Origin of the sequence: Ancylobacter pratisalsi (genome assembly GCF_010669125.1) — a bacterium.
In the GTDB taxonomy this organism is placed as follows: Bacteria; Pseudomonadota; Alphaproteobacteria; order Rhizobiales; family Xanthobacteraceae; genus Ancylobacter; species Ancylobacter pratisalsi.
Map to the genome: position 1 here is coordinate 3036960 of NZ_CP048630.1, position 52969 is coordinate 3089928.

Below are 52969 nucleotides of genomic sequence, written 5' to 3' on the forward strand. Positions count from 1 at the left end.
CCGGGATGGTCGGGACAGACTCGTGCTAATCTCAGAATCAGCCATGATCCGAGCTCCACTCAGCTTGGGTGTGGTCAGGCCGGGCGCGTGGTGCAAACACGCGTTCGGCCGTCATGAGTCACCAAAGGTACACTTCTGTAGGTCGATGAACAATAAAAATCACCATATTATGGTGACTTCGTGACCCCGGCGCAGTGCAGGATGGCGCGCGCGGCGTTGACGTGGGGAGTGCTCGATCTCGCTCGCGAGGCTTCTATTTCCACGCAGACGATCGTGCGTTTCGAACGCGGTGAACAGCTTCGTTCTTCGACAGTCGCAGCGATGCGGGACGCTCTAGAAGCCGCCGGCATCGAGTTCATTCCGGAGAACGGCGGCGGAGTCGGTGTGCGCTTCCGCAAACCATCAGCATCCGAATAAGGCCGCGTTGGTTGCAGCTAGTTCGGTGAGAAACTGCGGGATCATCGCAGCTCGACGGCAGTTTCGTTGCATGGTTTCTGCACGGCATCGGGCACTGATCGGCATCTTCAGTGCAGGTTCGACGGAAGCGCGACTGCAGTCTAATCGACCTTTGACCGCGAACTCGCGGCATCAATAGTTACCCCTACCATGCCGGCTGTAGCAGCTGGGGCCGCGTTGGCGCGTCATAGGTTAGCTCGGGCCACTGCCAACGATGCTCGGTTGCTTCTTCGTAGTATATGTGGCGTGAACATTTATTTCAGGTGCGACTGTAGCAACACCGAAGGAATTGAGGGCAAGATAAAGCGATCTCCCGATCGCAATGTCTGGCGACATTATCTGGCTGTCTGCACATTGGTTTTAGCAGGTTGAGCTACGGTGCCGAGCGTGAATCGCAGGGTGCTGGCGAGCCGGTCGATTGATCTAAGGTTATGATCCGAATTGGGGTTTATGGACGTAGGCCACAATGTGCGCTCCGCCCTCTGCCCGCTGTGACAGGTCTTTGCACGCTACTCCGCGAAGCCGCCTTTTCTACGCTTGATACTATGAGACGATGCCCCTCATCGTGCCGGCATGGCACAGGACGGCAGTGACAAATTCCGGGTACGGCCGGGTCGGATTCGTCAGCGTGGCACGCGACAGAGCGGCCTTGCGACGCTGCCGTTCCGGCGCCAGGTCGAGATCGCCGTGCGCGAGGCCGGCGGATGGTCAGGCCGGAAAGGAAGCGGGCGTTACAACGCCCGCGGTCGCGGCGTCCGGGCGGCGGGCGCGCTTTCCGGTGTTGACCGCGGCTGGAAGGTCGATGCCGGTGGACGCTTCCGCTCTCGCCGCGTGGTGGTGAAGGCGCGGGTGGTGAAGCTCGGCGCCGTGCGGGGGCGCGGAGGTCGCAAGACAGTCGGCCCTTCCGCTAAGGCGGTCGATGCGCATCTGCGCTATCTCCAGCGCGACGGCGTCACGCCCGACAGGCAGAAGGGACGCTGCTACTCGGCGGTCGAGGATGAGGCCGATGGCAAGGCGTTCCTGGAGCGCGGCCGCGAGGACCGCCACCAGTTCCGCTTCATCGTCGCGCCGGAAGATGGGCTGGAGCTCGGCGACCTCAAAGGCTTCACCCGCGAGCTCATGGGGCAGATGGAGAATGATCTCGGTACCAAGCTCGACTGGATCGCGGTCGATCATCACAACACTGGCCATCCCCACACCCATGTGCTGGTGCGCGGCGTCACCGATGAGGGACGCACCCTCACCATAGCGGGCGACTACATCGCCCATGGGATACGCCACAGAGCTAGCGACATCATCACCCGTGAGCTCGGCCCGCAGAGCGAGGTGGAGTTGCAGCAGAAACTCGCCTCCGAGGTCGAGGCCGAGCGGCTCACCCGGCTGGATCGTCTCTTGATCCAGGAGCAGGAACGCGAGGGCTCTGTCGATCTGTTCATCAGCGGCAACCGGCTGATCCGGGAGAACCAGAATCTCCTCCTCGGCCGGTTGCGCAAGCTGGAGGGCTATGGCCTCGCCAACGAGGACTTCCCCAGCGAGTGGATGGTCGCGTCACGCACGGAAGCGACCCTCAACGAGATGGAAGCCCGCAATGACGTCATCCGCTCCATGCGCCAGGCCGTCGAAGACAATGGCCTCGGGGAAGAGCGCGGCACCAGCCAATTTGTCCGCCATGGGCAGGAGCCCGAGCAGACGCTCGCCGGCCGGGTGCTGGGCAAGGGACTTGCCGGCGACGGTTTGAGCGAGACCACCTATCTCGTGGTCGATGGGATCGACGCCCGCGTCCACCATGTCGAGTTCGCGGACGCGGTTAAGCTCGAGGGCGTCCAGCGCGGTATGATCGTCGAGGTCACGCCGCCGATCACCCAGCCGCGCATGGTCGATCTCAATATTCAGCAGAATGCCGACCCGGATGGTGTCTACAGCCCGAGTACGCACCTCGCCCGCATTCGCGACCGCTTCGCCGAACAGGGCAAGGACCCGGAGGCCTATATCCGCTCGCATGTCCGGCGATTGGAAGCCCTCCGACGCGCCGGTCATGTCGAGCGGGTTCATGCGGAACATTGGAACATCCCTAAGGATCTCCCCGAGCGAGGCCTTGCCTATGACCGCTCGCTTGGCGGCAAAGGCCCCAACATTCGGATCGCGTCAGAGTTCTCGCTCGACCGGCAGATCGGCGCGGAGGGCGCCACCTGGCTCGACCGGGAGCTCGTCGCGCCGACATCGCGTTCACCCGACGGGTTCGGCAGAGACGTTGCCCTTGCCCTCGATCAACGGCGGAGCAAACTCGTCGACATGGGCCTCGCCACGCGGCAACCTAGCGGGGGAATTGAGGCACCCGACCTGCTCAACCGTCTGGGGCGCCGTGAGGTTGAGCGTGTCGCTGCCGACATCGCGAAATCTACGGGTTTGGCCTACCGGCCCTCCACCCGCGGCGAGTATGTGTCCGGCACCGTCACCCGCCAGCTTCAGCTCGTCTCCGGCCGCTTCGCCATGCTGGAGCACGGGCTCGGCTTCCAACTCGTGCCTTGGCAGCCAATGCTCGACAAGCAGGTCGGCCGGCAACTTTCCGGTGTCATGCGCGGAGATGGCGGGATCGAGTGGGAGGTCGGCCGGCAGAGGGGGCTGGGGTTGTGAACACCGGGCTCCAAGCTGTTGTCGCTCTCGGGTCGAATCGTGCCGACCGGCGTCATCCCGCCTACAACGGCAGTTGAAGAAAGGATCTTCCGCGAGAAGCAGGGTGCCGGTCAGCCGCGGCTGCCTCAAGGCTGGCGCTATGCGCCACCGCTCACGCGGCTGCGGCCTTGACCCAGCGGCGGTAGACCGGAGCGGGCTGATCGTCGCGAATGGAGAGTTGTGAGCAGCCTCTCAGTTCCGATCATGTTTTAAACGCTGAGGATACGACAGGAGGACATGTTCGCAGCGGCTATCACGAATGACCGATTTGGGGCCCGTAAGTCGGATGGCAGCTTTTGAAGGAAGAGGCGGAAAAGCGCCCGTTGCGGCCGAGGTCAGACCGGCCGGCTCAGGGTCCAAGAGTGACTTTTCGGAACACGATTCCCACCCTGAAGCTACGATCCTCAGTCAGAAAGCGGTGGCTCTGCATCAGCTCGTACCGCGACATGAACGGCAGCTTCTCCAGCGAGAAATCGTCTTCATCGTGGAGCACGCAGAACACGACCGAGTAGTCCTTTTCGTTTAGATCCGCCTTCTTTTTCGGGATCAACGCAAGGAAACCCGGCTTGTCTTTCGCAACATTCACGGGATCGTCATCGGCATCGATCCACGCCGTCATTCCGTTACGGCAGGCGGTATCTGTCGAAAAGGCGTGGGCGTAGAACCTGCCTTGCGTGAACAGGTGGCTAATCGATGCCGCGCCGGAGGAGTAGCGTTTGACGTGAATGATGGAGCGATCGGCATGCAGCAGGTCGCACACTTCGTATCGACGCTGCCCCGCGATCTCGAGCTTGGCCTTGTCGAGGAGATAGAGGTCCGCACAACCTTCCGCCGCACGACGGTTGAAAACCTCCTCGCGGTTCTCCTTCCGATCGGCCTTGTAGATGTTGATGCCGTGAGGGAGGTAGGCGGGATCAAGCAGGAGATCATGGTCGTGGAGATACTGTTCGACCGACGCCTTCAGCTCCTCGGACACCTCACGCCACTGCCCCGACGAAAGAACAAATGTCCGCCCGTTCCATTCGACCTCAGCCACCAGGCATCAATAGGCATCCCAGCGCACGAAGGTTCGATCGAGCTCCGGATTGTACTCGAATATCTTCCACCCCTTGACACGGGTCTCGTCGAGATCCTTCAGCCGGCGGCGCTTGACTGCGATCAGGTCGGCGATGCGCAGATCGTCGAACGTCTCGATCTCTTCGTCACCATCCTTCTCGACGTAGGCGAACGAGCTGTCGTCGGCGGCGAGAAAGTCCGGCGGCGCGAGGTGAATGGCATTGAAATTCTTCGCTTCAATGGCTGCGCAGAGCAAGCGGTTCAGCTCCGCTATGACGACCGGGTCGCTCTCGTGCCGGAGGATGTCGTACACTTTTAGGTCGGTCTTAGTGTAGTCGTCTGAGACATATCGCTCTTCAAGCTTCCGGCAGAGCTGCGCCAGATAAGTCCAGGTTACTTCCTGATCTTTCGGGAACTTGATCAGGATGCTGTCCTTGCCGCGGAAGGATTCGACCAGTTCCTTGTATTCCGTCTTCACATGGCCAGAGATCGTGCGGAGGAATTCGGACTCGGTGTTGATACCGAACACGCCGAGGCTTGTCCCCGTGCTGGCCTGCCGCTCGGTCTGTCGGCTGATTGCCTCGTGCGCGGCTGTCTGGATCCGCCGGAGCTTCTCGGCGTCGCAGATGTTCATCCCGACCTTAATGCCGAAGTCGTAGACGATCTGGTCCTTATCCAGGTAGGTGTCGCCATGCTGGCCAAAAGCAGCCGCGTAGAACACATCGTCCGCGCCGTCCTTGCCGATGACCCGCAGTGCCATGAGGGCACGCGGATATTTGTTGAACGCCTCGTAGGTGTATTTCTTCTCTGCGAAGCCGGAGTTGAGGAAGCGGAGCCAGGGGATCTGCTCGTCGGTCTTCTGACCGCCGCCCGCGGGATCGTATTTGATGCACCCCTCGAACTCCTCGTTCGGATCGATGTGGGTGTAGGTCGCTAGATCGCCCTTTAGGAATTCCTCGAAATTCTTACCGTCCTTGATCCTAAAAAGTGTGATGCGCTTCATGTCCGACATAGTGTCCGCCCCCGCGTGACAAGTGCCTTTAAATCAAATCATATCGAACCTTAAGTTCAAACTCTACTCCACAGGATCGGGGCAACTGCCCACGGCGAAATGATTCATCCTCTTGCGTCGACATAGAGTTTCAATTTAAGATTTTTGTTCAATCTTGGGAATGTAGGTCACATGTCCGTTCTGGATATTCCTCTCCGAAAAGCACTGCAGTTGTTCTATGCGCCATCACCGTTACGGCGGTCAATTTTGAAAGAGGATATTCGTCTTGACCGCAAGAAGGACGCCGGCGGCAACCGGAGCCAAGGCGGAGATTTCTATGTACCCTTTTGGGCAGATGTGAAGAAGCATATATCGGGCAATGGTGATCTAGCACGATTGACTAATGACCGTATAGAATCGAATAGAAGCTTCAAACGACTCTACCCGCTACTGAAAGACGGCATTCTCGAACTGCTCAGTTCAAAATTGCGTTGGTCAAACGAGCCGATTGAGATCATCCCCAAGAGCGTGCACGGCGACCTGCGAATTGAAGATATTGGCGGGACAATCCGAATACGAGACGCTCTACACGCGCGAGTCAGGGGCGAATACACCCGTGTTGTGTATCCTTACTTTAGCGAGGAGCCTGCCCTCTCCGAGGAAGGTGGACGATTAGGCCTGTGGGCGATGCAAAATGCGCTTACAAAGCTTGATGCGGGTGACATGCGCATCATCGACCCACTTCGCAAGACCTTCTTTTCACCGCAGACCACTCCATTGCGGGGCGATGAGGAGACGGTTTTTCGTGAAAGGTACCGATCACTGATCGGCGAATGGGAGCACTTGAAACGCGAGTGAGATAGGTGTGGCGTACCTATACATGTAGAGCCTTCTATTATTCTTCAGCACGTCGCAAACGTCCGCTTTTCGGACGTGTCACGGTCGGCCGAATTGTCCGAAAAGGGCGGCGCAGGCCACCGTTCGCAAAGGCGTGCCGAGATGCCTTGCAAGAAAGTACCGCGTGTTACAGGTCATAGATCGGCTGTTGGGCATCGGTCGCCGTCGCGTCAGTCTTAGGAATGACCAGACGCTCACATTCGCCCACTCGATACCCCGCATGTCGATTTGTACCGGGCCGCTTGCCCGACAACCTCTACACCTACTCGGAGACGCGGCCGCCCCGCCGCAGGACGCGGTCGTCCCCAGATCCCACCCCCATGACCGTCACCGACGACTGGCCAGAATACATTCCGGTGACAGAGGCAGAGATCGCTGTCTTCGAGGCGTGGTTCGGGGATATTCTGGAGGAGCTGATCCAAGGGGAATGACTGCCTGACGCGAAAGGCTCTGCCATGACCGCTCCGCTGCGTGCCGCTTTGTATCTGCGCGTCTCTACAGCCCGGCAAGCCGAGCACGATGTCTCGATCCCCGACCAGCGCCGGCAGGGCGAGGCCTATTGCCAGGCGCGCGGCTACCAGCTGGTCGAGACCTATGTCGAACCGGGGGCCTCAGCGACCAATGACCGCCGGCCCGAATTCCAGCGGATGATCGAAGCGGGCACGCTGAAGCCGGCGCCATTCGATGTCGTGGTGGTCCACAGTTTCTCGCGCTTCTTCCGCGATCACTTTGAACTGGAGTTCTATGTCAGGAAGCTCGCCCGCAACGGCGTACGGCTGGTGTCGATCACCCAGGAGATGGGCGACGACCCGATGCACGTCATGATGCGGCAGATCATGGCGCTGTTCGACGAGTACCAGTCGAAGGAGAACGCCAAGCACGTCCTTCGCGCACAGAAGGAGAATGCCCGGCAGGGCTTCTGGAACGGCGCCCGCCCGCCGATCGGCTATCGCGTGGTCGAGGCCGAGCAACGCGGCGCCAAGGTGAAAAAGAAGCTGGAGATCGATCCGCTGCACGCCGACACGGTGCGGCTGATCTTCGACCTCGCTCTCAATGGCGATGGCCGCTCCGGCCCGATGGGTGTTAAGGTGATCGTCAGTCATCTCAACCGCAACCGGATCTACACCCGCGAGGGCGGGCGCTGGGGCATCGGCCAGCTTCACCGGGTGCTGACCCGCCGCACCTATGTCGGCGAGCACCAGTTCAACAGCCGCTCCAAGAGCAAGCAGAAGAAGCCGGAGAGCGAGGTGGTGGTGGTCGCCGTGCCACCGCTCATCGATGCCAAGGTCTTTGACACGGTGCAGGAGCAGCTTCACGCGCGCAATCCCAAAATCGTCCCGCCGCGTGTGGTGAGCGGTCCGACACTCCTCACCGGCATCTGCTATTGCGCCCAGTGCGGCGGGGCCATGACCATCCGCACCGGCAAGAGCGGGCGCTACCGCTACTATGCCTGCTCCATCAAGGCGCGGCAGGGCGACACCGGCTGTGCCGGCCGCGCCATACCGATGGAGACGCTGGACACGCTTGTGGCCAGCCACATCGAGCAGCGTCTTCTCCAGCCCGAGCGGCTGCAGGAAATCCTCGCCTCCATGCTCAATCACCGCCAGGAGCGGCTTGAGCGCCGCCGCGAGCACATTGCCGAACTCAGCAAGCGTGCCAGCGAGGCCGACCAGCGGCTGCGCCGGCTCTATGACGCCATCGAATCAGGCGTCGCCGACATCACCGATCCGGCGCTGAAGGAGCGCATCGACGGACTGAAGGCGATCCGTGACCAGGCGCAGGCCGATGTCGCCCGCGCGCAAACGTCTCTCGCCACCTCAGGCGAAGATGCCGTCACACCCGCCATGGTCGCGCGTTTCGCCGAGACGGCGCGCGGACGCATGCGCATCGAAGGCGGCGGCTACCGGCGCGATCATTTGCGCGCCTTGGCTCAGCGCGTGGAAGTCGGAGCCAAGGAAGTCCGCATCATCGGTTCGAAAGGGGACCTGCTGCGAACGCTGGCTGCAGTTTCGGGAGGGAAATCGGCGGCGCTCGGCGTGCCCAGTTTGGGACTGAAATGGCGGAGAGGGTGGGATTCGAACCCACGGTACGCTTGCACGCACAACGGTTTTCGAGACCGTCCCGATCGACCACTCCGGCACCTCTCCGCGCGCGAGGCGGGCCTGGCGGCCGCGCCTTGGAGCCGGGGCTCAATAACCGAGGCGGCGATGGTGCACAAGGGGCACGCGGCTTTGATGTGACAAATCCACTTGTCAGTTTCATGCGCCACGCGTCAGCCTCTTCCACCGCGCGCCGCTGGTCCGGGCGCGCGGTGTCCTGATGTGCCGCATCTGTCTACACGGCGCAGTGGCGCGGTGAGCTGTCCGTGGAGGGCAGACTCAGCGCCGGGAGCTGGAGGTCAGAAGCCAGCCGATCGCCGCGCCGGTCAGTCCGGCGGCAACCACAAGGGCGAGCGGGTGCACCGACGCCTGGCGCGACAGCGCCTGCATGGAGCGGCCGTACAGGGCCTGCCCTGATTCCAGCGTGTCGTCGGCAAAGGCCATGGCGCGTTCGCGGGCTTCGCCGAAAACATGGCTGCCGGCGTCGAGGGCCTCCTCATAGGCGCCTTCGGCCCGCAGGGCGGCATCGTGGCCGGCCCGGCCGGCGACGCTGCGCAGTCGTCCGCCGACCTGACGGGCGGTGCCGGTGATACGATTGGTGCTCATGATAACCTCTCGACTGGGTTGGCGTTGCATATGTTCGCGCCGCTGCCTGGCGTCGCGCTCACCCTCTAACGCCGGGGTAGCGGGAAAGGTTCACGCCCCGTGCGCCGAGCGGCGGCTGGCGGGCGCCGACGAAGCTGCCCGGGCGCCGCGATGGGCGCCGTTTTCCTTGACAGGACTGGGTTCGCCGTTTAAGGAGCGCCCTCGCGTGATGGGTGCCTGCGCCCACTATGCGTCTCAACTATCAACCGACCGAAAGAAGCCGGTCCCAGGCTGCAAGGCGGGAGATCGGGCTCGAACGAAAGGACAAAACATGTTCGCGGTCATTAAGACAGGTGGCAAGCAGTATCGCGTTGCCGCTGACGAACTGCTCACCGTCGGCAAGATCGATGCCGAAGCTGGCGCTTCCGTGACCCTGCCGGTGCTGATGCTCGGCGGCGAAAGCCCGAAGGTCGGCGCTCCGCTGGTCGACGGCGCGGCGGTCACCGTCGAGGTCGTCAAGCATACTCGTGGCGCCAAGGTCATTGCGTTCAAGAAGCGCCGCCGGCAGAATTCGCGCCGGAAGATCGGGCACCGCCAGGACTTCACCGTGGTCCGCGTGACCTCCATCACCGGCGCCTGAGACCGCCAAGCTGTAAGGAATAGGAGAGCACCATGGCTCACAAAAAGGCAGGCGGTTCCTCCCGCAACGGTCGCGATTCGGCTGGTCGTCGTCTCGGCGTGAAGAAGTTCGGCAGCGAGAAGGTCGTGGCCGGCAACATTATTATTCGTCAGCGCGGGACCAAGTGGCATCCCGGCGTGAATGTGGGCATGGGCAAAGACCATACCCTTTTTGCCCTTTGCGAGGGCCGAGTCGAATTCCGCGCCAAAGCCAATGACCGAACCTACGTAAGCGTTGTACCGGCCGCCGAGGCCGCCGAATAAAGACGGTGAGGTTCCTTGAAATCCCACCGGTCTCGCCCGACCAGTAGGATTTCCGGAACGTCCATGGGGACACCCCGGGTACCCGACAGGGGAGGCGAGGAAACCGCCTCCCTTTTGTCGTTCTTGCCCCCCAGGAGCCCCCCATGACCATCGTTGAAGCGACCCCCGGGTCAAGCCTTGCCGAGAGCAGTACCGCCGTCCTCGAAACCGGCCGCCTGATCCTGCGCGTGCCCCGGATCGAGGACATGGCCTGGATCGCGGAGCTCGCCGACAATCGCAAGGTCGCGGAGATGACCGCGAACATTCCCCACCCCTATGGGATGGCGGATGCCGCAGCCTTCATCGCCAATCTTCCGGGAGGGCGCGAGGCGGTGACCTTCGCGGTGTTCCTCAAGAATGAGGCGGCGCTGCGGGGCGCGGAGGCGTCCACCTTCGGCCCACCGATCCCGGTGGGGATGTGCGGCTTCAACCGCCGCGAGGACGACGTGCCCGAGATCGGCTACTGGCTCGGCGAACCCTATTGGGATCGCGGGCTCGCCACCGAGGCGACGCGGGCGCTGATCGACCATGCCTTCGGCGACAGCGACCTCGACGCGCTGGTCGGTTCGGCACGCGTGGTCAATCCGGCCTCGCGCCGGGTGCTGGAGAAGTGCGGCTTCCAGTGGACCGGGGTCGGGCTGACGCGGGTGCGCGCGCTCGGCGCTTCGGTGCCGGTGGACCGCTTTCGTCTCGAACGCCGGCTGTGGAGCTCGCTGCGCGCCTGGGGCGCCAGCGCGCATCCGATCCGGCGCGATATCGATACCCGGCACTGAGCCGGCGATTTTGTTAAGATGGCGGGCTCCCGCGCGTGTGGGGGCCCCGGATTTGTTGAGCACAGCGCGATGAAGTTTCTCGACCAGGCCAAGATCTATGTCCGCTCCGGCGATGGCGGGGCGGGCTGTCTCTCGTTCCGGCGCGAGAAATTCATCGAGTTCGGCGGGCCGGACGGCGGCGATGGCGGGCGCGGGGGCGACGTCTGGCTGGAATGCGTCGACGGGCTCAACACGCTGATCGACTACCGCTACCAGCAGCACTTCAAGGCCAAGAAGGGCGGTTACGGCATGGGGGCCAACCGTTCCGGGGCGAAGGGCGACGACGTGGTGCTGCGCGTGCCCGCCGGCACCGAGGTGCTGGACGAGGAGGGCGACACCGTGCTCGCCGACCTCACCGATGTCGGACAGCGTGTGCGTCTGCTCAAGGGCGGCAATGGCGGCTTCGGCAACGCGCACTTCAAGACCTCGACCAACCAGGCCCCGCGCCGCGCCAATCCGGGCCTGGAGGGTGAGGAGCGCTGGATCCGCCTGCGGCTGAAGCTGATCGCCGATGCCGGGCTGGTGGGCCTGCCCAATGCCGGCAAGTCGACCTTCCTGGCCGCGACCACGGCGGCCAAGCCCAAGGTGGCGGACTATCCCTTCACCACGCTGCATCCCGGGCTCGGGGTCGTGGCGGTGGACGGGCGCGAATTCGTGCTGGCGGACATTCCCGGCCTGATCGAGGGCGCGCATGAGGGCGTGGGCCTTGGCGACCGCTTCCTCGCCCATGTCGAGCGCTGCCGCGTGCTGCTGCATCTGGTGGATGGCACCTGCGAGCATGCCGGCAAGGTCTACAAGACCGTGCGCGCCGAGCTGGAAGCCTATGGCCACGGGCTGGAGGACAAGCCGGAGATCGTGGCGCTGACCAAGGTCGACGCGCTCGATGCCGAAACGCTGAAGGCGCAGCTCGCCCGCCTGCAGCGCGCGGCGAAGAAGAAGCCGCTCGCGCTTTCCGCCCATGCCGGGCAGGGCGTGCGCGAGGCGCTGCGGGCGCTGGCCTATGTGATCAATGAAGGCCGGGTGCAGGAACAGGCACGGGAAGTCGCCGAACCCTGGCGCCCGTGACCCGCATGCCCGTGATCCGCCCGCCCGTGCCCCACGGCGCGTACTCTCCGCACCGATACACACGCTCCCTCGCCTGACACCGCGCCATAGAGACTGGCGCGGGGAGGGCAGGGCCCCTTGTGAGGCCTCCCGCGCCGCTGGGCTCGCTGAAGCGCGACACATGAAGCTGCAGCGCAAGACACATGAAGCTGCACCAATGACGCGGGATCAAGAGAGCCCTCTCAGAGGCACGTGAGAGGGATCTTAACAGCGTGCCGGCGATGGTAGTCCCAACTCACGGCCGGACCACGGCTTGCTTGCTACCCTAGACCAAGAGGTCCTGCGCGATCATCTGATCGAGGCCGTAGCGAATGGAGGCCGCCATGCGCGGCGCGTACACCTGCTGATGGCCCCACTCGTTGGGATGGGTGGGGTCCGGCGAGTATGGCGCCGGGCGGCCGATAGCGAGGTCGGCATTGCCGAGACCATTGGGCGCATAAACCGCGCCGCCCCCAATAATCCAGGCCGTATGCGGGTAGTTCGGGCCGGCCTGCGTGTAGCCGACCGTGTCGGTGTACCATACGTTCTTGCGGCCCGCGCAGGCGGCGCGCTGGCCGGCGCGATACTGGCTTGATGCGTCGTAGGTCGATGGAAAGCTGTTTGAAAATTTGCTGTAGACGAAAAATAGGCAGTGCGGCAGCGCCGCCTGGGCGAGGTCGAGATAGTCCGACACCTGCTGCTCGGCCGACATGACGGACTCGCTGTCGTTGGTTCCGAGAGTCAGGAGGGCGAAGTGCGGATTGACGGACGTCAGGTCGCCGAGACGCTGGAAGGCGTTGTAGCGCGTGCCCACGGCATCCGCGAGATAACCGGTCGCGCCGCTGCCAGACGCCCGCAGATCGCGCGTGCCCAAATGGTATGGCAGGCTCGCGCCGAAGCCGTAGCCCCAGAGATCCGTAGGAAGACCATTCGCGCCGCCCTCCGTGAAGCTGTCACCTATGATGACGCCGCGAAGATCGTCGTATGGCTTCGGCGCCGGCCACACCCGATCCAGAGGCGACGCGCACCGGACGCCACGAAAATAAAAATTTCCAGCGGCATAAATCTCGTAGAGCCGCGGCTTTCTGGTTCCGTTCTCAATACGGATATGCCACGGCGCACCTGCGCCCTCGTTGATGGCCAGACCTCCCTCGTGCGCAAATTCATCCTTGATGAGGATGCGCACACCGCCCGTCGGTGATCGGAATGCTAGCGCAAGATCGGGAGCATCGGAATTGAACGCTACCATCGGGGCTGAACCGCCTGTCGTCGAGGTGGCACTGTACGTGACCACAGCGCCGGGTCCCATGTAACGGGTTCCGCCGACGTTATATTCGTCCCATGCCCCCCGCAGAAAAGTGAAGCACTTATCTCGCACGTCAGGGGCATGGAAAAACGTATCGCCGCTACCGTAGGGATTGGTGGCGCCGGGCACCGTGATCGTCGGCGGGGACGCGGTAAGAACCGGCACCTTGGCGGCGGACATGGCGCTGCGCAGCCGCAGCGCGGTCCACAAGGCCGAGCCCGGAAGAACGCGGAGCATGCCGGGTCTGGTGAGGCCACCCGCCAGCTCGATATCGATCTCGTTCATTGGCGCACCCACCGGCTGACCGTCGCGAAATTTCCGGCGGCGTCGCGGGTGATTGTCTGAACCCACGTTGTCGATCCATCGGAGATGGTCGTCGTCAGCAGATTATAGGCCGGGTCGCGGGTGACTGCCGTCACTGCGTAGCTGTCTGGATAGATCATCACCCCGGTGTCATCGAGCACACCAATGCGTGCCGCGCCAGCCGTGTCTGAAACGCGCATCAGAACCTCCAGAATCCATCAAGGAAAACGATTTCAAGCCGCGCATCCGCGACATCGACGATGAGCGTCGATCCGTCGAGAAAACTCTCATCGACCGCATCCAGCGTGAGAGCGGATGCGGCGGCATTGCCGTCGACCATCACCCCCACCGTGTCGCCCTCGCCCGGCGCCGCCGGCATGGACCATGTCAGTGGCCCGGCCGAAAGATCAGCAAGGATGCGGGAGCCCGCGACCAGCTCATGTCCATCTGCCGCGATGCGGGTGAAGCGGGTCGCCGCGATGGCCTGATCGCGCGCCGCAATCGCGGCGTCCTGTGCGGTTGTGGCCAATTCCGCAGCATTCACGGCAGTCTGTGCCGCCGGCACCGCGAGTGCGGCTGCCTCTACCGCCGCTGCGCGGTCCCCGGCAACGCCCGATCCGTCGAGCATGAGCACCCAGTCGGCCGAGCCGAACGAGGGTTCTTCGCTGGTCTGTTGCCGCGCGTACCAGAGCGAATTCGCGGCGCTGACGGCGTCGCGCTCCTGATAGGTGCCAGCCAGCCAGTCTTCGCGATAAATGAGGCCGGGCGGCCCCTGTATCGCGAATAGCGGTCCGCTAACCGGGACATAGGCGAGCATCTGTCCAGCGCCCGCGATTTTGACGCGGCCGGCGGCCAGCTTGAACCGGCCTCCACCGCGCAGGTCGAAGAAGTCGACGGCCGTGCCCGCGACGATGGCCGCAGCGGTCGCATCATCAAGCGTCAGGGCCACCGTATGAGGCGGCTCGATTGCCACCGGCCCGCCAATGCCGGAGAGCGTCACCGGCTCGCCGGCGAGAGGCGTCAGCACGATCTCGACACCGTCGCTGCCGCCGGCATCCCACTCAGGGAAAGTCCAGCGGACGGTCCGGCCATGCTCGCCCCGCGTAATCGGCAGTTCGATCGCCATCGTCAGCTCCCGCCCGGCCAGGCGAACCCGTCGATGTCTTCAACCGATGTGATGGTTTCGGCGGCGATGCTGGCCAGCACATCGGCTTCGGCGGCGAAACTGGCTTGCACATGGGCACCAACGGCATTCGCAACCGCCGTGACCGCCGCCGCGTCGAGATCGACGAATCCGCTGTCCGCCTTGAACTTGATCACTGCCGCAGGATTGGCCTGCGCGAAGTTGTAGGCGCCGGCGATCATTGCTTGGCTGGCGCGGTCGGTTGCGATCACGTTACCAGCAACCGTGATGCCGCCGGTCTCCACGGTATAGCGTTTGGCGGCGGCGTAGGCGGACAGGTCGACCGCTGGCGGAACGATCTCAGGCGGCGGCGCGAAAGTTACGCCGTCGAACGTCCATCCGGGCCGCACCTCTAGTGGGCACGGAACAAACTGCGCAGCGATCTCGGGCTCATACAACTCAGCCGGCGTGAGATCGCCGACATCGGGTGTGACATCGATCACGTCAGGCCCGACAATGTGCGCAAAGGTGCTCATGACGTATCCTCAATCCGGGGTGATGATGACCCAGCCGGACGCACCAGAGCCGCCGGCAAGATCGCCAGTGCCGCCGCTGCCGCCGCCGCCGGGGAAGACGCCTTCTTGGCCCGCCGCCGTATTCGGGCCGGATGGCGCGCCCGCGAAAGCCGCGCCGCCCATGCCGCCGATGGGCACATCGGCCGCGATAGGCCCCTGGCCATATCGGCCGGGCCGGTTTATGTCCGCACCGGTGGCGGCGCCACCTACTCCCGCCGCCCCGCTGTAGCCGTCGACCGCGCCGGTTCCGCCGCTACCGCCCGCCACCGTCAGCAATGCCCCGACGGATGACGATCCACCCGACTGACCAGAGCCGCCACCTGCAATGCCGCCCGCACCCGGCGCGCCGACAATCACAGCCAACACCTGGCCAGGCGTGACATCTACGCGCTTCCTCTTATACCCACCGGATCCGGCCCCAGGTGCTGCCGTTGGCGGGCCGTTTGAGCCTGCACCACCTCCACCGCCGCCGCCGCCCCACAGCTGCAAATCCAGCGCATAAACGCCTTGGCCAACCGTGTACGAATAGACGCCGGGCGTAGAGAATGAGGTCGATACGCGCCGGGGCGCAGAACTGTTGGAGACGCCGAGCAATCGGAAGGCGGCGCCGTCGTGGGCCACCGTGATGAGGCCGTTGGCCGACCAGTCGCCCGGCCGGAGCGGTGTGCCGTCCATGCGGGTGCAAGGCTCGACACCCGGTCCGAGATTGATTGTTCCGGGGCCAGTGTTCGTGGCCGCTCCCAACTTGATCAGGATCGGCGCGTTTAGGATCTCCGTATAGCTGGTGATCGGTATCGAAAGCGTGCCTGTGATCGCATCCGCCGTACCACCAGCTACGACGAGATTCAGACCATGAGAGCGGATAGCCTTGGCAAGCAGGTCATTGGCGCCCGCGGCAGCTACTCCTCCCGATTTCTCAATAGGGGTCAGAATTTCTTCCTGGACGCCATTGAGCCAGGCCGACGCGATCTCCGTTCCGGGAAGCCCGGCGACATCGTTCTGTCCACGGAAGCCGCGCTTGCCGCCGCCGATATCAACCCAGTCCTCGCCATTGACGCGATCCATGTGTCTTGCTCCTCAGATCTCGCTGCCATCGGGCAGGTAGTTGAAGGTCACTTCGGTGTGGGTGGGCTTCAGCCGGCGGATGTCGCACTCGATGTCCGAGAGGGCGAACTGGTAGGTCCGGTCGCCGGCGACAGCCCGGCCGGCGCGCGCGATGCGCCAGTTGCCGAGCGGCACGTTCACCCGCCAAAGAAACTGTTCGGGATGGTTGACGACACGATCGCCGGCCCGCGCGCGCCCGGCGCGTGTCAGGGTGAACTCGTCGATGGTGATCGTGACGCCACGCTTGGCCGCATAGTCGATGAAGTAGGGGGTCGACTGGCCACCGCGCGCGGTCCAGCGCTGGTGCGCAAGCTGCTGGCGATCGCTCTTCGGCAGCGTCGAGACATCGCGCCCGCACGGGTCGGGGCCCAGGACGCGCTCGAAATCGGTGAGGCAGTAACTCGCCGTGCGCGGGTCCACCTCGTCCATCATCTCCTCGGCGACGGCCTCGATCTCGGCAAACAGCGTCGCCGGCGCCGCGAGCAACGCGCCGATCAGGCTGCCGTCGCCCGGCCGCGGCCAGATCCAGCCCGGCGGCATCAGCGACATCAGTTCCTTGTGTGCATCCTCGGCCGAGCGGCTCATTCCTCTGGCTCCCAGGTCACGACACCGGGCGCGGACAGCTCGGTGGCGGCCGAGACGATGTCGGCGGTCGGCGCGATGAACCGGTGCGCATATTCGCCGGCGGCCGAGGACACGGCTTCGGAGAGGCGGGAGAATTTGAGGGTGCCGCCGATCTCGGCCTCTGCGGCGAAGAAGGTGCGCCAGGCGGATTTCACCGCCTCCTGCACCGCATAGGTCGAGGGCGTCAGCTGCAGCGTCATGTTGCGTGGCACGATGATCGCCGGCACGACGGCGCGCTCGGCCGTCACCGGCCGCACCGTATCGAGATAGGCGCCGATCGCCGCGATCTCGGTCTCGGTCGGGGCACGCGGATTGGCCCGCGTCCCCATCGCCACAACCACGCCGACCGAGCCTCGGCCGATCATGTTGGGGATGGTCATCACCTGCGAGGCCGCGAAGGCGTTCTGCACCCAGACCGGATAGTCGAAATCGGCACCGCCATGCGCGGGCTGGCGGATGCGCTGCAACAGTCGCGCGAGCAGCGACGGGTCGGTTTCGACCTCGGCGCCGCCGGTCACGCCGGCATCGTCGATCGTCGCCACCTGTTCGGTCAGGCCGGCGATCGGCGCGATGAAGGAGAGCCCGATGCCGGCGGCGGCATTGCCGATCGTGCCGGAGGTGGCGGCGCGCACCGAGAGCATGGCCGAGCCCTCGCCATCGACAACAGCGGCCTCCGTTACTTCATAGGTGACGCCGGAGCCCTGCAGCAGTTCGCCGGCCGGCACGAGGGTGCCCGGCGTACCCGTTACCTCGGCCCGGCCGATCGCGAAGGTCGCGGGCCGGCGGGTGATGCCCCAGATATCGGCGTGACGGACAAGGAATTCGGCCTCGGCGGTGTCGGGGAAATACTGCTGTCCCCACCAGCGCAGATGCAGGTGGACCTCATAGAGGCCCAGCACGAAGGCGCGGATGATGATGGCGTACATGCCGCGCGGCGAGCGCACCGCCCGCGCCAGGGCGCCGGGATCGACGTCCGGACGCACCTCGCGGATGCCGGCCTCGACCAGCGTTTCGAGCCGGCGGGTCAGCGTGCGCGGATCGGAAATCGGGAACGCCATCTCACGCGCTCCCGACGCGGCGGTTGATGGTGATCTCGCGGCCGTCCGCCACGATGCGGGCGGCAAGCACTTCCTTGCGCACCCACTCGACCGTGATCTCGGCCGGCTTGCCGGTCTCTGCCAGCACCCAGGCGTAGGCTTCCTTCAGCCACTCCACGAACATCTGGCGGGTGAGTTCGGTCTCCTTCAGCCGCTCGCCGAGCCAGCAGCGGCTGCCGGCCTGCCGATAACGGATATCGAGCGCGTCGCCGGCCCAGCCGCGCCGCTCGACGAAGGACACCGGCTGATTCAGTTCGGAGATGCCGGACGGCAGTTCATCATCCCGCCGGGCGCGGCGATCGCAGCCGAAGGCCAGCAGCATCGGCGTCGCCGGTGTCTCGTCGACCAGCAGGTCGCCATCCCCAGCCAGCTGCAGGTCACAGCGCCGGGTGGCCGGGTCGTAGACGAGTGCGAGATCGAAATAAGCTGCCATGACGCGCAATGTCGCGCGCGCGGGGATCGCCGGTCATGACCGCATGCGCGGTCTACAGGCTGGGGTCAGGATCCGCGCCGATGATGATCGGCTTCGAGGCTATGATCTGTCCATCCTGCACCACGATCCAGTCATTGCCGATGCGCAGCTTCACGAAGTCGGGCGTCACGGTCACGCGCGGCGCGCCCTCGCCCTTGCCCAGCCTGCCGCGAAACAGGGTCTTGGTCAGTTCGCACTCGGCCTCCCCGACCTCGCCCAGCACCCGCAACGGCGACCAGGCGTGCAGCGTGCCGTCCTTTTTGGCGTGGAATCGGTTGCCGAGAATGCCGTGGGTCGCGGCTTCGCCGCTATCCAGATTGCCCAGGCGGTTGCCGGGCGACCCGGCCGGCAGCGCCACCATGTCGCCCTGGTCGCCACCGACAGCGAGCAGCACGACCAGCCCGTTATCCGGCGGCCGGCTGGCGAAGCCGAAGGGCTGCAGCACCTCGACCTCGGTGGCGTCGTGGCCCGCGCGGATGCGCACATCGACGGTCTGGCTCTCGCCCGTATCGAGCGAGGATTTCACCAGCGCCCGCGAGACCAGGCCGCGCAGCTGGAGGGCGAGTTCCGAGAGCCTCATGTCTCCCTCACAGGGCGTAGGCCGTGCTGTCGAGCGGCTTGGCGGCAGCCTTGCCCTGCCTCGCGTGGTTGCTGCGGCGCGCGCCCTCGGGCTCGGTGTCATAGGCTTCGGGCGAGGTCACCCGCAGCCGGGTCAGACCGCCATCGTCCTGCGAATAGACCATGACGACGCCGGCGATCAGCATGTCGCGGTTCACGCCCTGGAAACGGTCGTCGACCGGGACCAGCTCGTTGACGCGCCACAGCCGCTGCTCGTCGCCGGCGCGATAATCCTTCACCTCATATTCGAGGCGCTCGGAGCTGCCGCGCGCCGTGCGGGCCATCCATTCCGCCTGCGTCTGCGCGCCCTCGGCGGTGAGCTGTGTGCGGCCCAGGGTCACGAGCGGGCGATAGCGCTTCATCTCGGGATCGACGGCTTTGCCCTCGATTTCCACGCCAGCGCCCTCAGTCGCCTCCTGGTCTGCGATCCAGTCGGCCGGGTCGCTGTCCAGCGGCGCGGCGGTGGCATCCAGGCGCAGCGTACTCCGGCGCTTGCCGGCGGCCTTCTCGGCCTGACCTTTGACGCGGTACTCGCTGTGCCGCCCTTCGATCGTGAACTCACCCGAGGATGAGACGACATTCCCCGGCAGGACGAGCGGCGCCGGCGCGCGCTTCGCGCCCGTCCTGGTGAGCACGATCGTGTCGACGCCGTCGGATGTCGCAAGGATCCCGCGCTGGCGCAGCGCCTTCTCGATCGCCGACATCGCGGTCTCGCCGCCGTCGATCGTGAAGCGGTCGAGCTGGGCGCCGACATCGACCTCGGCCCGCACCGATAGGCCATAGGGCTTGACGATCTCGCCGATGATGGCGTCCACCGTCTTGCCCCGGTACTCGCTCGGCCCATCCACGGTGGCCGCGCCGTCGATCAGGTCGCGCGCCTTGTCCGATCCCGAAATGCTCACGCTGGCCTCGCCGTCACGCAGGTGGGGTGCCACGGTGTCGACCCAGCCCTTCATGATGGTTTCGCCGTCGAGCTTGATTTCGGCCGTGACGCCCAGGCGTACCCGATCCTTGTAGCCGGCGAGCGTGGCGAAGATCAGCGTGTTCGCGGATGACAGCGCATCGCGCAGTTCAAACCGGAATACGCCGGTCATGTCCTGCATGTCGCGCTCGACCTCGACAGAGGTCCACTCCATGAACGATGCGCCGTCGAGCGTCAGCGTCCAGCGCCGTGTGGGATTATAGACCGCACTCACAGCAGCACCTCGATCGTATCGGAGCTGATGAGGCCGGGATGACGCAGCCGGTTGCGTGACACCAGGTCCTGCATCATCGCGACGACGTCGCGCGGATCGTCGCCGGCATAGTGCTGCGCGACCAGCCAGGCGCTGATGCCGTAGGGTGGCGTCACCGTAATGACGGACGGCAGCCGGCCGATGATCTCGGAGAGGTCCCGCGCCAGCGCCGCGCGCAGGTCCGCGATGGCCACCCACAGCGCCGCGCCCGCGCCCGGCGCGTCCTGGGCGAAGTCGGCCGCAAGTTCGCCCACCGCGGCCAGCTCGCCATCGAGCGCGGCACGGACCGAGGTCGCGTCCTGGCGGCTTTCATAGGCGATATCCGCCGCCGCGCGGCAGGCATGGGCCAGCGCGGCGACGCGTGCGCCAAGCGCGAGAGCCGCCGCGGGCACGTTAAGCGTCTCGATGCCGGCGATCGCCGCCGCGATCTGACGCAGCAGCGTCACCGCGCGGCGTGCGGTGATCGGCGGCTCGGGCGCCTCGTAGCCGGCCGCCGGACTGATCGCCGGGGCGGGCACCGTGATGCCGGCGGCGGCGATCGGCCCACCCAGACCCGTCACCGCGGCGGCGAGATCGGCACTGGCGGCCCCGCCGCTATCGGCCGCCACGGCGAGCGCGACCGCCGCGCTTGCCGGGGCAAGGTTCGGCGTGAGGCCGGGCCTTTCGGGGGCGTCGGCCACGGTGTCGTCGACGACAGAGGCGCAGGCGCTGGCGGTGTCATGGGCATGCGCCAGCACCGCCACGGCGGACGCGCCGACAAGCGAGGCGGTGATGAAGACGCCGGCGGACGCGATGACCAGGTCGGCCGCGCCGAGCAGGCCGGACAGCGTCGAGGTCACCGGCGCCAGGTCGACCGTCACCGGCGTGAAACTGGCGTCGAAGGTGACGAGGCCGAGGGCGCGATCGGCGAACCGGATCGAGGCCGGCCGTTCGCAGATCACCGTCTTCTCGCCGAGCCACGGATGCAGCAGGGTGCCGAGGCCGGGCGTGCGAAAGGCCAGCTCCAGCGCGGCGGCGACCGCCACATAATCCGCCCCGACATAGACGCCCGACACATTGATCGGCCCGGCATAGTCGCCGAAATCCTCGGCGGCCGGCATGTCGATGCCGGGGAAATAGGTCAGCAGCACGCGCCGGCCGACATCATGCGCACTGTCCGGCATGAAGAACGGCACGCCGCGCCAGGCGGCCGGCAGCAGGCCGGGCAGGAGATCGGTGGCGTTGTCGAAGATGGACATCAGATCCGCCCCACCATGCGGCCATTGTCGGCCTTCAGCGGCACGTCGGCATTGGCGCTCTTCACGCTCTCGACCTTGGTGCCGGGCGCCGCCGACACCACGATCTGGCCGCCGACCTGCGAGCGCCCGGCCGCGGGCATCGATGCGGGCGAGGCGAAGCCGCCGGGCGGCACGGCGAAGCCCTGGCGCTGCGGCTGGGCAGAAGGTGCCGCCGCAGGTGCCGTGCCCGGCGCGTTGTCGTTCGCCGGCGCGGCGCTCCCGCCGCCCAGCCAGCTGGGCAGCGAGGGCCAGCTGATGAGGCTGCTGACATCGATCGAGCCGATCGCCGCCAGGATGCGGCCCGGAAGGTCTGTGAACCAGGTCATTAAAGGTCCGAACGGCGCCTTGAGAGCATCCACAAGGGCGTTGCCGAACCGTTCGCCGAGCGTGCGCCAGTCGTCATCCTCAAGGTTGGCGAGGAAATCAATCCCGGACGTCACGGCGGAGAGCAGCATTGAGCCGAGCGCGCCGAGCCCGCCGAGCAGCCAGTCGATAATGGGCGAGCGATCGCCGCTGAAGGTCGAAGACACCCGGTCCCATATTGTGGTGGCAAAACTCCCGATCGCCGTGGCGATGCCCGCGCCGATCCTGAGCAGCTTGCTCGGTATGCCGCCGAGCGCGTCGTCGAGCCAGGCGAGTACCGGCCGCAGGGCGCCCCGAAGCACGGCCATTGCCGACCGGCCGATATTGCCGAGAGCGGCGAGAATGCGCCGGCCGGCGGCACCGGCACCAACCCAGTCGCCGGCAAACAGCCGGGTGACAGCGTCGACGCCATCGGAGAAGGCCTGTTTCACCTCTCCCCACATATAGGTGAAGAACGGTCCGAACGTCGCCCAGTCGGCGTAGATCAGATAGGCGAGACCGGCGAGGGCCGCGACCACCAGGCCGATGGGCGAAAGCACGAACCCGACGATGCCCGCCAGCACACCGAAGGCGGCCGAGAGAATGGTGAGTGCCGGCACCATGATGGCGAGCCCGGCAATCCCGGCGAGGAACGCACCCGTCAGGCCGAGCACCGTGTCGATCGCGCCCGGATAGGTCGCGTCGATCTCGCGGACCCAGCCGAGTGCCGCCTTGCCCCATTCATTGATCCACGGCAGGTTCTGCGCGAATCCGAGGCCGATGCGCCGCGTCGCCTGGGTCGCGATCTCCTGGGCGATCGTCATCTGCGTCTGCAGGCCGTTCCATTGGGTGGCGTAGTCCTGCGCGATCACATCGAGGCCGGCGCCCGCGATCTCCTTCTTGAATTCCTTGTACTTGTCGATGTTGGCGAGCATCGGCAGCAGGAAATCCAGCACCTGCATATCGCCGAAAATGTTGGTGAGCTTGCCGGTGGCGCCGATCGCTCGGATTTGCTCCACAGCGGCAGCGGCGGCCTGGACATCTGTCATCCCGCCATCCTTCGCCGTTTTGAAGAAAGCGAGCGCCTTCTCCTGCGAGACGCCGGTCAGTGACAGCACCTTCTGGATCGACGCTTCGATGGGATTGATCCCCTTCGCAGCGGCATTCTTCATCACCCCTTCGATGTCGACGCCGAACTCCTTGAAGTTCTTTACGGCATCCGGAGAGAGCACCTTCGAGAGGTAGTTCTTGAAATTGTTGGCTGCGGCGCTGGTATTGTCGGTGCCGAACATCGCCACCTGCAGAGACGCGCCCAACGTCTCGACCGCGTCGAGGCCCTGAATCTTGAACTTCGTGAACTGCGAGGCGAGTTCGGGCAACTCGCGCGCCATGTCCCGGAATTCAAAGCGGCCGAGCTTGCCGGCGGTGATGAGCTTGGCGAAGGCGACTTCCATCTCGTCCGCCGTGACGCCGAGCGAGTTGTTGAGCGCGAAGGCGACTTTGGCGACGTCGCCGGTGGCGGCGGATGCCGCCTTGGATACCCGGCCGATCGTAGGAAGCAGGCGATTGGTTAAAGCGTCGTCCATGCCGGAAGCGATCAGCAGGCCGCCGGCGGCTGCGATCTCACTGGACGCAATCCCGATCTGAAGGGCGAGCTCGGAGTATCCTGCCGCCAACTGACGGATACGGTCCTCAGCCGCCGGGCCCACTTTGCCCGCCGTTACCACGATGTCCCGCAACTGTTGATCGAAGGCTGCGGCCGACATGATCGGGGCGGCGAAGGAGATGGCGGCGGCGGCGGCGCCGAGGATGCCGATGCGCTGGCCGAGCTGGGCGAACTGCGCGAATTTGCGCTGCAGCGCGCCAAGCGGCCCGGTGAGCCGGTCGACCAGCCGCACCAGGATCGAAAGGTCCATTGTGCGGCCGGCCATATGGCGCTCCCCTACTGCTGGTCCTGGATTTCCTTGACGCGCTGGTGGTAGGCGCTGAGAGCGTTCCACCACCAGCGCGCCTGGTCGACATCGAAGCTCTCGATTTCCTTGGCCGAGAACCCGCTATTGGCGGCGAGCCCGCCCAGGATCACGAGCGGGTTTTCGCCCGCGAACCACTGCCGAAAAAACTCATGACGATCTGCTGCGCGTCGGCGATGTCGGCGGCGTCCATCAGGTCGAACACCGCGTTCATGACCGCCTCGTTGAGCCCGGTGGACTTGGCGAGCATGACGATCGGCTTGTTGGCTTCCGAGGTCGACATGACCGCGCGCACCGCCTTGCCGTTGAGGCGGCCGAAGGTCAGCTCGGTGATGGTCTCGCTGCGGTCGCCATTGCGCGCCGAGCGGCGGATGATCGACGCCTGCAGCCGCAGCGGCAGCGTGATGGTGCCGTTCGGGTTCCGCACCGCGCGGTCGGGCAGCTCGCCGTCGAGACCGGCATCCTCGTCGACGACAACCTCGACCTGGTCGGAGACGATGGCGACGGCCGGCGTCCCGGCCGGCGCCGGCGCGCCGGAGACCTCGTCGTCGAGCACGATGGTGGTGGTGTCCTGGCCGCGCGTGTTCAATTCACGATCTCCTCATAGTCGCCGCCTTCCCATTTGATCGTCGCCTTGCCGCCCTCGCCGCCGGAGTACTCGGGGCGCTCGGTCATGAACGCATCGGCGAAGGTGTAGGTCTGGCCGGTGTCGCACTGGACCTGCAGTTCGCCCTCGACCGGGTCGTAGATGTCGCTGGCGCTCTGGCCGCGATCGAGCGTGGTGGTACAGGTGACGATCGATTCCTTGAACTCGCTCACCCGCTTGCGCTTGCGCCCGGTGGTGACGCCCTTGTTCTGGAGCCCGCCGAGCAGCAGCTTGGCGCCGGGCTCGATGTCGATCTTCCGGCCCTTCCAGATGATGTCGATGATGCCGAGTGACTGCACGGCCTATCCTCCTGATGTGCGCGGGCGTGGCCGCCGCGTCAGACCTCGAATTCCAGCGACCCCTTCAGCACCATCTGATTGCCGATGATGTTGATGACGAGCCGGGAATTCGCGACGTTCTTGTCGTCTTCGTCGATCTCGAAGGCGGATTCGCCGATGGTGCGGTCCGTCTGCATGATCCAGCCCTTGCGGGCGTAGAGCTGGCAGCGGCCCGCCCAGCTGCCGTGCAGCCGCTTCGGTGTCGAGACGTTCTCGGCGTGCTCGGCCGCGATCGAGTCATCCTCGGCGAGCTTGTTGCGCGGATAGGTCTGGTCGCAATAGGCGTTCCAGTCGTAGCGGATCCGGCTGGCGGTCTTGGTCACCATGATGTCGAGCCAGGCGTCGTCATCGACGTTGAGCGTCGTCACCTTGTAGGTGGTGACCACGCGCTCCAGCACGACGCTGCCATCGTCGAGCCGGTTCCAGGTCGACATGCCCTTGCCCAGCAGCAGGTTCTGTTCCTCCGCCGTGAAGCAGTCCTCATAGTCGGGCGCGCCGATCCCGGTCATCACCAGCGAGCGCAGCTGCCGGGCAGGATCGGTCGCGAGCTGGGCCGCCCCGATGCCGGCGAGCACCGCCGCCCATTTCCACGGCGCCGAGCGCGCCTTTTTGGCGCCGATCGGCGTGATGAAAGGCGAGTTCGTGATCGCGCCCTTGGCGACCAGCTCGGCATAGGTGCCGCGGCAGCCGATATAGGCATGGGCGTCCTTCTTCGCCGCCGCAGTAAAGCGCGCGGCGAAGTCGGCGGCGATCTTGCCGAGGTTGGTCGCGTCGTCCCAGGCGAAAGCGGCGTCGGTGTACCATTCGTTGGAAATGGCATCGAGCACGGTGTCGACATCGGGATTGTTTGCCCCGACGACATCGGCGGCCACGACGGCGGTAAGCCCGGCCGGCACGCTGTCGCCGGCCTCGCTCGCCACCCGCACGCTGATATGGTTGCCCACCTCGCCCTTGTGCTTGGCCGTGAGGGTGACGACACCGAGCGCCGCCGTGGCGGTGACCGGCAGATCGTCGAGCGCGTTCACGGCGGCGGCGACCTCCGTCGCGATCGAGGCTACCGTCTGCGCGGCGGTCAGCGCCAGCTGGATCCGGGTTTCCTCGACATAGAGCGGCAACGGTCCGCCATAGGTCGGCGATCCCGTGAGGGTCATGGTCTTGGTGGCCGCGATGCCGGCGGCATCGTCGGGGAGCGCCACGAGATACAGCTCGGTCGCCTTGTTCACCTTGCGAAAATACTTGACCATCTCGGCGCCGACCGAACCCGCGCCGCAATAGGCCTTGCCTTCGTCGTCGCGAGTGATCGGGTAGCGCTTGCCGGCTTCGGCGACGCCGGTGGCGAGCATCTGCGCGACGATGATGGCGCGCGCCGGGAAGTCCACCAGCCCCTTGCGCACATAGCGCGGCTTGACCTCGGTGTAGACGCCGGGCTTGCGCCAGTTGTACGGGATCTCGTCAAACGTCATGGTCACGGCTCACCTCACTTCTTTTTCGCGGCGGTGTCGGCGGAGTCGGGCTCGGCCGCCGGCGCCCTGGGCGGCTTGCCGGTGACGACATCCTTGTCGGCGAGGCGGCGGCGCCAGAAGCGGTTCATCTCGACATAGTCGCCCTCGGGCGGCAGCACGCCGCCGGGACAGGGCAGCGCCGCGCCCGAAGTCGGGATCACATAGGTCTTCATGCGGGGTCTCCGGGCAGGGTGATGTCGCCGCCCATGTCAAAGCCGGGATCGGCGTCGGACGGGGCGTTGACCTCGAAGGAGGAGATGAGGCGGACGAAGTCCGGGGCGGCGGCGGCTTCGCCGAGGAAGTCGCCGCAACTCGCGCGCATCTTGAAGTCGACATGACCGACGAGGGCGCTGATGTCGGCCATCCCCTCGGCGGCGCCCTGGTTGACGCCCGTCACCTGGAGCGACCCGAGATCCGCGATGGTCCGCCCGTGCAGCACGGTGGCGGCGGCGAACAGCGACGGATAGAGGCCGGGCGCGAAACGGTCGCCGAAATAGCCGGGCTGCTTCGCCGAGCCGGCCTTGGTGACAATGACCAGGCGCATGGACAGATCGCCATCCAGCATGCGCGCGGACGTCCCTTTCGCCATGAAGGCGTTGAAGCCCAGATAGAGCCGGGGCGTGGTCTTCGCGATCGAGCGGAAGCTGTCATAGGTCAGCGGCAGCGTGATCGCCTCGACCTCGCCCCACTTGCGCGCGTCGAAATACGGCGCCAGCAGCGCGACGACATGCCGATGCAGCGCCGTGATCGGATCGATCTGGCGGACGGGAGCGACGGGAGCCTGCATGTCAGAGCCCCCCGCCGGCGCGCGTGGTGAAGGCCGGCGCCCGGTCGGAGGTCCGCGCGCCGCTGTCGCTGGCCAGCGCAACGACGCCTTCCAGCGACGCCTTGCCGATCGCCAGGACTTCGAGCCAGCCGATGATCTCCTTGCGCGCCAGGCGCATCTGTTCGGTCGGCTCGCGATCGCCGCCGAGAGCCAGATCATAGCGGGCCAGCAGGCAAGCAGACCGCACCAGCTCGGCAGGAGCCGGGGCAACGGGCGTGGCATAGCGCTTCCTGAGATAGCTATCGATCAGGCGGGAGGCGTCGTTGATCGCCTGCTCGATGCGCGCCCGCTGCACCGCCTCCGGCATATCGCCATCGGCGACGGAGAGGCGGGTCATCTCCTCCTCTCCGAAACGGCTGATCATGTCATTGACGGTCGCGTACATGGCGGTTCCGGGCAGGTTCCGAGAGCGGGTTGAGAGCGGTCTTAGCTGCGCCTGCGGCGGCTCTTGGCCGGCGCGGGAGCGGGTTTGTCTTCAACGGATGCCGTTTCCTGAGAGACAACGTCGGTTGCCTGCTCGCCGTGAGAGACAAGGTCGGCACCGGAGGCGGGCGCAGCACCCGCCTCCGACACCTCGCCGGTTTCCGACGTCGGCACGGCGAGGCTTTCGGCCTCGTCACCCGACGCCGGGGCGGCCTCACCGTCGAGCGTCTCGACGGTCTCGGCCTCCGGCTCTGCCTGCTGCCCCTCGGCGTCCGCCGTCTGCCGGGGCTCCAGAATTCCATTCACGCCGAGGCGATAGCCGTGCTCGGCGATCAGATCCTTGCACCGGTCCGAGGCGAGCCCCGCGAACGCGGCCGGGGCCACGTGGCGGACCAGGGCCCTCTCGGCCAGTTCACCGAGATGCGCGGAGATCAACGCCGCCAGTGGGCCCGATGCCCCCATCGCCAGCATCAGGACCGCGAGACGGTCGACCGCACCCCGGCCGGTGGACGGCAACGTCCCGTCCACCGGCCGGGACTCTTCGCTCGCGGTTATCTCGGCGACGGTCAGTTCCGGCTCGGCGCGCAACGCGTCGAGCTGGGTATCGGTCAGCTCGCCCGGCGCATAGATCTTGCGCGCCGGGTGCTCGATGCCGGCCCGGCGGAAACCGGGACGGGCGCTGGTGACGACGATGCGGTTCATGGCGACGCTCCCGATCAGGCCAGCCACGGCACGACAAGCAGCTCGGCCGTGCCCTTCCACTCATTGGTCTCGCCACCGGCGGACATCTCGTTGTTGAGGATTTTGAGGGCTGCGCTCTCCAGCGCCGGCGGCACCACCAGAAGATTCGGCTTGACGCCCAGCGGGCGGCCATAGTCGCCCTTGACGCTGCCCATGGCCGCACGCGCGGCAGCATAGGCGGCGGCGTCGAGGGTCTGTTTCGACCCATAAGCCAGCTGCCAGAAGCCGAACCCGACATTGCAGCGGCCATCGGTGCCGTACAGGAATTCGTCCTTCATGAAGACATTCTCGTCTTCAAGGCGGTCCTTCGCGGTGAGCTTGAAGGGGCGACGGTTCTGATAGATCACCGGCTTCACGAAGCGCGACGTGTCCATCAGGAACCACGGCGTGCCAGCGCCACCACCGGAATTCGAGACCGACTGGACGACGCCATTCTCGTCGAGCACCGGATGATCGGTGTCGAAGAAATACTGGCCGTCATAACACTTGGTGGCGAAGCCCTTCTTCAGGAACGGCCACACAAGCTCGTCGGGGAAGGTGGCGGTCGAGCGGCCGAACTCCTGGAAAATCGGCGTGTACATGCCGAGATTGTCGTCCTCGATCCGCTCGCGCTTCACCCCGACCGTGGACTCAAAGGTCTTGTTCTTGATCGAGTAGCCGTGGGTTTCGAGGTTGTTGACGACACGGTCGCCGATCCACTCGCGGATGCGAGGGATCTCACCAAGCCAGCCATATTCGGTCTCGGCGGTGGTCGAGTTCACCGACATCGACACGCGGCCATACTGCGGCGTGACGCCGGCGAAACCCGACTGGAAGGCCGCCGAGAAGCCGACATAGAGGGAACGAAGGGAAGCGCTATTGAGCAGCATGGGGGTTCCTCAGCCGATCTTGACCCAGACGCCGAGATCATCGACGTCCCAGATGACGCCGGCGACCGAGCGAGTGGCGGAGCCGTTGGTTTTTGCGACCGTCTGATCGTCAACCGCGTAGCAGTTGGACCCGATATCGGCGGCGGTGATGGCGTCGGCCGCGGCGGAGTTGCCGAACCGGAAGATGCCGACCGACACCGGGACGATGACGTCGCCATCGGCACCGGCGCTGTTGTCCACCTGCTCTTCGGCGCGGCCGAGCGGCTTCAGCGTGGTGGCAACGCCGCCGGGCCTTGCGAAACCGGTGGCCGTCGCCATGACCAGGGCGCCGGCGTAGATCTTCACCCCGGCGGCGACGCCGGGTGTGCGAATAGCGCCGGAACGATAGGGCGTGTTGCGATCCTGAGTGAGCGCGGACATGTCAGAGCACCTCCATCTTCAGCGCTTTGCGCTGCTCGGCATACGCCTTGAGATCGATTCCCATCAGTTCGCAGGTGCGCTCTTCCTCGGCCGAGAGCACGACCTCGCCATTCGCCGGCTTGGACGGGATCACGCGGCCGCTGGCGTGCAGCGACACCATGGCCCCGATCTCCTTCATCACGGCCGCCGGGTCCGCCATGTGGCGCTCGATGTAGTGCTCGCGCAGCGGCACCAGGCCGACCTTGCCGGCGGCGATCGCCTCGTCGATGACACGGGCCGCCTCGCGCTTCGCGGTGTCGGCCTGCAGCGTGGTCAGCTGCGTCTGCAGATCGACCACCGTGCTGCGCAGCTGGGCCGCGGCCTGGTCGCCGGTCGACTGGCGCGCCTGCAGCTCGGTGACGATACCGTCCGGTGCCACGTCGGCCGCGAGCCCGGCCGCCGCGCGGATGGCCGCGAGCTGCGAGGCGTGGGTGTCGACCGCCGTCTTCTGGGCAGTCACGGCCGCGAGCACGTCGGCCTCGGCGACAGTGTCGGCGAGCCCGTACAGCTTGCGCAGCTGTTCGAGAAAATTCATGGAGTCGCTCCGGTGATGCAGTGTGGCAAGCTGCGTAAGGTTCGGTGTGTTGGTGAGTGAGGCGCGCAGCACCGCGACGATCTCACCGTCGGCGGCGCGCGAGATGGCCGGCGAGATGCCGCGATAGTCCTTGCCGGCGACCATCGCCCTGCCGGCCTCGGTCCACTCGACGCGACCCCAGATCCCGTCGCTGCGCTCCTGCATCTCGACGATCCAGCCACGCGCCGGGGACGGCTCGCCCTTCGGCGCCTTGATGTCGATGGCGTGGTTCTCGTCGATCGGCAGGCGTGCCGCCGCCATGGACTGGCGGATCACCGCGGCCGCGTCGCGCACCCGGTACGGACCGCGCCCATCCGCACCGGAGAATGTGCCGGCCGGGACCAGGTGCACCCAGTCGGGCGCGCCATCGGTCGCGGGCAGTGCGCTATGGAGTGTGACGATGAACATGCCCGCCACAATGGCGGGCGGGCGGGCGCCTGTTCATGACCGCGTTCGCGGTCTAGGCCGGCCCGTCCTGGGGCGCGCGTGGCGCCTGTGTGTGGGGCGGCCGGGCCGATCTAGCCAACGGGCACCGAAAGGCCGCCCTGGGCGCCTCTTTCGGCTCTTAATCGCTCTCAGAGACCGCGTCGAGCCCGATCGACGGCGCCGGGCACACTATCGACCGAGGCCGACGGCGCGATCGAGAGCATCCGCCAGCGTCTCCAGCACCGTCAACTGGTCTTCGCGGCTGAAGCCGAGGAAGGGGCGTGCGGGGATCTCGACCTCGTCGGCGGAGGCAAGCCCGGTCGAGAGCATGAAGCGCAGCTTGGGCGCGTTCACCGGCCGGATGACGGCGCCGAACTGGTGCACCGAGGCATAGATCTTGTTGGTGCCGATCTCGACGCTGTCATGGCTGGCGCGCCGCGTGATCGAGCCCATCAGGCCGCCGCGCATGCCACTCTCGCGCAGGATGCCCGGCCCGCGCTTGATGCTCGCATAGGCCGGGTTCAGCGGCGCCCAGGGCTGGCCGTCGGGATCGACCTCATTCTCGAAGCGCTGATGGACGTTCTCGACCAGGCCGGTGCCGATCGCCGCCATGATCGGCGTGGTGTTGGACACGACGCGCGCGAGCTGAGCGAAGGCGCGGCGGGCGGCCTCTGAGCCGGCGACAGTGGTTTCGAGGGTTACACCGGCCATTTAACCAGTCTCCGAAATGCGCTATAAAGGGGTGAGGTGCATGAGCCATTCGCCTTGACCGGCTCGACCGCGTGGATGTTGCGACCCACCATGCACCTCATTTCCCCAGCCGTTCCCGCCCGCGCACCCTGCCGAATCGTGCGGCCTCGCGATCGCTGATCCGCATGAGCGTCGGCACGTCCAGCCGCGTCGTGCCGTCCGGCTGCAGCACGCGGCGCAGGATCAGTCGCCAGGGACGGCCCTCGATCCGGTGCACCACCTCGACCTGCGGCCAGCCGTGGCGGACGCTGGCATAGGCCTCGCCCTGATCCAGCATCTCCTGCAGGTGGCCCCATATCGACGACGTCACCTCGGGATGCGCGGTGCTGGCGCGACCGGCCATCTCGCCGGCGCGCCCGGCGACCTTCAGCACGCGGAAGGCCGACAGCTCGACGCGGTTCCCGCCCGTGCCGGCCAGGCGCGCCGCCATGGGCGCCGGCAGCTCGGCCGCGTAGATGGCGCGCGCCGGGTCGTTGATGTCGCCGGCTAGGACCCGGCGGGCAAAATCTTCCACCACATCGCGGGGCGCCGGCGGAATCGGGGGCGTGGGGTTGCCCGGCACAGGCGGCTCGATCTCCACCGGACCCGGATCGATACCGGGCCGAATCGGCGCCTCCGGGCGGGCGGGCTGCGCGGGCAGCAGGTCGGCGGGGTCGATCGGCGCCGGCGGCTTCAGCGTCGCATTGGCGGGCAGATCGACGCGCTCGGCCTTCCACACCTGGCCGGGGTTGTAGTCGAAGCCGGGATCGATGCCGATAGGGACGTGCTTGATCTCGCCGGTGCGCGGGTTGCGCCAGGGCCTTGTGTCGATGACCGGCGCCGTATCCGGCCCGCTCTTGCCCATGCGCGAGAGGCCGCGCGCCGACACCGGCCGCACCCAGCAGCCGCAGCCCCAGCCATTGGGCGGATAGTGCGTCTTCCAGAACGGATCGTCCGCGCGCAGCGTGAGCCCGTTCAAGGCCAGGTGCTCCGGCCTTGGATGCGCCGCGCCGGAATGGACGTACTGCCAGAACGGAAACGCGGCCAGCGTCTCCGGTTCGGTCTGCTGCACGTAGCGGCCGGCCGAATAGGCCATGCCGAGATTGGTCTCGAAGATGATCCGCGAGCGCCAGGCCGGCGTGCCATTGTGCAGCCAGCCGTGCTTTGCCGTGATCGCGTCGAAGCTCTTGGCGAACTCCCCGAGCGAGGTGCCGTTCTCGATCGCGCCGGCCACAGCCTTGCGGAAGTCGCCGACCAGGTCCTCGGTCGCCGCGCCGGCGACGGTGAAGGCGCGGGCATTGGCCTCGCCGAACACGTCGGCCCAGTGCTCGGAGGTCGCATTGGTCTTCTGCCGCAGATAGGCGATCGCCTCGTCGAACGGCAGGTCGATCGCGCTCACGGTCGTTGTCACGCGATTCCCCCCGCCGCCTCGATCGCGGCGCGCTTGCAGAACGGAACGCGGCAGCGCAGCCGGGTGCTTGCGCTACCCATCGCGCAGCTCGTCGATGATCGAGGCCTCGCCCACCAGATGCGCCAGCGCCATCCCTCGCGCCATCGCGGCGCGCAGCTCGGTGGCGTCCAGTTCCAGGCGATCGAGGCGGGACATCAGGTCCGGCAGGTCCTCGGCCGCTTCGAACTCGGCGCGTACCCGATCGGTGAGCCCGGCGATCGCGCCGGCGGCGTCCTGGGCGAGCCGGTCGGCGAGGCGGTCGACGGGATCGGGCTCGCGCTGGGCGGCGTGCAGGTCGAACAGGCGGTTCAGCATGCCGCGCGCCTGCAGCGCCGGCTTCTCCTCCGGCTTCCTCTGCGGCGCAGCGGGCGCCGGCGCCCGCCGTCCTGGCGGCATGGAGTCCGGCGCAGGCAGGATCGGCGCCGGCGTACGCCCGCCGATGACCCGCACCGGCTTGCCATTGGCCTCTTCCGCCTGCGCGGTGAAGCCGAGGCGGTCGAGCACCTGGCTCTCCTCGACTTCGAGCCCCAGTGGGCCGAGCTTCTCCAGGGCGGTGACGACAGTGTCGATCGGCAGTTCATCCGGTCGCCCGATGGTCAGCTTGGGATACTTCTCCTGCGGTCCGAAGGTGAACGCCACCATGCGCCGCACGAGCTGGCGATTGAGCGTCGTCGACACGAGCCCGGCGTCGAAACGCTCCAGGTCCTCCTGCACCAGGCGGTGCGTGCCGCCGATGGCGTGCGATCCCGGCGCCGCGTCCGTGGTGGCGGTCTGGCCGAGCACCAGCTTGGAGACCTGCCGGTCCATCCAGTCCGCGCGCTTCTCATAGAGTGCCGATCCGTCCGCCGCGTTCTTGACCTCGACGAAATCGATCATCATCGATTCGGGGATGATCGCGGCGCAGTCGCCGGCAATGCTGGAGACCGCGCGCCAGAGCACGTCGCGCTCCGCATCGGTGGCACCGGAATGGTATTTGCCGACCCGGACCGGCTGTCCGTAATTCTGGGTGAAGATGGCCCAGTCGCGCAGCGTGAACGCCTTGTACATCCACGCCCAGCTGGCGATGCGGGCGATGCCCGAGCGGATGGTGAGGCCGGACTTTGCCTTGTGCCGGTGCACGACATAGCGGTGCGGCTCCAGCATTTCCTTGCCGCCATGCTCCCACAGCATCGGCTCGTCGAGCGAGAGATCGTCGAGGGTGAACCACCGCGGATCGCGCCAGTGCAGCCCGGCCGGCGTCACCGCACCCGGCCGGCTCTGCCATTCGATTTCGAGGATCGAAAAGCCCTTGCCGATGGCGTCGAGCATGTCGAAGAGCACACTGTCGAGCACATCCGTATCGAGCCATTCGCGCACGAAATCGGCGTGCTTCTCATGCACCGCTTCGTCGGACGCCGCCTCGACCGTGATCGGGATCTGCGACACCTGCCTTTTGCGGGTTCCGAGCACCGCCGCGTAATGCAGGTCGCGTTCCTCGATATCCTCGGCCAACTCGAAATAGGCCAGCGGGTCGCCGGCCGCCGCCGCCCGGTGGATCGCGGCAAGGCGGTTCGGCGTCAGCCCGTCGGCCGGGTGGCCGGAGATCGGCGAGCGCACGCCGGCAAGCGTGGGGCCGGCCTTCGGCGGGCCGAACAGCGATTCCTTGTCGATCGGGAGGCCATCCGGCCCAAGGATTGTCGAGAGCCGGGCCATCACAAGCCTCCGCGCAGGCCGGGCAGAAGTCTGCCGCGGCGGTCATCATCGTCATGGTCGGGGCGCATCCAGCGGTCGCCGGAGCTGGCACCGCCGAGCGGCGCGCGCGCGGCCGGCGCCGCCTGGTAGCCGTATTCGACCGGGTCCATGGTGCTGGCGAACCACGCCATGGTGCCGGCGATCGCCGTGTCGCCATGGCGTTCATAGCCGTCCGAGCCCTTGAAGCGATGATCGTCCGGCACCTTGATGACGCCGTTCACATAGGCGAGCGCCTGGTGGTCCTGCAGCACATCCTCATGTCGCGGCAGCACGATCGTCCGGTCGCCGAACGCCTCGACATAGGCGGTCGAGTTCTTGCGATACCACTCGGTCGTGGCCTTCACCTCGACGATGCGCTCGCCGCCATAGCGCTGGGCCGTGACCTCGGCGAGATAGGCGCCGTTGCCATTGGCGTCGAGCGCGCCGCCGGACAGCCGGGGCAACCGATCGCAGATGTAGAACAGGATCTCGCGCTGCTGGTCGAAGGGCACGTTGCGCAGCTCGACCAGGAGCACCGATTGCCGGACCAGGTTCGGCTGCACCGCCAGCACGAGGATGTCGGTGGCGTCGCCCTTGCGCGCGAAGTCCTCGCCGAAATAATGCGCCCGCGCCGGGTCGAGCGCTTCCAGGATCGGGCGCAGCTCGCGCTCGCACCAGTCGCGAGCGTCGGCCTTGCGCACATGCTCCGGCGCGTTCTTGAAATCGTCGTCGCGCTGCCATTTCAGGATCGGAACGCCGTCCGCCATGCAGGCTTCTATCTGCACGCGGGTGAGCGCGGACCCTTCCGCCTCGGCGGGGATCGCGTCCAGCTCCTGTCGCATCGCCGCCTGGCGCACGCCATAGGCGCCCCGGATCTTCGCTTCCCATGCCGCCTCGGCCTCGGCCGACCAGGGCACGCCCTTCATCAGGCAGACGCGCCTGAAGAGGCCATTGGCGACGGCCTTGGCGAACGGGATGAAGTGCAGCGAGAACGGCACCTTGCCGGCCTTCGCCTCACGGATCAGCTCATTGAACGGGTTCATCACCCCGTTATGGGTGCTGATGACGCGGATCTTGCCGCCCCAGATCAACAGCGCGTTCACGGCGTCGAGCACGCCGCGGACATCCTTGTGATAGGCGGCCTCGTCGATGCACACCGTGCCCTGCAGGCCGCGAATATTCTCCGGCCGGGACGACAGCGCCTCGACCCGGAAGCCCGATGCGAACTGGCAGCGATAGGCCGGGATCTGCGCCACCGTGCCGTCCTCGCGCTGGTCGGCGAACAGGAACTCCTCGACAGCGATGAGCTGTTTCGCCACCACGCGGGCGAAATGCGCGACATAGCCGATGAACTCCCGGCCCTTGTCCTTGGTGTCGCCGATATAGAAGCAGTTCTGCCCGCCGGCGGAGCGCTTGGCCGCGGCGATCAGCGTGTGATCGAGCGCCTCGGCGAAGGTCACGCCGGTGCGCCGGCCTTTCTCGCCGAGCTTCAGGTCGGACGGGTCCTCGATCCATTCGGCCTGGTGGCGCATGAGCACGCCCTCGGCCAGCGGATCGAGATCGGCGGGGATCTCCGCGCCGCGCGGCAGCTCGTCCGGCAGTCCGGCTTCGGTACGGGCGAGGACCGGGGCGCCGGCGACCTTGTCAGGATCCGGCGACATCGGCACCCTCCGCCGGCGCGGCCGGCTTGGGCCGCACGCCGAGGAAGTCGCGGCGCAGCTGCGCGACGACATCGGCCGACAGGCCCCCTTCCTTGGCGACGCGCTCGATCGTGGCTTCGGTGCGCTTGTCGTACTCGGCCTGGAGCTTCTGCCGCCGGTCGGTCGAGATCTTCTGCGCCGCCACCGTCGCCTGGAAAGCCCGCGCCAGCTCCATCGCCTCTTTCGGAGACTTCATGCCCGCGCCGTCATGCGTCAGCTCGATGATCAACGTCTTGATGAACTCGCCCAGGATGATCGTGTTCTCGTCGACATCCTCGGCGGTGAACTGGCTGGCGATGCCCTTGAACATCTCCCGCGCTCGCTGCATGCGGGTCTGCGCCGCCGCCTTGTCCGCGGCCGCCCGGTAGAAGGCCGAGCGAGAGACGCCTTCGAGCCCCTTGGCTTCCAGTCGGTCGTTGAACTCGAACAGGACGTCGGCAATCGTGCGCTGGCGCGCGGCCAGCTCCTGACATGCCCACACGACATCGTCTTCCGCTTCGGGTGGCAGGAGGTCGAGACTGTTGAGGCGACCGCGGCCCGCCATGTCAGGCGTCCACGCGCGAGGGGCGTTTCACGCCCTCGATGGCGATGTGCCGGTTGACATGGCGGCCGCCCAGCTCGGTGAGCGTGGCGATCCGCACCGTGCCGGCCTCGGTCACGCGCAGGGCGCCCATCTCGGCGAGATAGGACAGCTCGCCATGTACCCAGGCCCGCTCCCGATTGATGCCGAACGACGCCAGCACCCCGACCAGCAGATTGCTGTTCAGCGTCTCGTCGGGCTGGTCGGCCAGCGCCTTGAGGATGATCAGCCGCGCTTCCTCGCGGATCAGCTTGTCCATGCTCATGCACCCACCCGCCGTGCCTTCGCCTCGTCGATAAGGAATTCCTGCAGCCGCTCCGTCGTGTGCGAGATCGGCTTGAGCTGGGCGGCGAGCACGCCGAGTTCGCCCTTCATCTCCCGTAGCGCCAGCGCCAGTTCGTGGGTCTGGTCGCGCGAGGGCATGTGGCGCATCTCGCCTTCCAGCCGCGACGTCCTGTCTTCGAGCGCGTCGATCCGCGCTGCGGCCTCGTTGAGCGCCCTGATCGGCGCCTTGCCTTCGACCTTGGCCTCGATCGCGTTCATGCGCTCGACGGCGGCCTTGCTGCGCGCCGAGCTGATCGAAAAGATCAGGCTGATGCTGGCCACCAGCAGCGGCCCCCACCGCAGGAAAATCTCTTCCACTTACTGTCCCTTTCGCCTGTTCCAGCGCTCGCGCCCTTCCTGGCAGCGCAGGCACCGGACGGCGTTCGGCATGGCGGCGAGCCGATCGGTGCCTATCGGGTCACCGCACGCCATGCAGTTCTTGCGGCCGCAACCGCGCAACATCTCCTGGCGCGCGACGATCGCGCGCCGCCGGTCCTCTTCCTCGACGAGCTGGGCGTGATCGAGCAGGTCCATCAGTCAGGCTTCCAACCGCAGTGCTGCTCGCCGTACTCATTGTGAGCGACAATCTGGCGGCCCAACTCGGGCGAGACAGTCGCAACATCGCTTGCCTGCGGCTGGATGGGCTCCCAGCCGTCGCAGCTATTGCCGGTCGGCTTTGCGCACCCACCGACCGAGGCGGCCACGCAAAGCAGTATCGCCAAGGCCATCAACTTCATGGTTCGTTTCCTGTCGGTCGCGGAGGTTCTCAAGCGACTGTTCTGTCTGCCGGGTCCGCTCCTGGGCGCGACCAGCGGCCAGGAGCTTGGCGACGATCGCCCAGGCGGCGAGCACGAGGCCGGCGACCCAGAGAATGGCCTGCCCGATACGGGTGGTGGTGAGGAGCGCGACCAGGTTCATTCCGCCACCGGCGCGCGTTTCGGCCAGATCGCCGGCACCACATAGGTGCGCACGATGCCGATGGTGACGATGGTGACGCCGATGGCGGTGAGCCCGCCGGCGCCCCAGACAATCCAGTCGGAGAGACCGGCATATTCCTTCAGGATGTCGGCCTGAGAGATCAGGCGCTGACCGCCTTCACCGAGCGCGGCCAGCGGGACGCCGATCGCCGCCTCGCGGCCGGGACCAGGCGCAGATGGCGCGGCCGAGCCGGTAGCCGGCGCCGTCCCCGCGAGCCGGGCGCGGATCGCCTCTTTCGTGATCGAGCCGGCGATGCCGTCGACGGTGAGGCCGTTGGCCTTCTGGAAGGCTTCGACGGCGGCCGTGGTCCTTTTCCCGATCCGTCCGTCTTCCTTGAGGTCATAGCCGAGCTGGTTGAGCTGGCTCTGCAGCAGGCGGGTCGATTCCGAGGCGCCCGCGGCCTGCCACGACTCCGCCGGGGCGTCCGGGGTGCGCACCAAAGGCCAGATCTTGTTGAACCAGGCGACCCGCGCGGCATAGCCATTGTAGCCGCCATTGATGCGGTGAGTGATCGCCTGAATATCGTTCTGGTCGGCGAGCGCGTTGCAGCCGGTCCTGGTCCAGTGCTCGAAGGCCCCGACCAGGCACCACTCGGCGGTCGTGATGCGCTCCGGCCGATCTTCGAGGCCGATCCGGGCATAGGAGGCGCGCCCGGTGTTCTGCATCGCGCCGCCGCCGCGGTAGCGATAGCCGTCACCGCTCTTGCGGTTGCCCAGCTCCGCCGCCTTCTTCGGGTTGCCGGTGCCGTAGACCCGTTCGAACAGGGCATACTCATTATAGGCGAGCGTCCTGGATTCGGCCTTGGTCACGGCCGCCGAATGCCGGCCGACGCCGAACACCTCGACGATGCGCTTGGCGCTGTAGCGCCCGCTCTCGCGCAACCGGGTGAAGCCGCCGGTTTCGACCGCCATCTGCGCCAGAAAATGCGCAAGGCGCAGCGGCGTGGTGATGCCGGCCTTCTCAAGATCCGACGTGCGGCCAAGCGCCGTGACCAGGGCCGGAGCCGCCTGCGGTGCCAACTGGCGGAGAATGGAGACGGAACCCGCCATCGATCAGCCTCCCACGCCGATGAGGGTGCCGACGAGGAATGTGAGCACCGCAGTGAACGCGGCCCGCACCAGGCTCTTGCTGGCCATGGCGCCGGACGCGAGGCTGATGGCGAAGGCCAGCACGGCGAAAAGGAAGGCGAGGAGAATGAGCATGCGTCGGCTCCTGGATGAGGAGCCGATGGTGACGCGGAGGCGCTTCCGCGTTCATGACCGCTGTCGCGGTCTAGGGCCGAAGATCGGCCGGGAAGAAATCGAGCTGGACGTGTGTCATCTGCTGCGCCCGCAGAATTTTGTGCACCGTGCTGATGTCGCACCCGAGGCGCAGCGCAATGTCGTCATAGGTGTCGCCGCGCGATCTATATGTGACGCACCGCCATTCACGCGCAACGGGAATTTTGACCTGAACGCCTTGCCACTCGGTGGTCATGAGGGCGGCAGCGTCGTCGCCGATGATCTTGGCAAGGTCGCTGCCGGCGGCCTTGTGCGGCACATAGACTCGCGTGCCGCCATGCGCCTCGGCGAGGCGGAATGCCGCCTCCGGCCCGATGATCTGCGCAAAGCGGGCGATCGCGCCTATGGGCCGCGGCAGGGTCATGCCAGCCGCAGCCCCTGCGCCGTGCCGGCGATCGATAGACCCGCTGCTCGGTGGCGCCACACTACGCGCGCCGTGTACGTGCCATCCCTGCAGGGATAGAGGCGACCAGAAGCGCGGGCGTAGCCTTGCACACTGAGGCTCGCATCCATCAGCGCAAGCTGGCGCGAAGCTGTGATGACCTCGTCGAGGCTGATCGTGCGCTCCCGACGACGTTTGCGATGGGCTTTCATGCGCGCGCCCTCCGGTCCTGCATTCGGCGGATGCGCCGGCCCAGCGTCGTCTGCAGCTGCTGCAGCTCGGCATCGCTATGGGCGTCGAGGCTGGCCGGCGCCTCTTCCGCCAGCAGCCGGCACTGCGCGCGAACCACCGCGATCTTGCGCCAGCGGCCGATGGTCATGCCGCGCCGGCGCAGCGCCTTTACCTCGGCGTCCCAGGTCACCGGCGCCACACGGTTGATCCACGCCTTCAGCCCCTCGATCGCCTTGGCGGCTTCAAGCGGGTCGCGCAGCCAGGACAGCGAGGCTATGCCGGTCTGGCGCTCCACGAAGGCAACAAGCGCGGTGTCGCGCCGGTCTTCGATCACGCCGAGGTTCCATGCCGCGATCCAGAGGCTGCGGCACTGGCCAACAAACGGGCCTTCCAGCTTGAGCGCACCATCGGCAAGCGGCGGCGCCGCAGCTCTTGAAGGCCTCTCAGAGCCGCCTGAGAGCACCTTCAGGCGCTCGATCACGCGGAACGCCTGGTCTCGCGAGAGCGCCTTGGCCGAACGCTGGCCGGTCTCCCGATGCAGGATGTCGCGATAGCTGTCGTCGTCGAGCGCGGCGCGCGCCTTCAGCGTGTGAATGGCGCCGATCTGCTTGCTGGTGACGGTGGTCATTCCAGGCCCAGCCCCATCGCGAAGACGGAGAACATGGCGAGTGCGGCGGCAATGCCCCCGACCAACCCCCATGGGCCGTGCTGCCCGGTTGAGGCCACGACGGTGATCAGGAAGCAGGTAATCAGGACTTGAATGGTCACGGCACGTCCCTCCGCATCTGCATTTCGAGGGTGAGCATCTGGCGCGTGAGCGCGGCGATTTCGGATTCGGCGTGCAGCCGGCGGCGGCTGCGCGGGGGCATGCGGTGCATGCGGGTGGTGAGCGCCTGGTGCCGGCGAGCCAAATCGCCGAGCCTCTGCAGCTCTGGCCACGCCAGAAGCGGAGCGGGAGCGGCGGGCCGGCGCCGGGGCATCAGTCGCTCCCGACAGCGGATTCGGCTGGCGCCTCAAAGAGTCGGGCCGCGGCGCGGGTGAACTCGTCGAACGTCCAGACCTCGGCCGCCGCCAGGTCCGCGAGGGCGGCGAGCACCTTGGCTTTTTCCTCGGTGACGATGTCCCACTGCCAGACTATCTCGCTCATGGCTGACCCTCCCAGCACCCGAGCACCGTCTCATCGAGCCCGCGGGCGTCGGCGATGCGCTCGGCGCTTTCCCGATCGGCGGCGACGACGTAGCCGCCGCGATAGACGTATTCCTCGCCCGGATTGTCGATGCGGACGCGGGTGAGCCAGACCAGGCCGCGCGCGCGCAGCAGGCGCACCGTGGCCGGCGCCAGGCCGTGGCAGTCGTCGAAGCAGATCCCGTCGGCGAAAGGCAGGGTATGCGACAGGTGGATCGGGGCCGGCATCATGTCAGCACCCTCCCTTCGATCGGATCGCGCCCCGCAGCCGCTCGGCCAGCGCGGCATGGATCGGCACGCCGGGCTGGCGGTTCATCGCCGCCTTGTCCATCTCGCGGATGAGCAGCACGCTGTCGAACAGCGCCAGGATGTCCGCCTCGCTCCGACGCTCGGCGCGCAGCTCGCGCACCACGGTTCCGACGGCGGTCACGATCGAGGCCAGCACGCCGCCGCGCACATTGTTGCGCGGCGTCTCGACAATGCAGCGCAGCGCCAGCACGGCGACGTCCGCCCCGTGCCGGGCGATCACGCCGGCGATGGCGCCGACCGCCATGGTCTGCCCCAGCTCCTGGTCGAGCGTCGCAACTGGATAGGCCAGGATCTTCACGCCGGCCCGCGCGGCGACATGCGCGACGGCGATGGCGGATGGTTCGCCCGCCGCCACGGCGGCCCGATGCAGCGCGAGCGCCGTCACCCGCGTGGTCGCCCCGTTGATGGCGGTGAACGACTCGGCCTGCTCGCCCTGAGTGGCCAGCACGATCTGGCACGGCACGGCCTCGATGCCGATCCCGGCCGCCGCCGTTACGCGGTGCTGGCCGTCGATGATGGCGTAGCGGCCACCCTCGACCGGGGAGACGATCACCGGCGAAAACCGGCTCCACCGGAACTCCCCGGCGATCTTGCCGATATTGGCGCGGCCGGCGCGGGTAATGGGCCGCTGATAGGCCGGATCGACCACGAGATGGTCGATGTCCAGCCATTGCAGCTGCGGCGCCGGTCCGGCATTGCGCCGGCGTTCCTCGTGACTGGCGGCGTCCTCGGCCCGCTCGATGGTGCGGAGGTCGGTGCTCATGATGCATGCCTCCGGTCGAGTTCCCGATAGGCGGCGGTGATCCAGTTGTTGATCACACCGTTTTCGCCGCCGGTGCTGGTCGAGCTGACGCCCGCCAGTGACAGCCGGTGCCCGCCGAGGGGATGGCTCAGGCGGGCGCCGTGATCGCGCACCAGCGAGGCGACAAGATCGGCGCAGGCCGTGTGGAACGGTGCGTGTGTTGAATAGTCGTCGCCCTTGATCGCCGGCAGGAGGCGCTGCTTCCTCTTCACAAGGTGGATGAGCGTCAGCAGTTCGTCATCGGAGACGCGCTTTTTCACGGCCGCCCTCCCTTGATGAATTTGTGGGTGTCGCGGCCGAGCCGGGTGGCGTCGGCCCCGGTATGCTGCCGGTTCACAAGGCCGCGCTCGATCAGCGCATCCATGGTCGCCGGCAGAATGAACGGCCCGGAGGAGGTGCCGAAGGTCCAGCCCGCGCGGGCGCGCATCGCGGCGCCGCGTGTGACCAGGAGATCGAGGCCGCAGAACTGCGCATCGGTCAGCTTCGCCGCGCGCTGGCGTTCGAGGACGGTGCTCATTGATCGGGCTCCTTTGGCGCCGGAGAACTGGGGCGGAAGCTGAGTGAACCAGCCTCAATCTCCGCGGCGACCCAATCGAAGAACCGCTCGGCCTCACCCTCCGAAGCGAAGGTAATATCGAGGCGAACGGTCAGATCGTCGGGCAGAATTTCGATGGTCGTGCGTCGCGCGGTGCTCATGACAGCACCTCGCTTTCCCGTGCCGCCCAGGCGCGCTCCAAACGCGTCTGGAAGGCGCACAGCGCGTCGAGACGCTGCAAGCTGTCCTCTGCCTCGGGAAGGCCAGGCACCAGCAGCGTGGCGCCGTCATAGGCATGGCGTGCCTCGACGGCGACGATCTCGCGCACGGCCGAGTCGGGACCGGAGAACAGCAGCATGTTGTCCACGGGCGGCATCGACAGGAAGCGGATGACGCCGGCGGCATCGGCATGCACATAGACGGAGCGCGGCGGTGGCGACAGGTCGGCGCAGGCCGAACACAGATCATCCTCCGCCCAACAGCAGCCGACGTCGCAGCCGTCGTTCTGCGAACAACCGCAGGCACGGCAGATCTGGCCAAAGGCCAACGGGATGCGCGGGTTGTCCGTCTCGTCAGACAGCACCTCCGGCGGCAGCGGAGAAAGCACCTCCTCCGTCAGTCGATCGATGATGACGTGGTCGCCGAATGCACGGGCGACACGCTCAATGCGCGTGTCGACCTCGTCTCTATCGGTGAGGCCGGCAGCCTCATCGTCGAGCGACCAGGCCAGGACGAGTTCCATCGCCAGGGCGCCGATCGTCGCCTGCTGCTCCGGCGCGAGGAAACCCCACGCCTCGGCGCCGACAAAACGGGAAAGGGCTCGCTTTTCCATCACCGCCCCCTCACGCCGAAGCCAGGTCGATGGTCACCGCCTGCCACGGCCCGGCGGGCGTGTCGCGGCGGTGGAAGCGGATATAGGTCTTGGAGCCGATGACGCGGATCGAGTCGCGCAGCGCTTCCATGGCCCGCACCCAGCGCGGATCCTCGATCGCCAGCCGCATCAGAGAGAACAGCGCCGAGCGGTTGATCTGGCCTTCCTTGTCGACATCGAAGGTCTGGTTGACCACGGCCCGCAGCTCGTCGCCGGTGTCGGCACCCCATTCGACCAAGCACTCGTCGACCAGCTTCTTGGCCGCCTGCAGCTCGGGACCGAACATCAGCTGGTCGGCGACCTGGACGGTGACCTTCAGCGTCCCGTCGAAGCTGGTGAGGCTGATATTGCCCTTCGCCCCGCCGATACCGGTGCCGTATTCCTGATCCAGCAGCGCCTGCAGCGAGCCGACATCGTCGAAGCAATGCCCGCGAAACCGGGCGATCTGCGCGTTCAGGTCGACGGCGAAGGCCATCATCTTGCGCACGGTCTCGTCGATCAGCAGGTCGGCCGGCTTCACCAGGGCGAGCGGCACATGGCGGCCCTTGGTGTCGGTCATGAAGAGCTTGCCGGCGATCTCGAAAGCGCCCGGCGGCAGGGCGGCGGCCGGCGCGGCCGCGACGGTTTCAGTCTGCGCGTTCATCGTTCGTGTCCTGGGTTGTGAAGGTGAGGAAGCCGAGCGCCATCAGGCCCTCGATCAGTTCGTTCTCGTGGGGGCCGATCGCTTCAACGGCGGCGACTTCTGCATCGATGTCGTCGCCCTGCGCGGCCTGGTACGACCGCTCCGCCGCCGCCAGCATCTCGGCGGCCGAGGTCGCGATGTCGGCAAGCGCGCACAGCGCGTGCGCCATGCCGAGGATGTGACTGACCGGGACGCTGATCGCGCCGCGGCTGGTCTTGTGGTTGACGACGGTGCGGGCCGTGGCCAGCACGTCGGCGAGCGGCGGGTGTTTCGGGGCTTCAGACATGACCGCCTCCCGTCAGGCGCATGAGCCGGTCAAGGCTCTGGTCGAGTTCACGGCGGGCCGCGCCCTGGCCGGCCGTGAATTCATTGACGATGACGTCGAAGCGCGCGCGGCCGACAGCCCGCGCCGCCGACAGCATCTCGAAGGAGTTGTGCAACGATGCGAGCCGGCGCTCGGCGAGCGCTATGACGCTGTCGAGCTGTGCCAGCTCGGCGGTGCGCTGCTCGATCTCGGTCATCACAAAGGCCAATTCGGCCTTCTCGCCATCGCCGTCGGCGGTGCTCAGAATGGCATCCTGGATCGTGTCGACCTCGCGGGCGGCGGCGGGATCGCAGGCAATCCGCTGATCGAAGCGGCGACGTGAATGCAGGATGGTGGTGTGGTCGCGTCCACCCAGTGCCCGCCCGATCCTCGGCAGGCTGTACGTGGTAAGCCGCGAGGCCAGTCCGACGGTCACGTGGCGGGGCCACGCGACATGCTGATCGCGCCGGTGCAACAGGATCTCGCGTTCGGGCACCCGGAAGTGCACGGCCACGGCATTGAGCACGGCGTAAACGGTAACGACGGGCGCCGCGATCATGCCGCACCTCCCGGCCCGGCGGGCTCATAGATCGGCCGTGGCGGCAGCCGGAAGGGAAGCACCGTCGCCGAGGTCGCACGCGGCACGCTCGCGGCACGCGCCGCCCCGTCAGCCGCGTCGACCATCCCGAGATCGCGGGCCACCGCCTCCAGTTGATGCAGGGTCACATGGCGGACCGCGCAGTCATGGCCGTGCGCCGCGAGTTGGTCGTCGATCAGGATGAAGATGTTGAAGAGTTCCTGCGCCGCCTCGGGCGCGAGCGTGACGCCAGTGTAGAGGTGGCGTTCCATCAGCTTGCGCAGCGGCTCCAACAGGCCGCGGATGTTCTCGACAGGCGTGTATTTGTGCAGCATGCCACCCTCCTCACGCGTCGATCTGCTGGGAAGAGAGCTGCGCCCAGGCGCGCTCGACATGAGCCTTGGTGATGTCCGCCGCCGAGGCGCCAGCCAGCATCGACGCCAGCCGGATCACTTTCGCCATGACGCGCAGAGCACCGGGCTTGCGGGCGATCGCCTTTAACAAGGCGATGCTCTGAGCGTCCGTAATGCCCCATGCCGCGAGGATCAGGCAGACGTCTTTGATCTTGGCGCCGGACTGCACCTTGCGCATGCCGACCCGCGAATGGAGTTGGGCAAAGCCTTGAGCCCGCTTGTCCGCCGAGCCCTGCAGGCGGGCGAGCATGCTCTCGTTGCCGGCCGCGACGACACCGCATTCGCCGACGTCCAGCACGGTTGTCCGCAACTGGTCGAATGCCTCGGTGCTGAGATGCTGTGCCTCGTCGACCACGACCAGACCGCCGGTTCCGCGCAGCCGGCTCGAAATGGCGCGGCTGAGGAACGCGTTACGCCGCTCCGAGACGTCGAGATCCTCGGCGAGGACCGACAAGAGGCTGCTGGGCTTCTTCATGCTGTCCTCGGCGGTGAGGACCCACACATTCGAGGCGCGCTTGGCGTAGTGCTTGATCGAGCGCGTCTTGCCGATACCCGCGCCCCCGACGATGACGGCGAAGTCCTGCGCGGCCTGGGCGAACGAAAGCGTCCCGGAAATCTCTTCGGCCGTCGGCGTCAGTACGAAATCCGGCTCGGCCGGCAGCACCGCCGCCGTCCGAGAGCGCTCGCGGCGGGTCTCCAGCCAGCGCTGCAGGTCGCCGGCGACGCGCGCAAGGTTGCCCTGGTAAGTGCCGCCCATATACGGGGTGAGCGTGCCATAGGCGATGCCGCTCTCTTCCGCGACGTGGCGCTGGGTCAGGCCCTCGCGCTCCATCAGCGCCCGCACCTCGTCGCGCAGCGCGTCATGGGAGGGGCCGGTATCTTCCTTCGTCTTGTCGAGCATGGTATTTCACCTCTGTGTATGTGACGGCTCTTCCGAGGGCGCCGACGGGCTCAATCGTCGGCGCCCTCCTCGTTTCGGACGACCGAGAACCGGGCGACCGAGCGATTGAAATCGGCGAAGAAGCTCTCTTCCGCGTCGATGGATTCGGTGGGTTTGACCGCGAGCGCGGCGCCGCCGGCGGTGCCGAAGAACGGCCGCACCACCTTGGTTTCCGGCGGCTCCGGCGCCTCGATCTGCGGCAGCAGTGCGGCGACCTGATCGAGGCTCATGCGCCGTTCGGCACGGGCCATCGCCTTGGCGGCGCGCAGGAAGTCGTTGCGGGCGCTGGCATGGGCGCGGGCGGCATCGACATCGAAGAAGCCGCTGGCCTCGACGCAGGCCGCCGCGCCGAGATAGGCGCCGTCCAGCCGGTAAATGTGCGCGGGCTGCTGCAGTGCCTGCGGGTCGACCCGCAGCACCAGCTTCGCACCTATGTGGTTGATCAGGAATTCCGACCAGTAGCGGTTGCCGGCCAGATGCACCGCGCCGTCCGGCTTGCGTGCGGTCACCGCCTCGGCGGGAAGCAGCCATTTGCGTTGCTGCGCCGGGCTCGCCTGCCGGATCGGCGATTCCTGATAGGAGGCCGCGAAGGTCTCGGCGAGCGAGCGGCCGGCGGCGATCTTCGACCGGCGGCCCAGCCGGGTATTGTGCTCGACAACGCCCTCGGAAACGACCTTCAGGAAGGTCTCAAGCGGCACGGCGGCGTTGCCGTAGTTCTCCGGCTTGTTGGCGACGCTGTTACCGGTCCACGCGCCCTCGAAACGCACGTCGCGGGCGATGTCGTTGGCGAAGTCGCGCCATGCCCGCTCGATTGGTTTCGCCTGACCATGGAACGGCGTCGCCCAGTGCAGCGTGCAGCCCAGCTCGGTGACGACGCCCGCCGGCTCGTCTTCCTTGACCTTGAAGCGGTAGCGCGAGGGCGCCCCGCCCGTGATCCACTTCGAGGCGAAGTTCCGACCGTTGTCGAAAACGACATGGTCGGGGATGCCATAGGTCTCGACGAGGTCGCCGAAGGCCATGCGCACGGCGGCCTTGTTCTCGCTCTTGTCGACCCGCCATGACAGGACCATCCCGGAATAGATGTCCTGGAAGCCGACCAGGCAGGGGCGGCAGATATCGCCATCGGGGAAGCGGACGAAGAAGTCCCATTTGTGCCCGTCGGCGTTCACCGCTTCGAGGGCGTGCAGTGCGGTGCGGTCACGCTCCTGTGCCGGATAGAGCCTCTTGAGAGCCTCCGGCCCCTTGCGCAGGAACACCCGTGTGGTGGTGTCGAGACCGGCTATGCGGCGTTCCAGCGTCTTGGCGCTGGGCACCGTCCATCCCTGCTCGGCGGCGACACGCCGCAGCTGGCGATAGCACAGCGCATGCGAGGGCTCGGACTGGCGCAGATAATTGGCCTTGTACCACTCCCAGGCTTCCGGCGAGCACTCGGCCTCGGCCTGGCGCCCGGCATGGCGCGGCTGCAGGTGCGGCAGCCAGTCGGCGCGCGGCACGCCGGCGGCAAGGTCGGCCCAATTGTAGAGCGTGCGCAGCGAGACCTTCATCTCGGCGGCGACATGCATCATGGCGAGTTCGCGCTGCTGGCCCGCCGCGACCAGGTCGGCGACCGCCTGCAGCCCGGCAAGCCGCTCGCGCGCCCTCTGCTGGCGCGCCTCGGGCAGGCGCTCGAACCAGTCCCACAGCGCGTCGCGCTCCAGGCCCTTCTTCTTCTCGGCGCGGGCGTCCTGCGCCACCTCGCGGCGCTGGCCGAGCATGAGCTTGCGCTTGGCGCGGTGCGGGAGCACGTCGTAACGGTATTCGTAGCCGCCGCCGCGCCCGGACCGCTTGCGCCAGATGCCATCGGGGCGATCGGCGGCCCATTCCCGCGCCGGCTCGCGCCAGCCCTCGCGGTCCGCCATCAGCTGAATGGCGCGTTCGGTGCCCGGCATGTCGGGGAGCGCCAGGGCGAGCATTTCGGCGGGTGAGAAGAACTCCTTCAAAGCACACCCCCGCGCTTGAGCTGGCGGCGGGCGGCTTCAATGTCACGGTCCATCTCGGCCCGCTTCTCAAGCCTTTCGGCCAGCTCGATCGCCGGCAGATAGCGCCGCTCTATGACGGCCCAGTCGAACAGCTCGGCGATGAATTCCAGCAGTCGCCGGTCGCCGGTCGCCTCGACCAGGGCGATGAAACGCACCACATTGATGATGTGCTCGCCGCGTGCCTCGGAAGCGTAGGCGTTCAGCATGTGCTCGCTGACCTGCTCGTCGAGATAGGCGCTCATGCGCTCGGCGATCTGCTCGCGCTGCCGCCCTTTCAGGGACTGCGACACCGCCTTGGAGATCGACGCCGCGAGGCTCGCCGCCCGCACCGTGCGCGGATCGAACGCCACCACCGGCTGGGAAGGTTCCCAGCCCAGCAGGTCGAATTGATCGGGGTGACGGGTGCGGCGACGCGGCATGATGGCCTCAGAACACTAGCGTCGCGAAACCAGCACCCAGCCAGAAGCCGAAGGTGAAGAAAGCGAGAAGGAGCGTCATGCCGAGCGCTGCGGAGGCGCGGTCGGATTCTCTCTGGTCGATTTGGGGGAGTTCCTCACGGCCGTTCATCACGCGGTCTCCTCTTGGCTTTCCAGTTAGCTTTCCAGGAATTCAGTGAAGCGCGCGCGGGCGCTCGCCCCGGCGCGACGCCACGCCTTCATCAGCGCGTCGAGCTGGACATCAGCGTCCGAAGCGCCGGCGGCTCGTGCGCCGGAAAGGCGCGCGGCGGCCTGCGAGACGCTACGGGGCGCGTCGTCCTCTCCGCTAAGGATCATGTCGACGACGCGCGATTGGATCTCGGGAGCGAGTCTTGCGAGAGCGTCGAGGTGCGTTCCCCGGCTAGCCAGGGCGCTGCCGACTATTCGCACTCGTACGTTGGGATCGATCTTCTTGTAGCGCTCGACCGCCCGCACGATGGACCGTTCGGACATGCCGAACTGCTTGGCTGCGGACGCCGTGAAGCGCTCCGACCAAGTCGCCAAATTGTCAAACTTGGTGGAGCGCCGATCGCCCCCGTGCTTCGTCTCCGGGTGGAGCGCCTCGTACACCACTTTGCGCTCGGCGAAGTGCTCGGCCCATTCCAGCGGAGACAGCCCGCTGCGGACAAGATTCTCGTCGATCTCCGCAAGGCGGGCTTTCATGCCCTTGATGTCGAGGACGACCGCGGGGACCACTTCCCACCCAAGATCGCGCACGGCCTCGAAGCGGTGCAGCCCGCCGATCAGCCTGTATCGATCGCCCCTACCCGGCGACTGGACGAGGATGGGAGAAAGCAGCCCAAGCTCACCTATTGACAGCTTCAGCTCTTCGATGCGCTCCGACGAGCGCTGCTTCAGTCGGTCGTTCGGTACGGTGACGGCCGCGACCGGGATTTCGGTCATTCGACCTTGTGTGATGGTCATGTCTAGGCGGCCCTCGATTTTTGACGGAGACGGGCATCAGCCATCCGCCTACCGTTCGATGGCCGGCGCAGAGGGCGGCCGGCTGTGTCGTAGCGGGAGGGCCAGATGTGTTTGGGGGCGAGGTCGAGGAACGTCGCGATGATCATCTCGACCGCAGGCCAAGGGCGCTTGAGCGCCTTGGAAAAAGCCGACAGATCGTAGCCATGCGCGACTGACAGTGAGGCCAGGGTCTCGCCACGCATCCGAACAGCCGCCTTTACCTGCTCGGCGTGCCAGTCCTGTGCTATTTCAGATCCGATTTTCCGCACTGTCTCAGTTCCGATTCTGGACGCGCACTTCCTTCGCGTCCGGTCCGACTGACCGGTGCAGGAATGTCCAGTTCTTGAATGAGAATAGCAGATTCGGAATTTCTGGCTAGCGGAAATTCGCTTCGGAGTTCCGAAAGTGGAATTTACTAGTCAGTATTGGCCTAGAGGCTTGATCTATATGCCGAAATCAAAACTCCGAAACGACGAAAATTTGCCCGACGAGGATTTCGGAGTTGAAACGGCGAAGTCCGAACTCGTAAGGCGCCTGCGGCTTGCGGTAAGGCAGTCAGGCGGCGCCACTGCCGCCGCCGCTAAGAGCGGCGTGGCATTGGGCACCCTGAATAATTACCTGCGTGGAGTGAATGAGCCGAAGGCCTCGGTGCTGGCCAAGCTCGCGGGAGCGCTCGGCTATTCGGTCGACTGGATTCTTGAGCTGTCCGATGAGCCACGCGCGCGCCGGGATCAACACCCGGCGCAACCCCAGACAACGGTGGCGGCACATGACATTGTCATGTTGGAACATTTATCGTTTTCGGCGTCAGCGGGCACCGGGGCGCTGGTGTTGAACGATCTCGGACAAACATACCCCGTCCGCGCAGATCTTCTTCAGCGCCTAAACCTTCGCCAGGATCATGCCTGTATGATCGAGGCCGTGGGTCTCAGTATGTTTCCGACGATCAGGGACCGCGAAATACTTCTTGTCGACAAATCGTCAGCCGCGCGCGATCTGATACGTGACGGAGACATCTACCTCTTCACGGTCGATAACGAGGCTTACATCAAGCGGTTGCGCCGTGAGCCAGGCCAATGGATCATGGTGTCCGATAACCACGAGATGTTCCCGCCCCGTCCGATCCCGCAGGGCGAGCACTTCGCCGTCATCGGCCGCGTCTGCTGGGGCGCACACGAGCTTTAAACCGTGGAGAAAGTAATGCGCTGGGGAATTGCCGTTATTGCGTCTGTATGGATGACGATCCCGTCCATCGCTCAAGAGGCTGATGTTGAGTTTAACAAGTGGTCGTGTTTCCCGTTCACCCGTGAAGCGCTGTACGACTTCGAGGTCAACAAGAGCAGGGTGCGCGTCAATAATCTGAACATTGAAGATGGCGTCGCTTTTATCACCAAAGCACCGACGATCTCGTTTAGTGCGACTGTTGCCAACAGGACCGACGTCAACGTAGCCGTCACGGTGGAACTCGTCGGCATGTCTGGCGGGAAGCCGGTATTTGCGCTGTCCGGCGATGCCGGCTTCGGCTTCGTGGCGGCTGGAAAGAACGACGAGGTCAAGGGAACGATCGTTGCAACGCGCGACACCTTGAAGAAGGCCGGTACAATCTGTGTCCGCGTCGGCGGCTTTGGTCAGACTGAGTAGGGGGCGGAACAATGCGCAAGGCTGGTGGAATTGTCGCTTTGATCGCCGGCATCTTTGCCGTCATTGCAGCGTTCGTAACCTTGATGATCGGAGGCACTGCGGCAGCGTTCGAAGCGGATGGCAGCGAGACCGTTGTGCTTCTAGGCTGGGGAGGTGTGCTCTTCTCTTTCCTCGTGATCGTGCTAGCCGCAGTGACCATGGGTGCCGAGTCGCGTAAGCCGGCCGTGCTCCTGATCTTGTGCTCAGCTGCGGGCGCTCTCCTCGGTGGCACGCTGGTCGCCATATTCATGGCCCTGGCGATGCTGGGCGGGATCCTCGGCCTTTTCGGCCCGCCCCGTGCCGCTGAGACCCCCGTCTAAGAGCCGCGTGATCGGCAATTAAGAACCTCTCACGCCCCGCCACCGGCGGTTGGGTATCTCTGAAACATCAAGTGTCCCGACCGCCGATTTTTGCCACCTTCTGCAAAACCGGCAACGTCCGCCGCAACCGGCCCGCAGATGCCTCAAACGCCCGCCTCATAAGGGCTCGTCCCGCCTGTTCCCGGCAAATCCCACCTAATCCCGCCTCTGCAGGTTTAAGTGTCTTCACTCACTCGCCACCAATCGTCTTCACCTCCCGCGCCGCCCCGCCGCCTCTTGCGGCCTCTTGCGAGCGCTGGCGCCTGCGGCGCAAATTCGCGCGCCATGGCGGGCAAATCGGCGTATGAAGCCGCATCCCTTGTTCAGCCCGAAGCTCCGCCGATGACCCGCCCCGCCGCGCCCGCTCCCGTTGAAACCCCGGCTGCGCTTCCGCAGCTTTCCTCCTTCCGCCGCATCGTGGTGAAGGTCGGCTCGGCGCTGCTGGTGGATTCCGCGCGCGGGGCGCTGCGCCATGCCTGGCTGGCGGCGCTGGCGGAGGATGTGGCCAGCCTGCACCGCGAGGGCAAACAGGTGCTCGTGGTCTCCTCCGGGGCCATCGCGCTGGGGCGCAACATTCTCAAGCTGCCGCGCCGCCCCCTGAAGCTGGAGGAAAGCCAGGCCGCCGCCGCCGTGGGGCAGATCGCGCTGTCGCGGGCGTGGTCGGAGGCGCTGGCCCATGAGGGCGTGAATGCCGGGCAGATTCTCATCACGCTGGGCGACACCGAGGAGCGGCGGCGCTATCTCAACGCCCGCTCCACCATCGCCAAGCTGCTGGAGCTGAAGGTCGTTCCCGTCATCAACGAGAACGACACCGTCGCCACCTCCGAGATCCGCTATGGCGACAATGACCGCCTCGCCGCGCGTGTGGCGGGCATGACCAGCGCCGACCTGCTGGTGCTGCTGTCCGACATTGACGGGCTCTACACCGCCCCGCCCAATGACAACCCGGATGCCGCGTTCCTGCCCCTTGTGCCGCGCATCACCGCCGAGATCGAGGCGATGGCGGGC

At 66.4% G+C, this 52969-nt stretch carries 69 protein-coding genes, 1 tRNA gene and 2 pseudogenes (2 of these 72 only partly in view); 12 read left to right on the top strand and 60 right to left on the bottom strand.

Annotation, left to right across the window (positions count from 1 at the left end; translation table 11 throughout):
• Window positions 1-45, bottom strand: the 5' portion of a protein-coding gene (locus G3A50_RS14170; RefSeq protein ID WP_246251722.1) for a hypothetical protein. It extends 654 nt beyond the left edge of the window; 45 of the gene's 699 nt are visible here — the first part of the coding sequence; the start codon lies at window positions 43-45; the stop codon falls past the left edge of the window.
• Between the two features lie 156 nt (window positions 46-201).
• On the opposite strand from G3A50_RS14170, the gene G3A50_RS14175 reads away from it, so the two are divergent.
• Together G3A50_RS14175 and G3A50_RS14180 are read left to right on the top strand one after the other, a co-directional pair.
• Window positions 202-417 (top strand): transcriptional regulator, encoded by a 216-nt coding sequence (locus tag G3A50_RS14175; protein ID WP_163075868.1) that lies wholly within the window; start codon window positions 202-204, stop codon window positions 415-417.
• A gap of 612 nt (window positions 418-1029) precedes the next feature.
• A complete protein-coding gene (locus G3A50_RS14180; RefSeq protein ID WP_163075869.1) occupies window positions 1030-3090 on the top strand; it encodes a DUF3363 domain-containing protein in 2061 nt (686 codons plus the stop codon).
• Between the two features lie 388 nt (window positions 3091-3478).
• Here G3A50_RS14180 and G3A50_RS22680 read toward each other — a convergent pair.
• A pseudogene (locus G3A50_RS22680) lies at window positions 3479-5197 on the bottom strand (DUF6119 family protein).
• Between the two features lie 171 nt (window positions 5198-5368).
• Here G3A50_RS22680 and G3A50_RS14195 point away from each other — a divergent pair.
• Together G3A50_RS14195 and G3A50_RS14200 are read left to right on the top strand one after the other, a co-directional pair.
• Window positions 5369-6034, top strand: a complete 666-nt coding sequence (locus G3A50_RS14195) for a hypothetical protein (RefSeq protein WP_163075872.1) — start codon at window positions 5369-5371, stop codon at window positions 6032-6034.
• 494 nt (window positions 6035-6528) lie between these two features.
• Window positions 6529-8160: pseudogene (locus tag G3A50_RS14200) on the top strand (recombinase family protein); the annotation flags it as partial.
• Here G3A50_RS14200 and G3A50_RS14205 read toward each other — a convergent pair.
• Window positions 8131-8220 (bottom strand) — tRNA-Ser (locus G3A50_RS14205). The pseudogene G3A50_RS14200 and the gene G3A50_RS14205 sit on opposite strands and share 30 nt — an antisense overlap.
• A gap of 231 nt (window positions 8221-8451) precedes the next feature.
• Window positions 8452-8778 (bottom strand): hypothetical protein, encoded by a 327-nt coding sequence (locus G3A50_RS14210; RefSeq protein WP_163075873.1) that lies wholly within the window; start codon window positions 8776-8778, stop codon window positions 8452-8454.
• A gap of 310 nt (window positions 8779-9088) precedes the next feature.
• Between G3A50_RS14210 and rplU the strand changes: the two genes are divergently transcribed.
• From rplU to obgE, 4 genes are all read left to right on the top strand, one after another.
• Window positions 9089-9397 (top strand): 50S ribosomal protein L21, encoded by a 309-nt coding sequence (gene rplU, locus G3A50_RS14215; protein ID WP_163075874.1) that lies wholly within the window; start codon window positions 9089-9091, stop codon window positions 9395-9397.
• Window positions 9398-9429: 32 nt separating this feature from the next.
• Complete coding sequence (rpmA, locus tag G3A50_RS14220) at window positions 9430-9699, top strand: 50S ribosomal protein L27 (RefSeq protein ID WP_163075875.1); 270 nt, start codon at window positions 9430-9432, stop codon at window positions 9697-9699.
• A gap of 143 nt (window positions 9700-9842) precedes the next feature.
• Window positions 9843-10511, top strand: coding sequence for a GNAT family N-acetyltransferase (locus G3A50_RS14225; RefSeq protein WP_163075876.1), 669 nt, complete (start codon window positions 9843-9845; stop codon window positions 10509-10511).
• A 69-nt stretch (window positions 10512-10580) separates the two neighbouring features.
• Window positions 10581-11615, top strand: a complete 1035-nt coding sequence (obgE, locus tag G3A50_RS14230) for a GTPase ObgE (RefSeq protein ID WP_163075877.1) — start codon at window positions 10581-10583, stop codon at window positions 11613-11615.
• Between the two features lie 304 nt (window positions 11616-11919).
• Here obgE and G3A50_RS14235 read toward each other — a convergent pair whose 3' ends face one another.
• The 56 genes from G3A50_RS14235 to G3A50_RS23015 all read right to left on the bottom strand — a co-directional run bounded on the left by G3A50_RS14235 (window position 11920) and on the right by G3A50_RS23015 (window position 50191).
• Window positions 11920-13224, bottom strand: a complete 1305-nt coding sequence (locus tag G3A50_RS14235) for an SGNH/GDSL hydrolase family protein (RefSeq protein WP_163075878.1) — start codon at window positions 13222-13224, stop codon at window positions 11920-11922.
• Window positions 13221-13442 carry a hypothetical protein gene (locus G3A50_RS14240; RefSeq protein ID WP_163075879.1) on the bottom strand — a complete coding sequence of 74 codons (222 nt, stop codon included), beginning with the start codon at window positions 13440-13442 and terminating at the stop codon, window positions 13221-13223. Before G3A50_RS14240 ends, G3A50_RS14235 begins: the two co-directional genes overlap by 4 nt.
• On the bottom strand, window positions 13442-14368 hold the full coding sequence (locus G3A50_RS14245) for a hypothetical protein (protein ID WP_163075880.1): 927 nt from the start codon (window positions 14366-14368) through the stop codon (window positions 13442-13444). The genes G3A50_RS14240 and G3A50_RS14245 overlap by 1 nt, the downstream gene beginning before the upstream one ends.
• 2 nt (window positions 14369-14370) lie before the next feature.
• A complete protein-coding gene (locus G3A50_RS14250) occupies window positions 14371-14901 on the bottom strand; it encodes a DUF4376 domain-containing protein (RefSeq protein ID WP_163075881.1) in 531 nt (176 codons plus the stop codon).
• A gap of 9 nt (window positions 14902-14910) precedes the next feature.
• Window positions 14911-16005, bottom strand: a complete 1095-nt coding sequence (locus G3A50_RS22850; RefSeq protein WP_163075882.1) for a glycine-rich domain-containing protein — start codon at window positions 16003-16005, stop codon at window positions 14911-14913.
• Between the two features lie 12 nt (window positions 16006-16017).
• Window positions 16018-16629: a YmfQ family protein gene (locus tag G3A50_RS14260; RefSeq protein ID WP_163075883.1), complete on the bottom strand. Its 612-nt coding sequence runs from the start codon at window positions 16627-16629 to the stop codon at window positions 16018-16020.
• Window positions 16626-17726: a baseplate J/gp47 family protein gene (locus tag G3A50_RS14265; protein ID WP_163075884.1), complete on the bottom strand. Its 1101-nt coding sequence runs from the start codon at window positions 17724-17726 to the stop codon at window positions 16626-16628. The genes G3A50_RS14260 and G3A50_RS14265 overlap by 4 nt, the downstream gene beginning before the upstream one ends.
• A gap of 1 nt (window position 17727) precedes the next feature.
• Window positions 17728-18198: a phage GP46 family protein gene (locus tag G3A50_RS14270; RefSeq protein ID WP_163075885.1), complete on the bottom strand. Its 471-nt coding sequence runs from the start codon at window positions 18196-18198 to the stop codon at window positions 17728-17730.
• A 52-nt stretch (window positions 18199-18250) separates the two neighbouring features.
• Entirely contained in the window at window positions 18251-18817 is a 567-nt protein-coding gene (locus G3A50_RS14275) for a phage baseplate assembly protein (RefSeq protein ID WP_163075886.1), read from the bottom strand.
• Window positions 18818-18824: 7 nt separating this feature from the next.
• Complete coding sequence (locus G3A50_RS14280; RefSeq protein WP_343037815.1) at window positions 18825-20051, bottom strand: phage baseplate assembly protein; 1227 nt, start codon at window positions 20049-20051, stop codon at window positions 18825-18827.
• On the bottom strand, window positions 20048-21328 hold the full coding sequence (locus tag G3A50_RS14285) for a DNA circularization N-terminal domain-containing protein (RefSeq protein ID WP_163075888.1): 1281 nt from the start codon (window positions 21326-21328) through the stop codon (window positions 20048-20050). The genes G3A50_RS14280 and G3A50_RS14285 overlap by 4 nt, the downstream gene beginning before the upstream one ends.
• Window positions 21328-23640: a phage tail tape measure protein gene (locus tag G3A50_RS14290; RefSeq protein ID WP_163075889.1), complete on the bottom strand. Its 2313-nt coding sequence runs from the start codon at window positions 23638-23640 to the stop codon at window positions 21328-21330. The genes G3A50_RS14285 and G3A50_RS14290 overlap by 1 nt, the downstream gene beginning before the upstream one ends.
• Window positions 23641-23651: 11 nt before the next feature.
• Complete coding sequence (locus G3A50_RS14295; RefSeq protein WP_163075890.1) at window positions 23652-23792, bottom strand: hypothetical protein; 141 nt, start codon at window positions 23790-23792, stop codon at window positions 23652-23654.
• Window positions 23789-24268 carry a phage tail assembly protein gene (locus tag G3A50_RS14300; RefSeq protein WP_163075891.1) on the bottom strand — a complete coding sequence of 160 codons (480 nt, stop codon included), beginning with the start codon at window positions 24266-24268 and terminating at the stop codon, window positions 23789-23791. The genes G3A50_RS14295 and G3A50_RS14300 overlap by 4 nt, the downstream gene beginning before the upstream one ends.
• Window positions 24265-24624: a phage tail tube protein gene (locus tag G3A50_RS14305; protein ID WP_163075892.1), complete on the bottom strand. Its 360-nt coding sequence runs from the start codon at window positions 24622-24624 to the stop codon at window positions 24265-24267. The genes G3A50_RS14300 and G3A50_RS14305 overlap by 4 nt, the downstream gene beginning before the upstream one ends.
• Window positions 24625-24662: 38 nt before the next feature.
• A complete protein-coding gene (locus tag G3A50_RS14310) occupies window positions 24663-26126 on the bottom strand; it encodes a phage tail sheath subtilisin-like domain-containing protein (RefSeq protein ID WP_343037843.1) in 1464 nt (487 codons plus the stop codon).
• 14 nt (window positions 26127-26140) lie between these two features.
• Window positions 26141-26338 carry a DUF2635 domain-containing protein gene (locus tag G3A50_RS14315; RefSeq protein WP_163075894.1) on the bottom strand — a complete coding sequence of 66 codons (198 nt, stop codon included), beginning with the start codon at window positions 26336-26338 and terminating at the stop codon, window positions 26141-26143.
• Complete coding sequence (locus G3A50_RS14320; RefSeq protein ID WP_163075895.1) at window positions 26335-26952, bottom strand: hypothetical protein; 618 nt, start codon at window positions 26950-26952, stop codon at window positions 26335-26337. Before G3A50_RS14320 ends, G3A50_RS14315 begins: the two co-directional genes overlap by 4 nt.
• 1 nt (window position 26953) lies before the next feature.
• Window positions 26954-27376: a gp436 family protein gene (locus G3A50_RS14325; RefSeq protein WP_163075896.1), complete on the bottom strand. Its 423-nt coding sequence runs from the start codon at window positions 27374-27376 to the stop codon at window positions 26954-26956.
• Between the two features lie 41 nt (window positions 27377-27417).
• A complete protein-coding gene (locus tag G3A50_RS14330) occupies window positions 27418-28116 on the bottom strand; it encodes an HI1506-related protein (protein ID WP_163075897.1) in 699 nt (232 codons plus the stop codon).
• 14 nt (window positions 28117-28130) lie between these two features.
• A complete protein-coding gene (locus G3A50_RS14335; RefSeq protein ID WP_163075898.1) occupies window positions 28131-29024 on the bottom strand; it encodes a Mu-like prophage major head subunit gpT family protein in 894 nt (297 codons plus the stop codon).
• A 9-nt stretch (window positions 29025-29033) separates the two neighbouring features.
• Window positions 29034-29444, bottom strand: coding sequence for a hypothetical protein (locus tag G3A50_RS14340; RefSeq protein ID WP_163075899.1), 411 nt, complete (start codon window positions 29442-29444; stop codon window positions 29034-29036).
• Window position 29445: 1 nt separating this feature from the next.
• Window positions 29446-30465: a phage protease gene (locus tag G3A50_RS14345; RefSeq protein WP_163075900.1), complete on the bottom strand. Its 1020-nt coding sequence runs from the start codon at window positions 30463-30465 to the stop codon at window positions 29446-29448.
• A gap of 207 nt (window positions 30466-30672) precedes the next feature.
• Window positions 30673-31194 carry a phage virion morphogenesis protein gene (locus G3A50_RS14350; protein ID WP_163075901.1) on the bottom strand — a complete coding sequence of 174 codons (522 nt, stop codon included), beginning with the start codon at window positions 31192-31194 and terminating at the stop codon, window positions 30673-30675.
• A gap of 97 nt (window positions 31195-31291) precedes the next feature.
• The gene (locus tag G3A50_RS14355; protein ID WP_163075902.1) at window positions 31292-32623 is read right to left on the bottom strand and encodes a phage head morphogenesis protein; all 1332 of its coding nucleotides are present in this window, start codon (window positions 32621-32623) and stop codon (window positions 31292-31294) included.
• Window positions 32624-32695: 72 nt separating this feature from the next.
• Window positions 32696-34354, bottom strand: coding sequence for a DUF935 domain-containing protein (locus G3A50_RS14360; RefSeq protein WP_163075903.1), 1659 nt, complete (start codon window positions 34352-34354; stop codon window positions 32696-32698).
• A complete protein-coding gene (locus G3A50_RS14365; protein WP_163075904.1) occupies window positions 34354-36033 on the bottom strand; it encodes a hypothetical protein in 1680 nt (559 codons plus the stop codon). Before G3A50_RS14365 ends, G3A50_RS14360 begins: the two co-directional genes overlap by 1 nt.
• The gene (locus G3A50_RS14370) at window positions 36017-36616 is read right to left on the bottom strand and encodes a phage protein Gp27 family protein (RefSeq protein WP_163075905.1); all 600 of its coding nucleotides are present in this window, start codon (window positions 36614-36616) and stop codon (window positions 36017-36019) included. Before G3A50_RS14370 ends, G3A50_RS14365 begins: the two co-directional genes overlap by 17 nt.
• A 1-nt stretch (window position 36617) precedes the next feature.
• Window positions 36618-36917, bottom strand: a complete 300-nt coding sequence (locus G3A50_RS14375; protein ID WP_163075906.1) for a VpaChn25_0724 family phage protein — start codon at window positions 36915-36917, stop codon at window positions 36618-36620.
• On the bottom strand, window positions 36914-37294 hold the full coding sequence (locus G3A50_RS14380; protein ID WP_163075907.1) for a DUF2730 family protein: 381 nt from the start codon (window positions 37292-37294) through the stop codon (window positions 36914-36916). The genes G3A50_RS14375 and G3A50_RS14380 overlap by 4 nt, the downstream gene beginning before the upstream one ends.
• Window positions 37295-37510: a TraR/DksA C4-type zinc finger protein gene (locus G3A50_RS14385; protein WP_210255143.1), complete on the bottom strand. Its 216-nt coding sequence runs from the start codon at window positions 37508-37510 to the stop codon at window positions 37295-37297. It lies immediately after the preceding gene.
• A 126-nt stretch (window positions 37511-37636) separates the two neighbouring features.
• The gene (locus tag G3A50_RS14390; protein ID WP_163075908.1) at window positions 37637-37894 is read right to left on the bottom strand and encodes a hypothetical protein; all 258 of its coding nucleotides are present in this window, start codon (window positions 37892-37894) and stop codon (window positions 37637-37639) included.
• Complete coding sequence (locus tag G3A50_RS14395; protein ID WP_163075909.1) at window positions 37891-39003, bottom strand: peptidoglycan-binding protein; 1113 nt, start codon at window positions 39001-39003, stop codon at window positions 37891-37893. The genes G3A50_RS14390 and G3A50_RS14395 overlap by 4 nt, the downstream gene beginning before the upstream one ends.
• A 3-nt stretch (window positions 39004-39006) precedes the next feature.
• On the bottom strand, window positions 39007-39156 hold the full coding sequence (locus G3A50_RS14400; protein WP_163075910.1) for a hypothetical protein: 150 nt from the start codon (window positions 39154-39156) through the stop codon (window positions 39007-39009).
• 70 nt (window positions 39157-39226) lie between these two features.
• Window positions 39227-39598 carry a hypothetical protein gene (locus tag G3A50_RS14405; protein ID WP_163075911.1) on the bottom strand — a complete coding sequence of 124 codons (372 nt, stop codon included), beginning with the start codon at window positions 39596-39598 and terminating at the stop codon, window positions 39227-39229.
• Window positions 39595-39828, bottom strand: a complete 234-nt coding sequence (locus G3A50_RS14410) for a hypothetical protein (RefSeq protein WP_163075912.1) — start codon at window positions 39826-39828, stop codon at window positions 39595-39597. Before G3A50_RS14410 ends, G3A50_RS14405 begins: the two co-directional genes overlap by 4 nt.
• Entirely contained in the window at window positions 39825-40475 is a 651-nt protein-coding gene (locus G3A50_RS14415; protein WP_163075913.1) for a regulatory protein GemA, read from the bottom strand. The genes G3A50_RS14410 and G3A50_RS14415 overlap by 4 nt, the downstream gene beginning before the upstream one ends.
• A complete protein-coding gene (locus tag G3A50_RS14420; RefSeq protein WP_163075914.1) occupies window positions 40472-40615 on the bottom strand; it encodes a hypothetical protein in 144 nt (47 codons plus the stop codon). The genes G3A50_RS14415 and G3A50_RS14420 overlap by 4 nt, the downstream gene beginning before the upstream one ends.
• Complete coding sequence (locus G3A50_RS14425) at window positions 40612-40827, bottom strand: hypothetical protein (protein ID WP_163075915.1); 216 nt, start codon at window positions 40825-40827, stop codon at window positions 40612-40614. The genes G3A50_RS14420 and G3A50_RS14425 overlap by 4 nt, the downstream gene beginning before the upstream one ends.
• Window positions 40827-40994, bottom strand: coding sequence for a hypothetical protein (locus G3A50_RS14430; protein WP_163075916.1), 168 nt, complete (start codon window positions 40992-40994; stop codon window positions 40827-40829). Before G3A50_RS14430 ends, G3A50_RS14425 begins: the two co-directional genes overlap by 1 nt.
• On the bottom strand, window positions 40991-41263 hold the full coding sequence (locus G3A50_RS14435) for a hypothetical protein (RefSeq protein ID WP_163075917.1): 273 nt from the start codon (window positions 41261-41263) through the stop codon (window positions 40991-40993). Before G3A50_RS14435 ends, G3A50_RS14430 begins: the two co-directional genes overlap by 4 nt.
• Before the next feature lies 1 nt (window position 41264).
• The gene (locus G3A50_RS14440) at window positions 41265-42104 is read right to left on the bottom strand and encodes a DUF6551 family protein (protein WP_163075918.1); all 840 of its coding nucleotides are present in this window, start codon (window positions 42102-42104) and stop codon (window positions 41265-41267) included.
• On the bottom strand, window positions 42101-42403 hold the full coding sequence (locus G3A50_RS14445) for a hypothetical protein (protein WP_163075919.1): 303 nt from the start codon (window positions 42401-42403) through the stop codon (window positions 42101-42103). Before G3A50_RS14445 ends, G3A50_RS14440 begins: the two co-directional genes overlap by 4 nt.
• Complete coding sequence (locus tag G3A50_RS14450) at window positions 42400-42660, bottom strand: hypothetical protein (protein ID WP_163075920.1); 261 nt, start codon at window positions 42658-42660, stop codon at window positions 42400-42402. Before G3A50_RS14450 ends, G3A50_RS14445 begins: the two co-directional genes overlap by 4 nt.
• Entirely contained in the window at window positions 42657-42839 is a 183-nt protein-coding gene (locus tag G3A50_RS14455; RefSeq protein WP_163075921.1) for a hypothetical protein, read from the bottom strand. Before G3A50_RS14455 ends, G3A50_RS14450 begins: the two co-directional genes overlap by 4 nt.
• Window positions 42836-43510, bottom strand: coding sequence for a hypothetical protein (locus G3A50_RS14460; protein ID WP_163073205.1), 675 nt, complete (start codon window positions 43508-43510; stop codon window positions 42836-42838). Before G3A50_RS14460 ends, G3A50_RS14455 begins: the two co-directional genes overlap by 4 nt.
• 10 nt (window positions 43511-43520) lie before the next feature.
• Window positions 43521-44192 (bottom strand): DUF3164 family protein, encoded by a 672-nt coding sequence (locus G3A50_RS14465; protein WP_163075922.1) that lies wholly within the window; start codon window positions 44190-44192, stop codon window positions 43521-43523.
• On the bottom strand, window positions 44176-44517 hold the full coding sequence (locus tag G3A50_RS14470; protein ID WP_163075923.1) for a hypothetical protein: 342 nt from the start codon (window positions 44515-44517) through the stop codon (window positions 44176-44178). The genes G3A50_RS14465 and G3A50_RS14470 overlap by 17 nt, the downstream gene beginning before the upstream one ends.
• A complete protein-coding gene (locus G3A50_RS14475) occupies window positions 44510-45094 on the bottom strand; it encodes a helix-turn-helix domain-containing protein (protein WP_163075924.1) in 585 nt (194 codons plus the stop codon). Before G3A50_RS14475 ends, G3A50_RS14470 begins: the two co-directional genes overlap by 8 nt.
• On the bottom strand, window positions 45091-45447 hold the full coding sequence (locus G3A50_RS14480; RefSeq protein ID WP_163075925.1) for a hypothetical protein: 357 nt from the start codon (window positions 45445-45447) through the stop codon (window positions 45091-45093). The genes G3A50_RS14475 and G3A50_RS14480 overlap by 4 nt, the downstream gene beginning before the upstream one ends.
• A 10-nt stretch (window positions 45448-45457) precedes the next feature.
• A complete protein-coding gene (locus tag G3A50_RS14485; RefSeq protein ID WP_163075926.1) occupies window positions 45458-46426 on the bottom strand; it encodes an AAA family ATPase in 969 nt (322 codons plus the stop codon).
• Window positions 46427-46476: 50 nt separating this feature from the next.
• Window positions 46477-48444, bottom strand: a complete 1968-nt coding sequence (locus G3A50_RS14490; RefSeq protein WP_163075927.1) for a transposase domain-containing protein — start codon at window positions 48442-48444, stop codon at window positions 46477-46479.
• Entirely contained in the window at window positions 48441-48902 is a 462-nt protein-coding gene (locus tag G3A50_RS14495) for a DNA transposition protein (protein WP_163075928.1), read from the bottom strand. The genes G3A50_RS14490 and G3A50_RS14495 overlap by 4 nt, the downstream gene beginning before the upstream one ends.
• 7 nt (window positions 48903-48909) lie before the next feature.
• A complete protein-coding gene (locus G3A50_RS14500; protein ID WP_163075929.1) occupies window positions 48910-49050 on the bottom strand; it encodes a hypothetical protein in 141 nt (46 codons plus the stop codon).
• A 26-nt stretch (window positions 49051-49076) separates the two neighbouring features.
• The gene (locus G3A50_RS14505; RefSeq protein WP_163075930.1) at window positions 49077-49862 is read right to left on the bottom strand and encodes a ParB/RepB/Spo0J family partition protein; all 786 of its coding nucleotides are present in this window, start codon (window positions 49860-49862) and stop codon (window positions 49077-49079) included.
• 23 nt (window positions 49863-49885) lie between these two features.
• Entirely contained in the window at window positions 49886-50191 is a 306-nt protein-coding gene (locus G3A50_RS23015) for a helix-turn-helix domain-containing protein (RefSeq protein WP_210255144.1), read from the bottom strand.
• Between the two features lie 178 nt (window positions 50192-50369).
• Between G3A50_RS23015 and G3A50_RS14515 the strand changes: the two genes are divergently transcribed.
• From G3A50_RS14515 to proB, 4 genes are all read left to right on the top strand, one after another.
• A complete protein-coding gene (locus G3A50_RS14515) occupies window positions 50370-51107 on the top strand; it encodes a helix-turn-helix domain-containing protein (protein ID WP_246252472.1) in 738 nt (245 codons plus the stop codon).
• A 15-nt stretch (window positions 51108-51122) separates the two neighbouring features.
• Window positions 51123-51563, top strand: coding sequence for a hypothetical protein (locus G3A50_RS14520; RefSeq protein ID WP_163075932.1), 441 nt, complete (start codon window positions 51123-51125; stop codon window positions 51561-51563).
• 11 nt (window positions 51564-51574) lie between these two features.
• On the top strand, window positions 51575-51922 hold the full coding sequence (locus G3A50_RS14525; RefSeq protein ID WP_163075933.1) for a hypothetical protein: 348 nt from the start codon (window positions 51575-51577) through the stop codon (window positions 51920-51922).
• Window positions 51923-52303: 381 nt separating this feature from the next.
• A protein-coding gene (gene proB / locus G3A50_RS14530) for a glutamate 5-kinase (protein WP_163075934.1) crosses the window boundary here: on the top strand, window positions 52304-52969 show its 5' portion. The gene runs 495 nt beyond the window's last position; the window shows 666 of its 1161 coding nt (coding positions 1-666); it begins with the start codon at window positions 52304-52306; the stop codon falls past the right edge of the window.

Bases quoted from the DNA above. Each gene is read 5' to 3' on its own strand.
- G3A50_RS14270 (WP_163075885.1), bottom strand. From the start codon at position 18,198: ATGGCAGCTTATTTCGATCTCGCACTCGTCTACGACCCGGCCACCCGG.
- G3A50_RS14375 (WP_163075906.1), bottom strand. From the start codon at position 36,917: ATGAGCATGGACAAGCTGATCCGCGAGGAAGCGCGGCTGATCATCCTC.
- G3A50_RS14370 (WP_163075905.1), bottom strand. From the start codon at position 36,616: ATGGCGGGCCGCGGTCGCCTCAACAGTCTCGACCTCCTGCCACCCGAA.
- G3A50_RS14340 (WP_163075899.1), bottom strand. From the start codon at position 29,444: ATGTCCGCGCTCACTCAGGATCGCAACACGCCCTATCGTTCCGGCGCT.
- G3A50_RS14260 (WP_163075883.1), bottom strand. From the start codon at position 16,629: ATGAGCCGCTCGGCCGAGGATGCACACAAGGAACTGATGTCGCTGATG.
- G3A50_RS14405 (WP_163075911.1), bottom strand. From the start codon at position 39,598: ATGACCCTGCCGCGGCCCATAGGCGCGATCGCCCGCTTTGCGCAGATC.
- G3A50_RS14350 (WP_163075901.1), bottom strand. From the start codon at position 31,194: ATGGCCGGTGTAACCCTCGAAACCACTGTCGCCGGCTCAGAGGCCGCC.
- G3A50_RS14245 (WP_163075880.1), bottom strand. From the start codon at position 14,368: ATGGCGATCGAACTGCCGATTACGCGGGGCGAGCATGGCCGGACCGTC.
- G3A50_RS14435 (WP_163075917.1), bottom strand. From the start codon at position 41,263: ATGATGCCGGCCCCGATCCACCTGTCGCATACCCTGCCTTTCGCCGAC.
- G3A50_RS14285 (WP_163075888.1), bottom strand. From the start codon at position 21,328: ATGTCCATCTTCGACAACGCCACCGATCTCCTGCCCGGCCTGCTGCCG.
- G3A50_RS14425 (WP_163075915.1), bottom strand. From the start codon at position 40,827: ATGCCCCGGCGCCGGCCCGCCGCTCCCGCTCCGCTTCTGGCGTGGCCA.
- G3A50_RS14415 (WP_163075913.1), bottom strand. From the start codon at position 40,475: ATGACCACCGTCACCAGCAAGCAGATCGGCGCCATTCACACGCTGAAG.
- G3A50_RS14500 (WP_163075929.1), bottom strand. From the start codon at position 49,050: ATGAACGGCCGTGAGGAACTCCCCCAAATCGACCAGAGAGAATCCGAC.
- G3A50_RS14520 (WP_163075932.1), top strand. From the start codon at position 51,123: ATGCGCTGGGGAATTGCCGTTATTGCGTCTGTATGGATGACGATCCCG.
- G3A50_RS14265 (WP_163075884.1), bottom strand. From the start codon at position 17,726: ATGGCGTTCCCGATTTCCGATCCGCGCACGCTGACCCGCCGGCTCGAA.
- G3A50_RS14345 (WP_163075900.1), bottom strand. From the start codon at position 30,465: ATGTTCATCGTCACACTCCATAGCGCACTGCCCGCGACCGATGGCGCG.
- G3A50_RS14430 (WP_163075916.1), bottom strand. From the start codon at position 40,994: ATGAGCGAGATAGTCTGGCAGTGGGACATCGTCACCGAGGAAAAAGCC.
- G3A50_RS14320 (WP_163075895.1), bottom strand. From the start codon at position 26,952: ATGCAGGCTCCCGTCGCTCCCGTCCGCCAGATCGATCCGATCACGGCG.
- G3A50_RS14455 (WP_163075921.1), bottom strand. From the start codon at position 42,839: ATGAGCACCGCGCGACGCACGACCATCGAAATTCTGCCCGACGATCTG.
- G3A50_RS14460 (WP_163073205.1), bottom strand. From the start codon at position 43,510: ATGGAAAAGCGAGCCCTTTCCCGTTTTGTCGGCGCCGAGGCGTGGGGT.
- obgE (WP_163075877.1), top strand. From the start codon at position 10,581: ATGAAGTTTCTCGACCAGGCCAAGATCTATGTCCGCTCCGGCGATGGC.
- G3A50_RS14180 (WP_163075869.1), top strand. From the start codon at position 1,030: ATGGCACAGGACGGCAGTGACAAATTCCGGGTACGGCCGGGTCGGATT.
- G3A50_RS14495 (WP_163075928.1), bottom strand. From the start codon at position 48,902: ATGCCGCGTCGCCGCACCCGTCACCCCGATCAATTCGACCTGCTGGGC.
- G3A50_RS14175 (WP_163075868.1), top strand. From the start codon at position 202: ATGGCGCGCGCGGCGTTGACGTGGGGAGTGCTCGATCTCGCTCGCGAG.
- G3A50_RS14235 (WP_163075878.1), bottom strand. From the start codon at position 13,224: ATGAACGAGATCGATATCGAGCTGGCGGGTGGCCTCACCAGACCCGGC.
- rpmA (WP_163075875.1), top strand. From the start codon at position 9,430: ATGGCTCACAAAAAGGCAGGCGGTTCCTCCCGCAACGGTCGCGATTCG.
- rplU (WP_163075874.1), top strand. From the start codon at position 9,089: ATGTTCGCGGTCATTAAGACAGGTGGCAAGCAGTATCGCGTTGCCGCT.
- G3A50_RS14365 (WP_163075904.1), bottom strand. From the start codon at position 36,033: ATGTCGCCGGATCCTGACAAGGTCGCCGGCGCCCCGGTCCTCGCCCGT.
- G3A50_RS14385 (WP_210255143.1), bottom strand. From the start codon at position 37,510: ATGGACCTGCTCGATCACGCCCAGCTCGTCGAGGAAGAGGACCGGCGG.
- G3A50_RS14390 (WP_163075908.1), bottom strand. From the start codon at position 37,894: ATGAACCTGGTCGCGCTCCTCACCACCACCCGTATCGGGCAGGCCATT.
- G3A50_RS14400 (WP_163075910.1), bottom strand. From the start codon at position 39,156: ATGCTCATTCTCCTCGCCTTCCTTTTCGCCGTGCTGGCCTTCGCCATC.
- G3A50_RS14325 (WP_163075896.1), bottom strand. From the start codon at position 27,376: ATGTACGCGACCGTCAATGACATGATCAGCCGTTTCGGAGAGGAGGAG.
- G3A50_RS14315 (WP_163075894.1), bottom strand. From the start codon at position 26,338: ATGAAGACCTATGTGATCCCGACTTCGGGCGCGGCGCTGCCCTGTCCC.
- G3A50_RS14225 (WP_163075876.1), top strand. From the start codon at position 9,843: ATGACCATCGTTGAAGCGACCCCCGGGTCAAGCCTTGCCGAGAGCAGT.
- G3A50_RS14275 (WP_163075886.1), bottom strand. From the start codon at position 18,817: ATGAGGCTCTCGGAACTCGCCCTCCAGCTGCGCGGCCTGGTCTCGCGG.
- G3A50_RS14485 (WP_163075926.1), bottom strand. From the start codon at position 46,426: ATGCTCGACAAGACGAAGGAAGATACCGGCCCCTCCCATGACGCGCTG.
- G3A50_RS14310 (WP_343037843.1), bottom strand. From the start codon at position 26,126: ATGACGTTTGACGAGATCCCGTACAACTGGCGCAAGCCCGGCGTCTAC.
- G3A50_RS22850 (WP_163075882.1), bottom strand. From the start codon at position 16,005: ATGGATCGCGTCAATGGCGAGGACTGGGTTGATATCGGCGGCGGCAAG.
- G3A50_RS14335 (WP_163075898.1), bottom strand. From the start codon at position 29,024: ATGCTGCTCAATAGCGCTTCCCTTCGTTCCCTCTATGTCGGCTTCTCG.
- G3A50_RS14465 (WP_163075922.1), bottom strand. From the start codon at position 44,192: ATGAACGCGCAGACTGAAACCGTCGCGGCCGCGCCGGCCGCCGCCCTG.
- G3A50_RS14240 (WP_163075879.1), bottom strand. From the start codon at position 13,442: ATGCGCGTTTCAGACACGGCTGGCGCGGCACGCATTGGTGTGCTCGAT.
- G3A50_RS14195 (WP_163075872.1), top strand. From the start codon at position 5,369: ATGTCCGTTCTGGATATTCCTCTCCGAAAAGCACTGCAGTTGTTCTAT.
- G3A50_RS14450 (WP_163075920.1), bottom strand. From the start codon at position 42,660: ATGAGCACCGTCCTCGAACGCCAGCGCGCGGCGAAGCTGACCGATGCG.
- G3A50_RS14470 (WP_163075923.1), bottom strand. From the start codon at position 44,517: ATGTCTGAAGCCCCGAAACACCCGCCGCTCGCCGACGTGCTGGCCACG.
- G3A50_RS14505 (WP_163075930.1), bottom strand. From the start codon at position 49,862: ATGACCGAAATCCCGGTCGCGGCCGTCACCGTACCGAACGACCGACTG.
- G3A50_RS14360 (WP_163075903.1), bottom strand. From the start codon at position 34,354: ATGGCCCGGCTCTCGACAATCCTTGGGCCGGATGGCCTCCCGATCGAC.
- G3A50_RS14395 (WP_163075909.1), bottom strand. From the start codon at position 39,003: ATGGCGGGTTCCGTCTCCATTCTCCGCCAGTTGGCACCGCAGGCGGCT.
- G3A50_RS14515 (WP_246252472.1), top strand. From the start codon at position 50,370: ATGCCGAAATCAAAACTCCGAAACGACGAAAATTTGCCCGACGAGGAT.
- G3A50_RS14440 (WP_163075918.1), bottom strand. From the start codon at position 42,104: ATGAGCACCGACCTCCGCACCATCGAGCGGGCCGAGGACGCCGCCAGT.
- G3A50_RS14410 (WP_163075912.1), bottom strand. From the start codon at position 39,828: ATGAAAGCCCATCGCAAACGTCGTCGGGAGCGCACGATCAGCCTCGAC.
- G3A50_RS14250 (WP_163075881.1), bottom strand. From the start codon at position 14,901: ATGAGCACCTTTGCGCACATTGTCGGGCCTGACGTGATCGATGTCACA.
- G3A50_RS14475 (WP_163075924.1), bottom strand. From the start codon at position 45,094: ATGATCGCGGCGCCCGTCGTTACCGTTTACGCCGTGCTCAATGCCGTG.
- G3A50_RS14525 (WP_163075933.1), top strand. From the start codon at position 51,575: ATGCGCAAGGCTGGTGGAATTGTCGCTTTGATCGCCGGCATCTTTGCC.
- G3A50_RS14290 (WP_163075889.1), bottom strand. From the start codon at position 23,640: ATGGCCGGCCGCACAATGGACCTTTCGATCCTGGTGCGGCTGGTCGAC.
- G3A50_RS14480 (WP_163075925.1), bottom strand. From the start codon at position 45,447: ATGCTGCACAAATACACGCCTGTCGAGAACATCCGCGGCCTGTTGGAG.
- G3A50_RS14330 (WP_163075897.1), bottom strand. From the start codon at position 28,116: ATGAACCGCATCGTCGTCACCAGCGCCCGTCCCGGTTTCCGCCGGGCC.
- G3A50_RS14210 (WP_163075873.1), bottom strand. From the start codon at position 8,778: ATGAGCACCAATCGTATCACCGGCACCGCCCGTCAGGTCGGCGGACGA.